Annotated in this window: 55 protein-coding genes, 1 tRNA gene and 1 pseudogene (1 of these 57 cut by a window edge); 28 read left to right on the top strand and 29 right to left on the bottom strand. The window is 60.9% G+C overall.

The features are described from left to right. Positions 1–684 carry the 3' end of a peptidoglycan DD-metalloendopeptidase family protein gene (locus AC0L3O_RS30360; RefSeq protein WP_473533967.1) on the top strand. The gene continues 822 nt to the left of window position 1, outside the view, so only the last 684 of its 1,506 coding nucleotides appear in the window; its start codon lies beyond the left edge, outside the window; it ends in the stop codon at positions 682–684. A 173-nt stretch (positions 685–857) separates the two neighbouring features. Here AC0L3O_RS30360 and AC0L3O_RS30355 read toward each other — a convergent pair whose 3' ends face one another. After that, positions 858–1,733 carry an ATP-binding protein gene (locus tag AC0L3O_RS30355; protein ID WP_473533966.1) on the bottom strand — a complete coding sequence of 292 codons (876 nt, stop codon included), beginning with the start codon at positions 1,731–1,733 and terminating at the stop codon, positions 858–860. Between the two features lie 277 nt (positions 1,734–2,010). Between AC0L3O_RS30355 and yajC the strand changes: the two genes are divergently transcribed. From yajC to AC0L3O_RS30335, 4 genes are all read left to right on the top strand, one after another. Continuing rightward, entirely contained in the window at positions 2,011–2,349 is a 339-nt protein-coding gene (gene yajC, locus AC0L3O_RS30350; RefSeq protein WP_023802565.1) for a preprotein translocase subunit YajC, read from the top strand. A gap of 325 nt (positions 2,350–2,674) precedes the next feature. Further along, positions 2,675–5,227 (top strand): protein translocase subunit SecDF, encoded by a 2,553-nt coding sequence (gene secDF, locus AC0L3O_RS30345; protein WP_473617441.1) that lies wholly within the window; start codon positions 2,675–2,677, stop codon positions 5,225–5,227. 15 nt (positions 5,228–5,242) lie between these two features. Further along, positions 5,243–5,632, top strand: coding sequence for an Mth938-like domain-containing protein (locus AC0L3O_RS30340; protein ID WP_023802563.1), 390 nt, complete (start codon positions 5,243–5,245; stop codon positions 5,630–5,632). A gap of 1 nt (position 5,633) precedes the next feature. Beyond that, positions 5,634–6,485 (top strand): phytoene/squalene synthase family protein, encoded by an 852-nt coding sequence (locus AC0L3O_RS30335; RefSeq protein ID WP_473617439.1) that lies wholly within the window; start codon positions 5,634–5,636, stop codon positions 6,483–6,485. Positions 6,486–6,546: 61 nt separating this feature from the next. On the opposite strand, the gene AC0L3O_RS30330 is transcribed toward AC0L3O_RS30335, so the two are convergent. The 3 genes from AC0L3O_RS30330 to trmFO all read right to left on the bottom strand — a co-directional run bounded on the left by AC0L3O_RS30330 (position 6,547) and on the right by trmFO (position 8,633). Continuing rightward, positions 6,547–6,879, bottom strand: coding sequence for a type II toxin-antitoxin system RelE/ParE family toxin (locus AC0L3O_RS30330; RefSeq protein ID WP_473617438.1), 333 nt, complete (start codon positions 6,877–6,879; stop codon positions 6,547–6,549). Next, on the bottom strand, positions 6,863–7,153 hold the full coding sequence (locus AC0L3O_RS30325; protein ID WP_236388706.1) for a type II toxin-antitoxin system ParD family antitoxin: 291 nt from the start codon (positions 7,151–7,153) through the stop codon (positions 6,863–6,865). The genes AC0L3O_RS30330 and AC0L3O_RS30325 overlap by 17 nt, the downstream gene beginning before the upstream one ends. Before the next feature lie 70 nt (positions 7,154–7,223). Beyond that, complete coding sequence (gene trmFO, locus AC0L3O_RS30320; protein ID WP_473533964.1) at positions 7,224–8,633, bottom strand: methylenetetrahydrofolate--tRNA-(uracil(54)-C(5))-methyltransferase (FADH(2)-oxidizing) TrmFO; 1,410 nt, start codon at positions 8,631–8,633, stop codon at positions 7,224–7,226. Between the two features lie 120 nt (positions 8,634–8,753). Between trmFO and AC0L3O_RS30315 the strand changes: the two genes are divergently transcribed. Then, the gene (locus AC0L3O_RS30315; RefSeq protein WP_287229329.1) at positions 8,754–9,344 is read left to right on the top strand and encodes a hypothetical protein; all 591 of its coding nucleotides are present in this window, start codon (positions 8,754–8,756) and stop codon (positions 9,342–9,344) included. Between the two features lie 368 nt (positions 9,345–9,712). Here the strand turns inward: AC0L3O_RS30315 and AC0L3O_RS30310 are convergent, their stop codons facing one another. Both AC0L3O_RS30310 and AC0L3O_RS30305 read right to left on the bottom strand, forming a co-directional pair. Continuing rightward, positions 9,713–9,853, bottom strand: coding sequence for a DUF1127 domain-containing protein (locus tag AC0L3O_RS30310; protein WP_023802557.1), 141 nt, complete (start codon positions 9,851–9,853; stop codon positions 9,713–9,715). A gap of 54 nt (positions 9,854–9,907) precedes the next feature. Beyond that, on the bottom strand, positions 9,908–10,048 hold the full coding sequence (locus AC0L3O_RS30305) for a DUF1127 domain-containing protein (protein WP_006335194.1): 141 nt from the start codon (positions 10,046–10,048) through the stop codon (positions 9,908–9,910). A 236-nt stretch (positions 10,049–10,284) separates the two neighbouring features. On the opposite strand from AC0L3O_RS30305, the gene AC0L3O_RS30300 reads away from it, so the two are divergent. Genes AC0L3O_RS30300 through AC0L3O_RS30290 form a run of 3 tightly spaced genes read left to right on the top strand, consistent with a single transcriptional unit; the run spans position 10,285 to position 13,479 of the window. Continuing rightward, positions 10,285–11,400, top strand: coding sequence for a DUF2157 domain-containing protein (locus AC0L3O_RS30300; RefSeq protein WP_473533963.1), 1,116 nt, complete (start codon positions 10,285–10,287; stop codon positions 11,398–11,400). Continuing rightward, positions 11,397–11,978, top strand: a complete 582-nt coding sequence (locus AC0L3O_RS30295; RefSeq protein WP_473533962.1) for a GDYXXLXY domain-containing protein — start codon at positions 11,397–11,399, stop codon at positions 11,976–11,978. Before AC0L3O_RS30300 ends, AC0L3O_RS30295 begins: the two co-directional genes overlap by 4 nt. Positions 11,979–12,030: 52 nt before the next feature. Then, entirely contained in the window at positions 12,031–13,479 is a 1,449-nt protein-coding gene (locus AC0L3O_RS30290; RefSeq protein WP_287345728.1) for an aromatic amino acid lyase, read from the top strand. Between the two features lie 31 nt (positions 13,480–13,510). Here the strand turns inward: AC0L3O_RS30290 and AC0L3O_RS30285 are convergent, their stop codons facing one another. After that, on the bottom strand, positions 13,511–13,642 hold the full coding sequence (locus AC0L3O_RS30285; RefSeq protein WP_287176100.1) for a hypothetical protein: 132 nt from the start codon (positions 13,640–13,642) through the stop codon (positions 13,511–13,513). Between the two features lie 165 nt (positions 13,643–13,807). Beyond that, positions 13,808–13,892, bottom strand: a tRNA-Leu gene (locus AC0L3O_RS30280). Between the two features lie 445 nt (positions 13,893–14,337). Here AC0L3O_RS30280 and tig point away from each other — a divergent pair. Beyond that, positions 14,338–15,810, top strand: coding sequence for a trigger factor (tig, locus tag AC0L3O_RS30275; RefSeq protein WP_128169982.1), 1,473 nt, complete (start codon positions 14,338–14,340; stop codon positions 15,808–15,810). An 80-nt stretch (positions 15,811–15,890) separates the two neighbouring features. Here tig and AC0L3O_RS30270 read toward each other — a convergent pair whose 3' ends face one another. Beyond that, complete coding sequence (locus AC0L3O_RS30270; protein WP_473533961.1) at positions 15,891–16,217, bottom strand: antibiotic biosynthesis monooxygenase family protein; 327 nt, start codon at positions 16,215–16,217, stop codon at positions 15,891–15,893. Between the two features lie 22 nt (positions 16,218–16,239). Beyond that, a complete protein-coding gene (locus AC0L3O_RS30265) occupies positions 16,240–17,127 on the bottom strand; it encodes an alpha/beta fold hydrolase (protein WP_128169959.1) in 888 nt (295 codons plus the stop codon). Positions 17,128–17,400: 273 nt separating this feature from the next. On the opposite strand from AC0L3O_RS30265, the gene AC0L3O_RS30260 reads away from it, so the two are divergent. The 3 genes from AC0L3O_RS30260 (at position 17,401) to AC0L3O_RS30250 (ending at position 20,018) form a co-directional block, all read left to right on the top strand. Further along, positions 17,401–17,781 (top strand): c-type cytochrome, encoded by a 381-nt coding sequence (locus AC0L3O_RS30260; RefSeq protein WP_128169958.1) that lies wholly within the window; start codon positions 17,401–17,403, stop codon positions 17,779–17,781. Positions 17,782–17,844: 63 nt separating this feature from the next. Then, positions 17,845–18,792 (top strand): heme o synthase, encoded by a 948-nt coding sequence (locus tag AC0L3O_RS30255; protein ID WP_473533960.1) that lies wholly within the window; start codon positions 17,845–17,847, stop codon positions 18,790–18,792. A gap of 407 nt (positions 18,793–19,199) precedes the next feature. Continuing rightward, complete coding sequence (locus tag AC0L3O_RS30250) at positions 19,200–20,018, top strand: DUF2189 domain-containing protein (RefSeq protein WP_077381723.1); 819 nt, start codon at positions 19,200–19,202, stop codon at positions 20,016–20,018. A 61-nt stretch (positions 20,019–20,079) separates the two neighbouring features. Here the strand turns inward: AC0L3O_RS30250 and AC0L3O_RS30245 are convergent, their stop codons facing one another. The 7 genes from AC0L3O_RS30245 to AC0L3O_RS30215 form a co-directional block, all read right to left on the bottom strand. Next, entirely contained in the window at positions 20,080–20,553 is a 474-nt protein-coding gene (locus tag AC0L3O_RS30245) for an aminoacyl-tRNA deacylase (protein WP_473617436.1), read from the bottom strand. Positions 20,554–20,731: 178 nt separating this feature from the next. After that, a complete protein-coding gene (locus AC0L3O_RS30240; protein WP_128169955.1) occupies positions 20,732–21,139 on the bottom strand; it encodes a cytochrome C oxidase subunit IV family protein in 408 nt (135 codons plus the stop codon). A 31-nt stretch (positions 21,140–21,170) separates the two neighbouring features. Continuing rightward, entirely contained in the window at positions 21,171–21,893 is a 723-nt protein-coding gene (locus AC0L3O_RS30235; RefSeq protein WP_128169954.1) for a heme-copper oxidase subunit III family protein, read from the bottom strand. 13 nt (positions 21,894–21,906) lie between these two features. Then, complete coding sequence (locus tag AC0L3O_RS30230; protein WP_128169953.1) at positions 21,907–22,611, bottom strand: cytochrome c oxidase subunit 3; 705 nt, start codon at positions 22,609–22,611, stop codon at positions 21,907–21,909. Continuing rightward, positions 22,608–24,377 (bottom strand): cytochrome c oxidase subunit I, encoded by a 1,770-nt coding sequence (gene ctaD, locus AC0L3O_RS30225; RefSeq protein WP_128169952.1) that lies wholly within the window; start codon positions 24,375–24,377, stop codon positions 22,608–22,610. Before ctaD ends, AC0L3O_RS30230 begins: the two co-directional genes overlap by 4 nt. A gap of 89 nt (positions 24,378–24,466) precedes the next feature. Beyond that, positions 24,467–25,282: a cytochrome c oxidase subunit II gene (coxB, locus tag AC0L3O_RS30220; RefSeq protein WP_128169951.1), complete on the bottom strand. Its 816-nt coding sequence runs from the start codon at positions 25,280–25,282 to the stop codon at positions 24,467–24,469. Positions 25,283–25,728: 446 nt separating this feature from the next. After that, positions 25,729–26,628, bottom strand: coding sequence for a LysR family transcriptional regulator (locus AC0L3O_RS30215; protein WP_473617442.1), 900 nt, complete (start codon positions 26,626–26,628; stop codon positions 25,729–25,731). On the opposite strand from AC0L3O_RS30215, the pseudogene AC0L3O_RS30210 reads away from it, so the two are divergent. Then, positions 26,557–27,458: pseudogene (locus AC0L3O_RS30210) on the top strand (MFS transporter); the annotation flags it as partial. The gene AC0L3O_RS30215 and the pseudogene AC0L3O_RS30210 sit on opposite strands and share 72 nt — an antisense overlap. A 46-nt stretch (positions 27,459–27,504) precedes the next feature. Here AC0L3O_RS30210 and radC read toward each other — a convergent pair. Further along, positions 27,505–28,269 (bottom strand): RadC family protein, encoded by a 765-nt coding sequence (gene radC / locus AC0L3O_RS30205; RefSeq protein ID WP_473617434.1) that lies wholly within the window; start codon positions 28,267–28,269, stop codon positions 27,505–27,507. Between the two features lie 49 nt (positions 28,270–28,318). Continuing rightward, a complete protein-coding gene (gene map, locus AC0L3O_RS30200; RefSeq protein ID WP_027156242.1) occupies positions 28,319–29,146 on the bottom strand; it encodes a type I methionyl aminopeptidase in 828 nt (275 codons plus the stop codon). A 290-nt stretch (positions 29,147–29,436) separates the two neighbouring features. Between map and AC0L3O_RS30195 the strand changes: the two genes are divergently transcribed. After that, complete coding sequence (locus AC0L3O_RS30195) at positions 29,437–29,733, top strand: DUF982 domain-containing protein (RefSeq protein ID WP_473617433.1); 297 nt, start codon at positions 29,437–29,439, stop codon at positions 29,731–29,733. 109 nt (positions 29,734–29,842) lie between these two features. Next, the gene (locus tag AC0L3O_RS30190) at positions 29,843–30,523 is read left to right on the top strand and encodes a DUF2161 domain-containing phosphodiesterase (RefSeq protein WP_473617432.1); all 681 of its coding nucleotides are present in this window, start codon (positions 29,843–29,845) and stop codon (positions 30,521–30,523) included. A gap of 36 nt (positions 30,524–30,559) precedes the next feature. Here the strand turns inward: AC0L3O_RS30190 and AC0L3O_RS30185 are convergent, their stop codons facing one another. The 5 genes from AC0L3O_RS30185 to AC0L3O_RS30165 form a co-directional block, all read right to left on the bottom strand. After that, positions 30,560–32,248 carry a GNAT family N-acetyltransferase gene (locus AC0L3O_RS30185; protein ID WP_473617430.1) on the bottom strand — a complete coding sequence of 563 codons (1,689 nt, stop codon included), beginning with the start codon at positions 32,246–32,248 and terminating at the stop codon, positions 30,560–30,562. A 21-nt stretch (positions 32,249–32,269) separates the two neighbouring features. Beyond that, on the bottom strand, positions 32,270–33,607 hold the full coding sequence (locus AC0L3O_RS30180) for an HlyD family type I secretion periplasmic adaptor subunit (protein ID WP_287242083.1): 1,338 nt from the start codon (positions 33,605–33,607) through the stop codon (positions 32,270–32,272). Positions 33,608–33,619: 12 nt separating this feature from the next. Further along, entirely contained in the window at positions 33,620–35,767 is a 2,148-nt protein-coding gene (locus AC0L3O_RS30175; protein WP_473534268.1) for a type I secretion system permease/ATPase, read from the bottom strand. A 700-nt stretch (positions 35,768–36,467) separates the two neighbouring features. Continuing rightward, positions 36,468–38,468, bottom strand: a complete 2,001-nt coding sequence (locus AC0L3O_RS30170) for a type I secretion protein (RefSeq protein ID WP_473534267.1) — start codon at positions 38,466–38,468, stop codon at positions 36,468–36,470. Between the two features lie 147 nt (positions 38,469–38,615). Next, complete coding sequence (locus tag AC0L3O_RS30165) at positions 38,616–40,691, bottom strand: hypothetical protein (protein WP_473533955.1); 2,076 nt, start codon at positions 40,689–40,691, stop codon at positions 38,616–38,618. A 661-nt stretch (positions 40,692–41,352) separates the two neighbouring features. Here AC0L3O_RS30165 and AC0L3O_RS30160 point away from each other — a divergent pair. Both AC0L3O_RS30160 and AC0L3O_RS30155 read left to right on the top strand, forming a co-directional pair. Continuing rightward, positions 41,353–42,063, top strand: a complete 711-nt coding sequence (locus AC0L3O_RS30160; RefSeq protein WP_473533954.1) for a helix-turn-helix transcriptional regulator — start codon at positions 41,353–41,355, stop codon at positions 42,061–42,063. Between the two features lie 8 nt (positions 42,064–42,071). Beyond that, positions 42,072–42,554, top strand: coding sequence for a hypothetical protein (locus tag AC0L3O_RS30155; protein WP_287068788.1), 483 nt, complete (start codon positions 42,072–42,074; stop codon positions 42,552–42,554). Between the two features lie 214 nt (positions 42,555–42,768). On the opposite strand, the gene AC0L3O_RS30150 is transcribed toward AC0L3O_RS30155, so the two are convergent. Continuing rightward, on the bottom strand, positions 42,769–43,248 hold the full coding sequence (locus tag AC0L3O_RS30150) for a transglutaminase-like cysteine peptidase (protein WP_084647033.1): 480 nt from the start codon (positions 43,246–43,248) through the stop codon (positions 42,769–42,771). 540 nt (positions 43,249–43,788) lie between these two features. On the opposite strand from AC0L3O_RS30150, the gene AC0L3O_RS30145 reads away from it, so the two are divergent. The 4 genes from AC0L3O_RS30145 to AC0L3O_RS30130 all read left to right on the top strand — a co-directional run bounded on the left by AC0L3O_RS30145 (position 43,789) and on the right by AC0L3O_RS30130 (position 48,402). Beyond that, positions 43,789–44,193, top strand: a complete 405-nt coding sequence (locus AC0L3O_RS30145) for a hypothetical protein (RefSeq protein WP_473617429.1) — start codon at positions 43,789–43,791, stop codon at positions 44,191–44,193. Positions 44,194–44,375: 182 nt separating this feature from the next. Next, complete coding sequence (locus tag AC0L3O_RS30140) at positions 44,376–45,440, top strand: glycoside hydrolase family 88 protein (RefSeq protein ID WP_473617428.1); 1,065 nt, start codon at positions 44,376–44,378, stop codon at positions 45,438–45,440. A 193-nt stretch (positions 45,441–45,633) separates the two neighbouring features. Continuing rightward, on the top strand, positions 45,634–46,638 hold the full coding sequence (locus AC0L3O_RS30135) for a D-alanine--D-alanine ligase family protein (protein ID WP_473535360.1): 1,005 nt from the start codon (positions 45,634–45,636) through the stop codon (positions 46,636–46,638). Positions 46,639–46,689: 51 nt separating this feature from the next. After that, positions 46,690–48,402 carry a GNAT family N-acetyltransferase gene (locus tag AC0L3O_RS30130; protein ID WP_473617426.1) on the top strand — a complete coding sequence of 571 codons (1,713 nt, stop codon included), beginning with the start codon at positions 46,690–46,692 and terminating at the stop codon, positions 48,400–48,402. Positions 48,403–48,460: 58 nt separating this feature from the next. On the opposite strand, the gene AC0L3O_RS30125 is transcribed toward AC0L3O_RS30130, so the two are convergent. Next, on the bottom strand, positions 48,461–49,525 hold the full coding sequence (locus AC0L3O_RS30125) for a DUF2332 domain-containing protein (RefSeq protein ID WP_473535358.1): 1,065 nt from the start codon (positions 49,523–49,525) through the stop codon (positions 48,461–48,463). A gap of 136 nt (positions 49,526–49,661) precedes the next feature. Between AC0L3O_RS30125 and AC0L3O_RS30120 the strand changes: the two genes are divergently transcribed. Continuing rightward, positions 49,662–50,594 (top strand): alpha/beta hydrolase family protein, encoded by a 933-nt coding sequence (locus tag AC0L3O_RS30120; protein ID WP_473617425.1) that lies wholly within the window; start codon positions 49,662–49,664, stop codon positions 50,592–50,594. Positions 50,595–51,011: 417 nt separating this feature from the next. Further along, positions 51,012–51,995: an ATP-binding protein gene (locus tag AC0L3O_RS30115; RefSeq protein ID WP_473535356.1), complete on the top strand. Its 984-nt coding sequence runs from the start codon at positions 51,012–51,014 to the stop codon at positions 51,993–51,995. On the opposite strand, the gene AC0L3O_RS30110 is transcribed toward AC0L3O_RS30115, so the two are convergent. Then, entirely contained in the window at positions 51,992–52,309 is a 318-nt protein-coding gene (locus tag AC0L3O_RS30110; protein WP_473535355.1) for a hypothetical protein, read from the bottom strand. The two genes, AC0L3O_RS30115 and AC0L3O_RS30110, sit on opposite strands and share 4 nt — an antisense overlap. A gap of 372 nt (positions 52,310–52,681) precedes the next feature. On the opposite strand from AC0L3O_RS30110, the gene AC0L3O_RS30105 reads away from it, so the two are divergent. The 4 genes from AC0L3O_RS30105 to AC0L3O_RS30090 all read left to right on the top strand — a co-directional run bounded on the left by AC0L3O_RS30105 (position 52,682) and on the right by AC0L3O_RS30090 (position 54,742). After that, positions 52,682–53,263, top strand: a complete 582-nt coding sequence (locus AC0L3O_RS30105) for a hypothetical protein (protein WP_473535354.1) — start codon at positions 52,682–52,684, stop codon at positions 53,261–53,263. Beyond that, a complete protein-coding gene (locus AC0L3O_RS30100) occupies positions 53,260–53,442 on the top strand; it encodes a hypothetical protein (protein ID WP_473535353.1) in 183 nt (60 codons plus the stop codon). Before AC0L3O_RS30105 ends, AC0L3O_RS30100 begins: the two co-directional genes overlap by 4 nt. 8 nt (positions 53,443–53,450) lie before the next feature. Next, on the top strand, positions 53,451–53,639 hold the full coding sequence (locus AC0L3O_RS30095) for a hypothetical protein (protein ID WP_473535352.1): 189 nt from the start codon (positions 53,451–53,453) through the stop codon (positions 53,637–53,639). Positions 53,640–53,902: 263 nt separating this feature from the next. After that, entirely contained in the window at positions 53,903–54,742 is an 840-nt protein-coding gene (locus tag AC0L3O_RS30090) for an ATP-dependent DNA ligase (RefSeq protein WP_473617423.1), read from the top strand. Between the two features lie 85 nt (positions 54,743–54,827). Here AC0L3O_RS30090 and AC0L3O_RS30085 read toward each other — a convergent pair whose 3' ends face one another. Both AC0L3O_RS30085 and AC0L3O_RS30080 read right to left on the bottom strand, forming a co-directional pair. After that, entirely contained in the window at positions 54,828–55,373 is a 546-nt protein-coding gene (locus tag AC0L3O_RS30085) for a group I truncated hemoglobin (RefSeq protein WP_473535349.1), read from the bottom strand. A gap of 348 nt (positions 55,374–55,721) precedes the next feature. Then, positions 55,722–56,057 (bottom strand): hypothetical protein, encoded by a 336-nt coding sequence (locus tag AC0L3O_RS30080; RefSeq protein WP_473535348.1) that lies wholly within the window; start codon positions 56,055–56,057, stop codon positions 55,722–55,724. Between the last annotated feature and the right edge of the window lie 35 nt (positions 56,058–56,092).

The raw sequence follows: 56,092 nt of genomic DNA, 5'->3' as shown, positions 1-56,092 counted from the left end.
GGTGGCTCCTACACCGTGCAGCAGGGCGATACGCTGTCGGCCATCGCCAGGAAGACCGGCGTCGGCGTGGTTGCGTTGAAGCAGGCGAACGGCATGCAGGACGGTCTGCTCAAGATCGGCCAGACATTGAAGGTGCCGGCCGGCGGAACCGCGACAGTTGCCAACGCCAAGCCGGCAAAGGTCGATCCGGTAACAACTGCCACCACCCCGCCTGCGGCGAAGACGACGCCGTCGGAAACGCTCGCCGCCTACACGCCGCCGAAGAAGGAAAAGGTCATCCAGCAGGCCGAGGACGACGACGCGGTCGCGCCGAACGCCACCGGTATCGGCAAGATGCGCTGGCCGGTGCGCGGCCGCGTGATCTCCAGTTTCGGCGGCGGCAAGGACGGTGTCGACATCGCCGTGCCGGAAGGAACGCCAGTCAAGGCGGCCGAGAACGGCGTCGTCATCTATGCCGGCGATGGCCTCAAGGAATTCGGCAATACGGTGCTGGTGCGCCACGAGAACGGTTTGGTCACAGTCTATGGTCACGCCCGTTCGATAGAGGTCCAGCGCGGCCAGAAGGTCAAGCGCGGCCAGGAAATCGCGCAGTCCGGCATGAGCGGCACCACCGACTCGCCGAAACTGCATTTCGAAGTGCGCAAGAATTCGGCGCCGGTCGATCCTTCGACCTATCTTGAATAAAGAAAGTCGATCCTTCGACCTATCTTGAATAGAACAAGAAAAGCGATTGCGGGCCGCCTGACCTCCAGTCCGGCCCGCCGGCTCAGCCCGCTCCGCAAGGGGCGGGCTTTTTCAGGGGCTTTTCCGGACCATGATCTTGTCAAAAACCGGGCTCCACGGTTCGGGATCATGGTCTAATCCTGGAGCGACTTGCCGAGCCGGCCTGCCAGATCCTGGGTGTACTGCCAGGCGACGCGGCCCGAACGGCTGCCGCGCGTCGTCGCCCATTCCAGCGCCTCGGCGCGCAGCGTCTCGGGATCGATGGCAAGTCGGTGATGGCGGACATATCCGTCGATCATGTCGAGATACTCGTCCTGCGAGCATTTGTGGAAGCCGAGCCAGAGGCCGAAACGGTCGGAGAGCGAGACTTTTTCCTCGACCGCTTCCGACGGGTTGATGGCGGTCGAGCGCTCATTGTCGATCATGTCGCGCGGCAAAAGGTGGCGCCGGTTCGACGTGGCGTAGAAGATCACATTGGCCGGGCGGCCCTCGACTCCGCCTTCGAGCGCCGCCTTCAGCGACTTGTAGGACGTGTCGTCGTGGTCGAATGAGAGGTCGTCGCAAAACAGGATAAAACGGTAAGGCGCTGCCTTCAGCAGCGCCATCAGCTTCGGCAGCGTGTCGATGTCCTCGCGGTGGATCTCGATGAGCTTGAGTGGCAGGTCCAGCTTTGCTGATGCGTTGACCGCCGCGTGCACGGCCTTGACCAGCGAGGATTTTCCCATGCCGCGTGCGCCCCACAACAGCACGTTGTTGGCTGCGTAACCGGACGCGAAACGCTCGGTGTTGTCGACCAGTATGTCGCGGACGCGGTCGACGCCGCGGATCAAACCGATGTCGACGCGGTTGACCTTGCGCACCGGCTCCAGATAGCCGGGATCAGCCTGCCAGACAAAGCAGTCGGCCCCGCCGAGATCGGTTTCCGGCACCGGAGGCGGGGCGAGGCGGGCGACCGCCTCGATCAGGCGGTCGAGCTTCCTGTTCAGGGCTTCGATGGTGCTGTCGGTCATTCTTGTCTTTTGTTTTTGCATTCACGAAGCAACGGAACCTATTGATTCCGGCGGTTTCGGAACCGGCTCCAACCTTTTGTTAGGGCACGATCTTTTTCGAGAACCGCGCTCCGTCTTTCGGGACCATGCTCTAACACGGCTCAACCAGCCGGAAAAGCAGCTGAAATGCTCGGCCGCAGTTGCATTGGCAACTTTACCGACTATATTCCGGCCAAATTTCACGGGGCCGCCAAATTACCCGTTTGGCGGCTGTTTTTCAAAATTCAGGAGTACTTCGATGTTCGTGACACCGGCATATGCCCAAGGCGTCGGCACCTCCCCGGATATGTTCATCAGCATTTTGCCGTTTGTCCTGATTTTCGTGATCATGTATTTTCTGATCATCCGGCCGCAGCGCACGCAGTTGAAGAAGCGCGGCGAGATGCTGGCGGCGGTGCGCCGCGGCGATACGGTCGTCACTGGCGGCGGTTTCGTCGGCAAGGTGACCAAGGTCATCGATGACAACGAGCTCGAGATCGATCTCGGCGGTGGCACCAAGGTAACGGCGCTGCGCTCGACGATCGCCGATGTGCGCGTCAAGGGCGAGCCAGTGGCGAACCAGAACGCCAAGAAATAAACCGATTGTCGGCGAACGATCTGCGGATACACCCAGACCGACAAACGCCATTTGCTGTATTTTCGCGCTTCAGGATGAACCTGATCTGGCTGGCCGCCGGTATCACGGGGCGCCAACGATCTCGTGATGCCATTGCGCGCTGGTCCCATGCCGGCAAGATTGACAATAGTTGAAGAAAGCCCGATGGCAGCATCAAAGTGAACTGCCTTGTGCTGACATCAACCTTTGTGCGGACCACGGCGAGCCAGTGGCGAACCAGAGCGCCTATAAATAACCCAATTCCAGGCGGAACGATCCGCCCGAATGCCGTGACGGACGACGCCATATGCTCTATTTCTCGCGCTTCAAGATGATCCTGATCTGGCTGGCCGTGGCCGCCACAGTGATCCTGGCTGCGCCCAATCTTTTTTCGGCAAGCACGGTCGCCAAGCTTCCCGACTGGGTGCCGAAGCGCCAGATGACGCTCGGCCTCGATCTGCAGGGCGGCTCGCATATCCTGCTCAGGATGGATCCGAACGATCTGATCAAGGATCGGCTGGAGACGACGCGCGACGAAATCAGGACGCGGCTGCGCGATGCCAAGATCGGATATACCGGCCTTGCCGGATCAGGCCGGGCCGTGCAGGTCCGCATCACCGATCCTGGTCAGGTCGAAGCCGCCAAGACGGCGCTGAAGACATTGACCGATCCGGTGGCCGCCGGCCTGTTCAGCGGCGGCTCCGTCCAGGAAATGTCGCTGGATGATACCGAGTCCGGTCTGCTCAAATTCGCCTTCACCGATGCCGGCATCAAATATCGCACGTCGACGGCGCTGGCGCAGTCGCTCGAAGTCGTCGAGCGCCGCGTCAACGAACTCGGCACCACCGAGCCGATCGTGCAACGCCAAGGCGACGACCGCATTCTGGTGCAGGTGCCGGGCCTGCAGGATCCGCAACGGCTGAAGGACATTCTAGGCCAGACCGCCAAGCTGACCTTCCAGATGGTCGACCAGTCGATGCCGGTGCAGGACGCGCTCAACGGTCGTCCACCGGCCGGATCCTCGGTGTTGTATTCGCAGGATGATCCGCCGGTTCCCTATCTGATCGAGAACCGCGTCATCGTTTCTGGCGAGAATCTCGTCGATGCGCAGGCGACGTACAATTCCCAGACCAATGAGCCGGTGGTTTCGTTCACGTTCGATTCCAAAGGGGCGGCGCGTTTCGGCCAGGCCACCTCGCAGAATGTCGGCAAGCTGTTTGCCATCATCCTCGACAATCAGGTGATTTCGGCACCGCAGATCCGCGAACCGATCCTTGGCGGCAGCGGCCAGATCTCAGGCAATTTCACCGCCGAGAGCGCCAACGATCTCGCCGTGCTGTTGCGTGCCGGCGCGCTGCCGGCGACGCTGACGGTGATCGAAGAGCGCACGGTAGGCCCTGGGCTCGGCGAAGATTCCATTCACGCCGGCAAGGTTGCCGGCGTGATCGGCTCCATCCTCGTCGTCGTGTTCATGTTCGTGGCCTATGGCTTTCTCGGCTTCATTGCCAACATCGCGCTGGCGGTGCATGTCGCGATGATCATCGGGTTGTTGTCATTGCTTGGCGCGACACTGACATTGCCCGGCATCGCCGGCATCGTGCTGACCATCGGCATGGCGGTCGATTCAAACGTTCTCATCTACGAGCGCATCCGCGAGGAGCGACGAAACGGCCGCTCGGTAATCCAGGCGATCGACACGGGCTTTTCCAAAGCGCTGGCGACCATCGTCGATTCGAACGTCACCTCGCTGATCGCGACCGTGGTGCTGTTCTGGCTCGGGACCGGGCCGGTGAAGGGCTTTGCCGTAACCTTCGCCATCGGCATTCTGACCACCGTTTTCACCGCCTTCACCTTCACCCGCCTGCTGGTGTCGATCTGGCTTCGCCGCGCCCGCCCGAAGGAATTGCCGCGCGCGCCGGTGACCTTCGTCCCGCCGGGCACGCGAATTCCGTTCATGGGCATCCGCCGCTGGACATTCGCGCTGTCCAGCGTGCTGTCGATCCTGGCGGTCGTGCTGTTCATGACCGTCGACATCAATTACGGCATCGACTTCAAGGGCGGTTCGCTGATCGAGGTCCAGGCCAAGGATGGCACCGCCGATATTGCCGACATCCGCGGCAGGCTTTCGGAACTCAATATCGGCGAAGTGCAGGTGCAGCAGTTCGGCGACCCGAACGACGTCTTGATCCGCGTCGGCACGCAGGAGGGCGGCGAGAACGCCGAACAGACCGTCATCGACAAGGTGCGTGGCGAGTTGCAGGACCATTACGATTTCCGCCGCGTCGAGGTGGTGGGACCGACGGTTTCCGGCGAGCTTGCCAAGCAAGGCACCATCGCCATGCTGATCGCGCTGCTCGGAATCCTGGTCTATGTCTGGTTCCGCTTCGAATGGCAGTTCGCGGTCGGCGCCATCATCGCCACGGTCCACGATGTGGTCATGACCATCGGCTTCTTTGTCATCACCGGTCTCGAATTCAACCAATCGTCGCTTGCGGCGATACTCACCATCATCGGCTATTCGCTCAATGACACGATCGTCGTCTATGACCGTGTTCGCGAAGACTTGCGAAAATACAAGAGGATGCCGTTGCCACAATTGTTGAACAACGCCATCAACGAGACGCTGTCGCGAACGACGCTGACCGCGGTGACGACGATGCTCGCGCTGCTGGCGCTGGTGCTATTCGGCGGCGAGGTGATCCGCTCGTTCACGCTGGCGATGCTGTTCGGCGTCGTCTTCGGAACCTATTCGTCGATTTTCATCGCCGCGCCATTGCTCATCCTGTTCAAGCTGCGGCCGGAAACCGCGACGGCCGATGTGGAGAAGCCGGTGAGCGGCGGCAAAGCCATAGCAACCTGACGGGCGGCCAGCGGGATGACCAAAGGCATTGTCATCCGTGAAGCGCATTTCCCCGGCCGTGCGCCGATCGAGGCCTATGGCAATGGCGGGTTTCGGTTCGCCGACATGTCGCATCGCGGCTCGCTCCTGTGCCTGCCGTCGGGCATCTATGGCTGGGAGCCGGCTGATCCCCTGGCACTGACGGCGGCGGATTTCGCCAAGCTGCTCAACGAGGCTGACCAGGTCGAGATCCTGCTGGTCGGCGCCGGCAAGGATCTCAGGCCGTTGCCGGCGGCGCTGCGTGCTGTGTTGAAGGCGGCGGGCATTGCGGCCGATCCGATGTCGACTGGTGCTGCCGTGCGGACCTACAATGTTCTCCTGGCGGAAAACCGTGCGGTGGCCGCCGCGCTGATTGCCGTCGAGTGACGTGAGCGAAAACGCCAAAATCGTCATGGAAACGGTGCGCGCCGCCGACCATGATCGCTATGTTTGCGCGCTCTATGCGCCCGAGGACAAGCGTGACGCGCTATTTTCGCTCTATGCCTTCAATGCCGAGATATCAGGCATTCGCGACCGTATCCGCGAGGCACTGCCCGGCGAGGTGCGACTGCAATGGTGGCGCGATGTCATCGCCGCCGAGGACGCCGGGGTAGGCACAGGCCATCCCGTCGCCGACGCGTTGAAGGCGACGATTTCCGCCCATCACCTGCCGAAGCCCGCCTTCGAGAACATGCTCGAAGCCCGTATTTTCGATCTCTATGACGACCCCATGCCGTCGCGCACCGATCTGGAAGGCTATTGCGGCGAGACAGCAGCGGCGCTCATCCAGCTTGCAGCGATGGTGCTCGATCCCGTCGAAGCGCCGCGTTTCGCCGAACTTGCGGGCAGGGCAGGTTGCGCACAAGCGATGACCGGCCTTTTGCTGCTGCTGCCATTGCATCGCAAGCGTGGGCAATGCTTTGTCCCGGCCGACATTCTGGCCGCGGCAGGATCGTCTTCCGGGGAGTTCGTTGCGGGCGATGACGGGCCTGGAGCAAAACGCGCTGTCGCCGCGATGATCGCGCTGGCGCAAGAACATCTTGCAGCATTCGAGCAGGGCGCAGCGTCGTTGCCGGATTCGCTCAGACCAGCATTTTTGCCGCTGGCCTTGTCGCGCGCCTATCTCGGCAAGATGGAAAGTTCTCGTCAGTCACCTCTGAACGAGGTGGCGCGGCTCTCGGCCTGGCGCCGGCATTTTCTGTTGTTGCGCCGCGCGACGCGAGGCTGGCCGGACGCCTGAAGGCTGCCAAGCATGAAGGAATCCGGAAAGCTGGAACTATCACGGCAGCCGTAGACGTCTGTCACGATGGGTCGCTCGATCCGCCATCGCGCATCAGCGCCTCGTAGTCGCGACCGCCATGGAAGATGTTGACGATGCGGACGACATCGTCATCGACAACGTAAGCGATGATGGCAGAGTGCTCGAACGGCACTGTTTGCAATCCCGGCGCAATGTCATCGCGCGACCGGCCACCCCGAGGCGCATTGCCGATGCTCTGGCAGCGGTCTTCGATACGCAAGACGAATTTCAGCGCAACTTCCGGACTTTCGCCAGCCTCTACGATGTTCCTGAAAATGTCGGCCAGATCATTCCTGGCGGTTTCTCGATACTCGACTTCAAGCCGCTGAATCATCAGAACGGCTCGAAAGTCGGGCGACGAATCCCCGAAGGTGAGCGCGAACCTCTTCTCCTGAATAGCCCGGCCTTGTATCCTCGATCGATGCCTTCACGCGCGCCCTGATCGAGGCCATGCGCTCGGCATGCTCTTCCTCCTCGCGCTGGAAGGCGCGAAGGGCTGCACGGATGACCTCGCTCGCCGATCCAAAGGTGCCATCCTCGACTTTTTCGCGGATCATGCGCGCCATGGCGGGCGTGACAGTGACGGACAGTTTCTCTGCGGGTTCCATGGAATTGCTCCCTATAGTAGGATATTATCCTACTCTCCTGTCGACCGATCGACAAGGACAGACAGGCGGGCTACTCCGCCGCTTCCGCCTGGGAAGGCAGCCCCAGCCATTCGCGGCAGGCGGCCAGCGCGCGCGATGTCACCGCACGCCGCTTGGCGACGGTCTTGTCCTTGCCGCGCAGGCGTTTTCCCTCCGCTTTCGGCGCTTCCACCGGAGGGAACAAGCCGAAATTGATGTTCATCGGCTGGAATGAGCGCTTTCCCGGCTCGTCGTCGGAAACGATATGACCGCCGGTAATATGGTTGAGCAGCGCGCCAAAGGCTGTGGTCATCGGCGGCAGCGCCGGCGCGTGGCCCAACCGCTCGGCGGCGGCAAAGCGCCCGGCAAGCAGGCCGATGGCGGCACTTTCGACATAGCCCTCGCAGCCGGTGATCTGGCCGGCGAAGCGCAGGCCGGGCCGTGATTTCAACTGCAGCGATTGGTCAAGCAACGTCGGCGAATTGATATAGGTGTTGCGGTGCAGGCCGCCGAGGCGGGCAAACTCGGCGTTTTCGAGGCCCGGGATGGTGCGGAACACGCGAACCTGCTCGGCGTGCTTCAGCTTGGTCTGGAAACCGACCATGTTGTAGAGCGTGCCCAGCGCATTGTCCTGGCGAAGCTGCACGACGGCATAGGCCTTTACCGACGGATTGTGCGCATTGGTCAGCCCCATCGGCTTCATCGGCCCATGGCGCAGCGTCTCGACGCCGCGCTCGGCCATGATCTCGATCGGCAGGCAGCCGTCGAAATAGGGCGTGCCTTCCCATTGCTTGAATTCGGTCTTTTGGCCGTCGACAAGCGCCTGCACGAAGGCAAGATATTGCTCCTTGTCCATCGGACAGTTGATGTAATCCTTGCCGGTGCCGCCAGGTCCGACCTTGTCGTAGCGCGACTGGAACCAGCAGATGTCCATGTCGATCGTGTCGAAATGGATGATCGGCGCGATGGCGTCGAAGAAGGCGAGCGCATCGGCGCCGGTCACTTCCGCGATCGATTGGGCGAGCCCAGGTGCGGTCAGCGGGCCGGTGGCGATGATCGCCTGGTCCCAATCCGCCGGCGGCAGGCCGAGCACTTCCTCGCGCTGGATGGTGATGAGCGGGTGCGCTTCGAGCTTTCTTGTCACCGCTCCGGAAAACCCGTCGCGGTCGACAGCCAGCGCTCCGCCGGCCGGCACCTGGTGCGCGTCGCCGGCGCTCATGATCAGCGAACCGGCCAGCCGCATTTCGGCGTGCAGCAGGCCGACGGCGTTGGTCTGCGCATCGTCGGAGCGGAAGGAATTGGAACAGACGAGTTCGGCCAATCCATCCGTCTTGTGCGCATCGGTGCCGCGGATGGGACGCATTTCATGCAGCACGACGGGAACGCCGGCTTCGGCCGCCTGCCAGGCGGCTTCAGAACCGGCCAGGCCACCGCCGATGACGTGAATGGGATTCTTGTTCATGAGCGCCGAAATAATCCTTTGTAGCTGCGATTGCAATTACAGGAGCCGGCCGTGTCGGCCGCGTTGTTGCCGCCAAGCGCTGCAATCGTCTACTGTCGGAGAATGGACGGGGTGCTTGGGATGTTTGCCAGAGCGACATTTCTGACAGTCGTGATCGCCGTGGGTGGATCAGCGGCCGCCGGCGAACTGGCCGCGACGGCTTCCAAGCGGATCCCCATCTGCCACGGCTACAGTTGCAACTATCGCACGATGCTGGCGCTTGGCCCCGGTGACGGCGCGCGTTTCCGCTCTATCCTGCGTGCCGGCGCCGGTTCGCCCCAAGCCGAGCGTGCGGCTATTTCGAAGGCTGTTCGCTATTTCGAGCAGCGCATTTTCCGGGCCACCGGCATTCGCGATCTGCCGCAGTCGGAATTCGGCGCATCGCGCATCAGGGGCCAGATGGATTGTGTCGACGAATCGACCAATACCCATGCGCTGCTGGTCTATCTTGCCGAGCGAAAATTGCTCAGGTTCCACAAGGTCGAGGACAAGGCCTCGCGAGGCTTGTTTGTCGACGGGCGCTATCCCCATTGGACGGCGGTGATCAGCGACCGCAGAGGCACCGAGTGGGTGGTGGATTCCTGGTATGCGCCGATGGGCGGCGCACCGGACATTTTTCCGCTCAGCCAGTGGAAGAAGAGGGGCGTGCTGGAAAGCGGTGCGCTCGACTGACGACAGGGACTTCCCCGCCAGGACGAATTCCCAGAACGATTCTCAGAGTGTGCGTCGACCCTGAAAAAGCAACAACACCCGCCGGGGGAGGATCCGGCGGGTGTCGTTTTGCTGGTCGATCCTCGGGAGGAGGTGAAGATCGACCGTATTCGCCATCGCCGGGGAGGAGGTCGGCTTTGACGAAATTCCTTTCGCCTGATGAAAGGGGGCGAACCCTTTTGGACGAAATCGCTTCGCCCTGGGGAAACAGCGCCCGCCGCGGGAGGAGGTGCGGCGAGCGCCGTTTTTGTGGTCAACCCTCGGGAGGAGGTGAAGGCTGACCGTATCCGTCAGGGTCGGGGAGGAGGTCGACCCTGGCGAAATTCTGACTAGATCGCCTTGCGGGCGATGCTCTTGATCTCTTCGCGGACGATGCCGAGATCATGCAGCTGGCGGTTCGAAAGGCGACCCAGCTCGGTAACCGTCGAGCGATAAACGCGCCAGTTACGATAGTTGCGGATCAGGTTCATTGTCGTTCTCTTTTCAAGTCAAACTGGTTCGGACCATTTGCGGTCCGAAGAGGATTAGACCGCCTTGCGGGCGACGTAGTGGATGTCGCTGCGGCTGATGCCGAGGTCGGTCAGTTCGCGGTTGCTCAGGCGGCTCAGCTCGGAAACGGTGTCCCGGTAGCGGCGCCAGTTGCGGTAGTTGCGGATCAGGTTCATGGTATTCTCGTTTCGTCTTTCTTCCGGATCATTCCGTCTTTGTGTACGACCGGAAGATAGGTCGGGTCATATCGATTTAAAAGCGCTATTGGTGCATAGCAGCAATGCAAATTGTGCAATGCACAATCACCGGCAATTCTCGTCTTCGACATAGATAGGCCCCAATCGGAAAATGCCGTAGCGTCAACGGTTTGTCCGGGTCGGCTGAAGAAACGACCAAGCTGGAGGAGAAAGGCATGGCGAGCTATTCGTCGCGGGTCAGGGCTGATATCGCACGATGGCTGCAGGCTGACCTGATCGACGCCTCGACGGCCGACGCGCTGAGGCGCGACGTCGAGGCCAATGAGCGCAAATCACTGAGCTTCGGCTCGATCCTGGCGATGATGGCGGCGCTGCTTTTTGGTGCGGCCGTCCTGATCTTCGTCGCCGCCAACTGGGAAGCCATCCCGCGGCTGGCGCGGGTGGCAGCGCTCTTCGCTATCATCTTCGCCGGCTATGTCGGCGGCGCCGTGTTGAAGACACGCGACCATGCTGCAATCGGCGAGGCACTCTGGATCGTCGCCGCAGCGGCATTTGGCGGATCGATCGCGCTGATCGGCCAGATGTACCATTTGTCCGGCGACGAAGCGTCGGCCCTGATCACCTGGGGCGCGGGCACCGCCCTGGCGGCAGTCGCGCTGCGCTCGAACCTGCTGACCGTCGCTTCTGTCGGCATTGCCGACGCGTGGCTGTTCCTGAGAGGGTTCGATTATTTCAGGCGCACGGAATTTCCGCACCTCTTCGTCGCCATGGCGATCGTGTTGTTCGCCATTTCGTTCTGGACCCGCAGCCAGGCGGCGCGGCATCTGATCATCCTGTCGGTCATCTTCTATCTCGTGCTGTTGTTTACGGAATACGAAACGCTGCAGGTCGCCGTCCCGCTCATTGTCGTGTCGGCGCTGCTTTTCGCGGCTGCGATCTTCGCTGCCGAGCCCGTCGACCGGATATCGCAGCTTGGCGGCCGTCTGCCCTTGCACGCGCTGATCGGGTTTCTCACCGGCCTGGCGATGATCCAGTTCGAACTGGCCAGTGAAAGCAATAACAGCGGCTTTGGCATTGCCTCGGCCATTGCGCTTGCCGGCATTGTCGCGGCAATCGTGCTGGGCGGCCGCGAGAGCAGGGGCTTGCGCTGGGTTGCCTATGCCGGCTTCGCCTTCGAACTCGCCATCATCTATGTGGTGATGCTGCAGTCGATGCTCGACACGGCAGGCTTCTTCCTTGCAGCCGCTGTGCTTCTTGGCCTGCTTGCCCTTGTCATCCTCCGCGTGGAGAAGCGCATGAGGCTCCCGAGCGTAGAAGGAGCAGCGGCATGATGACCGGCAAAAAACTGATCATTTCAGCGCTGGTGCTGGCGTTCGTCCAGATCGGCTTCCTGATGTGGATCATCGCCGGCCGGGCGGCGATCCTGCGCGACGGCAAGCAGGTGCTGCTGAGGGTCGAACCGATCGATCCGCGCGATCTGCTGCGCGGCGACTACATTATACTCAGCTATGATATTTCGCGCCTGCCGGTGAAGCTGATCGCCAACGTTCCGACCGGCAAGCTGACGAGCGACGATACGCCGATCGTTGTCAGGCTGAGACAGGGCGCCGGCGGCTATTGGGGCGCAACCACGGCCTGGTTCGGGCAAGCGCCTGGGCCGGCAGCATCCGATGCAGTCGATATCGTCGGGAATGTGTCAGAAGGGTGGGATCTCAGCGCAGCCACGACGATCGCGCCGAATTACGGCATCGAGCGCTTCTATCTGCCGGAAGGCGAGGGGATGGCGATCCAGAACGACATGCGGGTGCGGCCGTTCGGCGTCCGCGTCGCAATCGCAGCCGATGGCGCCGCGCAGATCAAGGCGCTGATGGACGGCGACAAGACGCTGTTCGAGGAACCACTTTATTAGAATTGGCCCGGATTAGAATTGGGAAAGCGTGGCCGCTCGGACAGCATCAAACATGACAACTATCCTGACGACACGAGAAGACATAAATCTCAGCTCCGTTTTCCGCGTCGCCTGGAAAAAAGACACGGTACAAATCAGCGGCAAGGCCTTGCAGCGCATCGCAGAGTGTCGCGCGTCGTTCCTGCGTCTCATTGAAACCGACCCTGTTCCGGTCATCTATGGCGTAACCACCGCTATGGGAGAACTGGCAAGCAGGCGGCTCGAACTTAGCGAGCGGGGTCGCCATGCGCGCATCAAGGCGTTCGCAGCCGCAACATCATTCGGCGAGCCTTTGCCAGACCGCGTGGTACGGGCGATCGTGCTCGCCCGGCTGGCGAATTTCCTCGAGGGAAATGCCGCGACGACACCGCGCATGGCGCTCGCCGTCGCCGCGATGTTGGACGGCGGACCCATGCCCATGGTGCCATCCTCCGGTCAGGGCGGTGCCGGTGAAATCCTCGCGCTCTATCCGCTGTTTGCGGAGCTTTCGACGCGCTTCGACCTGGAAGTCAAGGAACGAGGCTCGCTGATCAACGGTTCGCCTTGCGCTGCCGCACTCGTGGCCGACGCGGCCTTGGCGGCTCGCCGCCGCATTCGCCTTGCCGAAAAAGTCTTTGCGCTTTCGATCGAGGCGTTTCGCGCGCCGCTCGAACATTACGACCCGGCGCTCGATGCGCTTTGGGGCGATGAACACGAAGCGGCGGCCCTGAGGGGATTGAGGGAGTTCCTTGCCGGCGCCGGCACCGGGCGCCGCAATTACCAGGCACCGGTCAGCTACCGCATCGTCCCTCGCATCCTCGGGCACGCGCATCGCGCGCTGGCATCGGCGGAGCGGGCGGCCACCGTGTCGCTCGCTTCGGTATCGGACAATCCGGTCTACATCCCGCCTGACGACGGGTATCCGCTCGGGCGCTGCATCAGCACGGGCGGCTATCACAATGCCATGGCAACACCCGCCCTGGACGATCTGGCGGCGATATGGGCCGACATCTGCCTCTTGTGCGACCGCCACGCCTCGAAGCTTTTGAACGGCAAGGTCTCGCTCCTGCCCGATCTGCTTTTGACAGGGCGGGACTGGAGCGACAGCGACGGCCACGGCAATGTCGGCTATGTGCCGATGGCGATCACGGGTTATCTGGAGCAGGCGAAACTTTCGGCGCAGCGCACCTTCATCCCGGGAACGGAATCGGCCGGTGCCGGACAGGACGATGTCGCCACGACGGTGTTCCTCGCCTGGACGAAGGAAGCACGCTCCGGCCGCTGTCTCGATGCCGCGATGGCGATGCTGGCGGTGATCGCCTCGCAGGCATTGCATGTCACCGAGCGCGTGGCTCCTCCGGCGCTTCAGTCGTTCGTCGCGGATATAAGAAGCATCGTGCCGCCGGTCGGCGACGATCGCGTGCTGGGACCTGAACTTGCGACTTTGACCGAATGGTTCACCTGCCAGGTCTTCGAGGAGTAGGCGGCCTGGAGTTTCGCAATGCCAATGGTGGCTACGACCAGAACGGCCCGAGGATGAACACGGCCATTAGGGCGACAAAAAGCATAGCGATGATCGCGGCGCCCCACATGAGGACCTTTCCGGTGCCGCGTTGCTCTTCCTCGCGGGGTAGGTCTTTCGCCATTGCACGATCCTTTTGTGAAGGTCCATGACCTAGCAACGTGGCTCGCCGAGGCTGGTTCCCGGCAGCCATCTTGAGCAGGTCAGCTTTCAGAAGGGCCAATTGATGCTCTGCCGAACAACGCGCCATCTAGAGACGCCAGCGTTCCAGGCTTTCAGGTGAAAAACTTGGTGCGGATGAAGGGACTCGAACCCCCACGCCTTTCGGCACTGGAACCTAAATCCAGGGCGTCTACCAATTCCGCCACATCCGCGTCGCCCGGCAATCCCATGTAGTCATCATTCTGTCAATGTCGCGGTCAAAATAAGGGCCGTTCGCCGGCGCATGATCCCGAAATCGGAAAAGCGATTTTCGGAAAGGATCACGCGCCAAAATGAAGGTCCTACAGCGTCCTTTGTGCGTCCAAGAGGACGCGCGGCGCTGTAGATGCGAAGATGGTTGAAAATTAGCCGGGCCTGTGACAAAAGGCGTGTCGAATGTGACGGGATGCGACGATCCGCTTCTGCAGAATGTGATAAGAAGTAGGAAAAACAAGGGCTTATTCACATTTTGGAGCGTATTTCTGAAGGATTTGAGCCGCATTGGGCGGACAGATCGCCAAGTCCCGCACCAAAAGCCATTCCCGGCAAGATAATACCGGCAGGCTGTAAACGGCAGGAGCCGTTTGGCTGCTCATTGGTGGAAACAAAGGTTCTATGATGCAGGTCACCGAAACGCTCAACTCCGGTCTCAAGCGCGAGATCAAGATCACCGTGCCGGCCGGTGATATGGAAGCCAAGCTGATGGCGCGGCTTTCCGATGCCAGGAACAAGGTCCGCATCAACGGCTTCCGCCCCGGCAAGGTGCCGGTGCAGCACCTGCGCAAGGTCTACGGCAAGTCGTTCATGGCCGAAGTGGTCAACGAGATCCTCAACGATTCGACCCGTTCGATCATTACCGGGCGCGGCGAAAAGGCTGCCATGCAGCCCGAAGTGATCATGACCGAGGACGAGAAGGAAGCCGAGAAGATCCTTGCCGGCGGTGCCGACTTCGAGTTCCGCCTGAACTACGAGATCATTCCGCCGATCGAGATCAAGGATTTCTCCGAGATCAAGGTGACGCGTCAGGTGTTCGACGTGCCGGATTCCGAAATCGACGAGCAGGTCCAGCGTGTCGCCGAATCGGCGCGCACCTACGAGCCGAAGGCCGGCGAGGCCGCCGAAGGCGACCGCGTGACGATCGACTACGTCGGCAAGATCGATGGCGAAGCCTTCAGCGGCGGCGCCGGCACGGATCAGCCGCTGGTGCTCGGCTCCAAGGAATTCATTCCCGGCTTCGAGGACCAGCTCGTCGGCAGCAAGGCCGGTGACGAGACGCAGGTCACGGTCACGTTCCCGGAAAACTACCAGGCGGCGCATCTGGCCGGCAAGGAAGCCACCTTCGATGTCACCGTCAAGGAAGTATCCAAGCCCGGTGCGTTGGAAATCAACGACGAGATGGCCAAAAATCTCGGCCTGGAGTCGCTGGAGCGCCTGCGTGAAGTGGTGCGCGGCCAGATCGAGAACCAGTTCGGTTCGATGACGCGCCAGAAGATCAAGCGCCAGCTGCTCGACCAGCTCGATGCCGCCTACTCGTTCGAGGCGCCGTCGAAGCTCGTCGAGGCCGAGTTCAACAACATCTGGAACCAGGTCAACCGTGATCTGGAAGCCGCCGGCCGCACCTTCGCCGACGAGGAGACGACGGAAGAAGAGGCACGCGCCGAGTATATGCGGCTTGCCGAGCGTCGTGTGCGTCTCGGCCTGGTTCTCGCCGAGATCGGCGAGAGGGCCGGCGTCACCGTCTCGGACGAGGAACTGCAGCGCGGTCTGCTCGAGCAGGTGCGCCGCTATCCGGCCAACCAGCAGCAGGAAGCCTTCGAATTCTACCGCAGCAATCCCGAAGCATTAAACACGCTGCGCGCGCCGATGTTCGAGGAGAAGGTGGTCGACCATCTGCTCAGCCAGATCTCCGTCACCGACGTCAAGGTCAGCAAGGAAGAGTTGATGGCCGACGACGAGGACACCGAGACGGCCAAGGCAAAGCCGGCGAAGAAAGCCGCTGCGAAAACGGCCGACGCCAAGAAGGCCGACGATGCGGACGAGCCCAAGAAGAAGGCCGCGCCGAAGAAGAAAGCTGCCAAGGACGCCGAATAACACGGCATTCTGCTGGATGTGAAAGGCCGCCCACGGGGCGGCCTTTTCGTTGCTGCCGACGTCGCAAGGCCGCCGCTGCCCTAGTCGCGAGGCAATTGATTGACGAGGATCCGCATCACCGTCACTCGCTTGGGTAGTTCAATGAGAAACTCTTCGTCACGCGGCAGGTGGTGGATCTTGTGCGGGTCGCCGCCGGTGAAGCTCGCCATGGCTTCGACGTCAGGCCAGTACGAGATCGTCACGAACTCTGTTTCTTCTTCGCGATCTTCGCGAAACGACTGCACGCCAAGTGCCTTCTCCTGAAGCGGCGGAATGCCTTCGCGGCGCAGATATGGCTCGTAGGCGTCTGCCAGATCGCGGCGTGTCCTTCCCCGCCAGATCCGGGCAATTGTGACGTTGTCGGTCATGAAATGCTCCTCTGCGCGGGGATTAATGCAGGACCTTGCCAAGAAACCGTCGCACCAACGGCAGGGCGACCTCGAAATGGGTCTCCAGCAGCCAGTGCCCTGCGTCGTTCAGCAAATGCAGCTCGGCCTCGGGGAGATCGCGCAAATAGGCGCGCGCCGCCGGCTCGGGCATGTATTCGTCCCTCGGCCCCCAAAGGATCATTGCCGGCGGCCGCTGCTCGCGCAGGTATTCCTGGTAACGAGCGAACCAGTCGAGATTAGCCTTGAGCTTCTCCATCAGTCCGACTGAGAGCGCACGGCGCACAGCCGTATTCATTAGCGGCCAATGCAACTTCCACATATCGGGCGGGACACGTCGAGCGACGTCGTCATCGACTTCGCCTACAAACTCGGAGCGAAAGCCGTCTTCGCTCACCGCCTGTTCGAGCGGTGCACGGTTTGCTGGTGAAGGATCCCGCCAGAAACGCCGGATCGTTTCGTATTTCGGGCCAAGAGCATCCGCGTAGATATCGCCATTCTGGATGATCAGGGCCCTGATCCGCGATGGGTGCGCTATAGCGTGGCGCAGGCCGATCTGCGAGCCGTAATCGTGCAGCCATAGGGCGTAGCTGCCGAGCTCCAGCGCGTCGGTAAACCGCTCCAGGAAAGTTGCATAGGCGTCGAAATCAAAACCGAACCGTGCCGGATCGGGGGTTCCACTGTAGCCAAAGCCGGGGAAATCCGGCGCGACCGTCCGCCACCGATCGGCGAGCGCCGGCATCAGCCGGCGATACTGGAAGGATGAGCAGGGATAGCCATGCGGAAGCAGCAACACCGGCGCGGTTTCAGGACCTGCTTCTCTGTAAAACACCGTCTCGCCATCGATCGTGCGGGTGCCGTGGCGCACCTCCAGGACGCTCCTGTCGTTCATGGACACTTCTCTGATCTTTGATCTCGTGGACGCTGAACCGTAGCTGGTCTAACGCCTTTACACGGTATGCGTTCCGATCGCGCTCGACGCCGATCGAGCTTCCTAATCGCTTCGGGGCAATCTATCTGCCGGCCGGATTCTGTGGTAAGTAGATGCCGCAATTCCATGCGGGAGACGCGGATATTCCGCTCTGTCGTGCAAGGGGCGCATGCTGGCGAAGTGTCGGCAGGCGCAGATCGTCCAAGGCAGATTTGGCGATCGGGGAGGAATGCCATGCGTGCAATCGCGTTTTTCGCCGTCGCTTCCGTTGCGACGTTCATCACAAACCAATCTCAGGCACAGGATGCCGCCGCGGGTGAGAAGGTCTTCGCCAAATGCAAGGCCTGCCACGTCGTCGACGAGGACAAAAACAAGATCGGTCCGTCGTTGAGCGGCGTGATCGGCCGGACGGCCGGCACGCATCCGGGGTTCAAGTATTCCAAAGCCATGACCGAGGCGGGCGCATCCGGCGTCAAATGGGACGACGCCACACTGACGAATTATCTTCGCGATCCCAAGGCCATGATCAAAGGTGGGAAGATGGCGTTTCCCGGTCTCAAGAAGGACGAGGATCTCGCCAACGTCATCGCCTACCTGAAGCAATTCTCCAAATGACCCGGTTCTTCCGCCGGCCGATGGGCCGGCCAAATTGCCTGCCCCCATCGGTGGTTGCCTGAAATGTCGGCCAGGGAAAGCGGCTTCAAGGATACCGGTATCCAGATCTCTGAAGCGACGGTCAGTGATTTCTTCGCGCTTCTGAAACCACGCGTCATGGCGCTTGCTGTTTTTACCGCTTTCGTCGGCCTGATGGTGGCGCCCGGGGCGATGAATCCGGTCATCGCCGTGATTGCAATCGGTGCAATTGCGGTTGGAGCGGGAGCGGCCGGGGCACTCAACATGTGGTACGATGCCGATATTGACGCGTTGATGTCGCGCACGTCAAAGCGGCCGGTCCCGTCAGGTCGGGTCACGCCAGGCGAAGCGCTCGGCTTCGGCCTGGTGCTTTCCGTACTTGCGATCATGACGCTCGGCGTGCTGGTGGGGTGGCTCGCCGCATCGCTGCTGGCCTTCACCATCTTCTTCTACGTCGTCATCTACACGATGTGGCTGAAACGCTCGACGCCGCAGAACATCGTCATAGGCGGCGCCGCGGGTGCGCTTCCTCCGGTCATCGGGTGGGCGGCCGCCACCGGCGCCGTCGGGGTTGAAAGTCTCGTCCTGTTTCTGATCATTTTCCTCTGGACGCCGCCGCATTTCTGGGCGCTCGCGCTGTTCAAGATCGGCGACTATGCCGCGGCCGGCATTCCCATGATGCCGAATGTGGCCGGCCAGGCTTCGACCAGAAAGCAAATCTTCGTCTATTCGCTGATCCTGGCACCAATCGGCGTGCTCCCTTGGGCTTTCGGATTCGCGAGCGGATTGTACGGGAGTGTTTCGACCGCATTGGGCGCGGGTTTCATCTGGCATGCCTGGAAGCTTCTGGTCGACAAAAGGTGGGCTGAAGGGTGGGAGATGAAACGCGCAAAGGCGCTATTTGCCTATTCGATATTCTATCTTTTCGCGATCTTTGCCGTGCTGCTTGCCGATACCGTTGCAATGCGTGTCGTCATCTCAGCCGGAAATTGACGGCATGACCTGCCTCGTGGCTGCATTGAATCCTGATGTTCTCGGATTGTTTGCCGGGTTGAAAATCGGCGATTGCTGAACGAGGTGCGCCCGAACCTGCCCAAACCTCACGTTGGCACTGCGCAGAATCCCAGCACCAGCAGAATAACTATGCCAAGGCCGAGTATAAGAACGGTCTTTCCATCCATGACCTTCACCCTTCAACCCAGCTTTGAGACTAGCGAAGAAAGGCCGTTAGAGCTAGCGGGATCACCGGAGCCGTCCCCGCAGACAAAGGGCGGCGACAAATGCCATGCAAGAGCGTATGTTGATCATGGTGCAGGTCGCGGTTTTGCGTGGCCAGTCACGCTGAACGACAGCACCGTGAAATCGCGACCTTTACCGGACCTGGTCTGGAGGAAATGGTCATGGCAAGTTTTCACGTGATTGCAGGCGCCAGCGAGACGCTGGAGCACACCAGAATTCGAAAGATAGGCGTTTCCGACCTTTTCGACGCGCTCAAGCGTGGCGTCGATGATTTCATGGTCAAACCGTCGCACATCGTTTTCCTCTGCCTGATTTATCCGCTTGTCGGCGTCGTGCTCGCTGTCTGGACGTCGGGCAACAACGCGTTGCCGCTGTTGTTTCCGCTAGTATCTGGTTTTGCGCTGATCGGTCCATTCGCGGCGCTCGGCCTATATGAAATCAGCCGGCGGAGAGAGGCCGGGCTCGACGCCTCATGGAGCCACGCTTTCGAGGTCAGGAACTCTCCAGCGCTGCCGGCCATCGCGGCGGTCGGGATCATGCTGCTTGCGATCTTCATCGCCTGGCTGTTGACCGCGCAGATATTTTATCAGCAGGTGTTCGGTTCGGCTCCGCCGGAATCACTGTCCAGCTTCATCAGTGAAATATTCGCCACCGGACGCGGCTGGACGCTGATTATCGTTGGCCACGCGATCGGCTTCGTCTTCGCCGCGGTCGTGTTGTGCACCACGGTCGTCGCGTTCCCGTTGTTGCTCGACCGCGACGTCGGCGCCTACGAAGCTATCCATACCTCGGTGCGGGTGGTCCTGGCGAACCCGATCGTGATGGCTGTCTGGGGCCTGATCGTCGCCGTCGCCCTGATCATAGGCTCGCTGCCGGTGTTCGCCGGGCTGGCGGTGGTGCTGCCGATCCTCGGTCACGCCACCTGGCACGTCTATCGGAAAGTCGTGGAATCGCCGGCCTCCACCAGACCGGCGGACTGAAAGAAAGAATTCTGCCCTGCCGCACCAGCGAGAGGCCGCTGCGGCAGGTTGGCAAGAGCGTTTAGTAAGCCGGGTAGCTAAAGCGGGCTTGCTGTGCGTCGCTGGTCAGGTTGCGGAAATCCTTGCCGCTGACATGCACGAGCGTCCTGTGGTCGCCACCCTCGAAATATATATCGCCGGCATTGCCGAGGCTTTCATCGACAATCACCGGCACATCGTAGGCCGCGCCGATCGGCGGGATGGCGCCGGTGTCGCAATCCTCGAAGAGCGAAACCACCTCGTCCTCGGAGGCGAGCCCGATACGCTGGTGCATGACGTCCTGCAATGTGCCGAGCTCGATCCTGTGCGTACTGGGCACCACGGCCAGCGCATAGCCACCGTCGTGGTGAACCACCACCGATTTGGCCATTATGCTGCCGGGCACATGCGCCGCTAAGGCGGACTGCCTGCTTGTCGACGTGCGGTGGTGCTCGACGGTATCGTAGGAAATTCCTTTCTCGTCGATAAAGTCCTTCAATCTGCTTGCGATCGTCATCTTGAGCCTCCCTTCCTGGAGTTCGCGACGGAGAAACGACGAAAATCATTCTCCTTCTGTCGTTTTCCGGTGGTGACAAAAATGGGCCAGCTGTCGACCGTTTCAAGGCAAGGCGGAGCGGGCCGTGAACAGCCCCTCCGGTCCTCGACGGGAAATGCTGCCCGACCCGGATTGCGCGTCAGGGCTCGGTCCCAAAAAACAGCGTCCGGGTGATAAGCGTGTACTCCGATTCGAAGACCATCATTGCCACGAACACCAGCACCAGGATCGGCGGCAATATGATCGCATAGGTCAGCGCCAGCCGCTCCCAAGCCATGTGCATGAAGACCGCGACGATCAGCCCGGCCTTGAGCATCATGAAGATCAGGATCAGCGACCATCTGAGATAGCCCTGGAGGCCGACATAATCGACCAGATAGGAGCAGGCGCTGAGGATGAACAGCCATACCCAGACCACCAGATAGAGCTTGATCGGGTGCTCCTGATGAACCTCCGCAGGGGCGATGCCTGCTGCTGCTGCCGCATCATGCGCTTGGGTTCCGTGCAGCGTATGTTGCCCCAGACCGTTTGCGGTTGCTTCAGCCATATCTGCCTCTCACCAAAGCCATGTCTGCCTCTCACCAAAGATAGAAGAATGCGAAAATGAACACCCAGACCAGGTCGACGAAATGCCAGTAGAGCCCCATGATCTCGACGTGCTCGTAGCTGCCCCTGCGACTGGTGAAGAACCCGGGCCGCCCGGTTTCGTAATCTCCGCGCCAGACCTTTCGCGCCACGATGATCAGGAAGATCACCCCGAACGTCACATGGGTGCCGTGAAAGCCGGTGATCATGAAGAAGGATGACCCGAACTGCGCCGCACCCCACGGATTGCCCCAGGGCCGTACCCCCTCGGAGATCAGCTTGGTCCATTCGAAGGCCTGCATGCCGACGAAGGTCGCGCCGAGTGCTGCGGTCAGAAGCATCAGGATCGCCGTCTTGCGGCGGTCGTGGCGGTAGCCGAAATTCACCGCCATGGCCATCGTTCCGCTGCTCGAGATCAGCACGAAGGTCATGATCGCGATAAGGATCAGTGGAATATTCGAGCCGCCGATATGAAGGGCAAAGACCTCGCTCGGATTGGGCCACGGCACTCGGGTGGACATGCGCGCGGTCATGTAGGAGAGCAGGAAGCAGCCGAAGACGAAGGTGTCGCTGAGCAGGAAGATCCACATCATGGCCTTGCCCCAGGACACGTTCTTGAACGCGCGCTGATCCGAGGACCAATCGGCGGCGACGCCTTGCAAACCAGCTGGCCGCGCCTGTGCTTGGCCGGTATGCGTCACTGTCGTGTCTGCCATCCGTCCGGCCCTCCTAGGTCAGCAGCTGTCGGCAAATCTCGATAAAAGTCGCGGCCCAGCCGGCCAGAAGTGCAAAAATGGCGAGCCAGACGAAAAGCAGGAAATGCCAGTACATGGCGCACAGTTCGACACTGAGGCGAAGCCGCTCCGGCCGTGCTCCGTTCCAGGCGCCGGCAGTTGTTCTGCCCAGGCCCACCAGCCCGCCCAGTATGTGCAGCCCATGCATCCCGGTTATCAGGTAGAAAAAACTGTTGGCCGGATTGGCGGTTAGCAAGTAGCCGTCGGCGGTCAGTTCCCGCCAAGCCACAAGCTGTCCAACCAGGAAGGCAAGCGCGGTGAGCCCAGCCGTGACGAGGCCGAGTCTGACCGCGTCGATCTCGCCCCGGCGCGCAGCGACCGAGGCGCATTGAAGCGCGATGCTGCTCAGGACCAGCACGCCGGTGTTGAACCAGAGCACGCGCGGCAGCGGCAGCGCCTGCCAGTCCGACAGCGCCATGCGCATGAAGTAGGCGCTGGTGAAAAGCGCAAACAGGCAGCCGACGACGGCGAGGAAGACGCCGAGGCCGATCTTGGCGGTCGGCAGCGCTGATCCTTCCGGGCCGATAATATCCCCGATCACACCTTGCTCGAGCCATGGCTTGGCCATCAGCCGCTGATGGGAAAGCCACCATCCGGCAAAGCCGACGATGACGAGGAGGAAGACCAGAATGACGCTCATGCCGGCTCCCTGGAGGATCCGAAGGAGCCCGGCACGTTTTGCGGGATAAAATCCTCCTTGGCGCCCGGAACGCTGTAGTCATAGGCCCAGCGATAGACGATCGGCAGTTCCTTGCCGAAATTGCCATGGGGGGGCGGTGTTTCCGACGTCTGCCATTCGAGCGTCGTGGCGCGCCACGGATTGCCGCCGGCCTCGCGGCCGTGGCGGATGCTCCAGATCAGATTGAACAGGAACACGATTTGGGCAAAGCCGACGAGGAACGCCATGATGCTGATGAACGCGTTCAGATCGTGGGCCGACTCGGTCATCACCGCCGTGTTGGTCAGTTCGTGGTAGCGGCGCGGCACGCCCATCAGGCCGATGTAGTGCATGGGAAAGAAAATCAGATAGGCACCGAGGAAGGTGACCCAGAAATGGAACTGGCCCATGGCCTCGTTCAGCATCCGGCCAGTGACCTTCGGGTACCAGTGATAGATCGCCCCGAAGATCACCAGGATCGGGGCGACGCCCATGACCATATGGAAATGGGCAACGACGAACATCGTGTCCGACAGCGGAACGTCGACGACGACGTTGCCGAGAAACAGTCCGGTCAGCCCGCCATTGACGAAGGTGACGATGAAGGCCAGCGCAAAAAGCATCGGCACGGTGAGGTGGATGTCGCCGCGCCACAGTGTCAGCACCCAATTGTAGACCTTGATCGCGGTCGGGACGGCAATGATCAGTGTCGTGGTGGCGAAGAAGAAGCCGAAATAGGGATGCATGCCGCTGACATACATGTGGTGCGCCCAGACCACGAAGCTCAGCGCGCCGATGCCGACGATGGCCCAGACCATCATCCGGTAGCCGAAGATGTTCTTGCGCGCATGGGTGCTGATCAGGTCGGACACGATGCCGAAGGCCGGCAGCGCCACGATGTAGACCTCGGGGTGGCCGAAGAACCAGAACAGATGCTGGAACAGGATCGGGCTGCCGCCGCCGTGCTGCAGTTGTTCGCCCATCTCGACGATGGCCGGCATGAAGAAGCTGGTGCCGAGCGCACGGTCGAACAGCATCATCACGCAGGCGACAAACAGCGCCGGGAAGGCGAGCAGCGCCATGACTGTCGCGGTGAAGATACCCCAGACGGTCAGCGGCAGGCGCATCAGCGTCATGCCGCGCGTGCGGGCCTGCAGCACCGTCACGACGTAGTTCAAGCCGCCCATGGTGAAGCCGATGATGAACAGGATCAGCGAGACGAGCATCAGGATGATGCCCCAGTCCTGGCCGCCTGGTGTGCCGGTCATGATCGCCTGCGGCGGGTAGAGCGTCCAGCCGGCGCCGGTCGGTCCGCCGGGCGCAAAGAAGCTCGAGACCAAAACCAGCACGGCGAGCAGGTAGATCCAGTAGCTCAGCATGTTGACATAGGGAAAGACCATGTCGCGCGCGCCGACCATCAGCGGGATCAGGTAGTTGCCGAAGCCGCCCAGGAAGAGCGCCGTGAGCAGGTAGATCACCATGATCATGCCGTGCATGGTGATGAACTGATAGTAGGCTTCCGGGGTGATGAAGTCGAACGTGCCGGGGAAGCCGAGCTGCAGCCGCATCATCCAAGACAGCACCAGCGCCACCATGCCGATTGCCGTCGCCGTCGCCGAATACTGGATGGCGATGACCTTGGCGTCCTGCGAAAAGACGTATTTCGTCCACCAACTGTGCGGATGATAGAGTTCCATCTCCGCGACTTCGGCTGGCGGTACCGCATCTGCAGGTGTGACATCGACCATATAGGAACACCTCCGTGTCCTTTTCGGCCAGGTTCGACAGTTTCGAGCCCTGCCGCAATTTCAATCCAAATCGCCGTCTTTGCCGGCGTCTAATCTGCCGAGCCCACCTGCTGGGGGGCCGACAATTGCGCAAAAGTCTGCTGTTCGCCGAGCCACGCCAGATAGTCTTCCGGCGTGTCGACCATGACCACGCCATTCATCAACGGGTGCCCCTGGCCACAAAGTTCGGCACACAGGACCTGGAAAGTTCCGGTCTTGGTCGGGGTGAACCAGAAATAGGTGACCGAGCCGGGGATCATGTCCATCTTGGCGCGGAATTCCGGCACGTAGAAATCGTGCAGCACGTCGATCGAGCGGAGCAGCATCTTGACCGGCTTGCCGACCGGCAGATGCAGATCGGCGGCTTCGACGACGACATCGTCCTGGCCGTTGGCGTCACTGGCGTTCACGCCGAGGGGATTTTCAGGGCTGACGTTGCGGGTGTCGGACGTGCCGAGCTTGCCGTCCTTGCCGGGCAAGCGAAAACTCCATTGCCATTGCTGGCCGACGACTTCGACCACTGTTGCGTCGCTTGGGACGCTGACGAACTGGTTCCAGACGAACAGGCCGGGAACCAGCATGGCGGTGACGCCGATTGCGGTGACGATCGTCAGCCACCATTCGAGCCGCTTGTTCTCGGGTTCGTATGCCGCCTGATTGCCTTCCCGATGACGGAAGCGGAAGACGCAATAAGCCATGAATAGGACGACGGCGGCGAAGACGACGCCGGTGATCCAGAAGGTGATGATGATGGTGTTGTCGATATAGTCCCAGTTAGAGGCAATCGGCGTCCACCACCATGGGCTCAGGAAGTGGAACAACACTGAGCCCACAACTACCAAAACGAGTACAAGCGCTATGGCCATATCCCGTTCCTCCCGGCATTCCAAGGGCGCGAAGCCGTCCCAGGAAATGCCAAATGCATCATAGCTCGATTTCCGGTCGAAATTCTAGTGCGGTCTTCCCGTCAGCCGAAAACGCAATGGCGATGATGTGGAAGAACCCAAGAAGAAGACGGCTGCGGCGAAGAAAAAACCTGCTGGCCCACCGAACAACACGGCGTTCTGCCGGATCGTGAAAGGCCGCCCCCTCGCGTGGGCTGAGGCTGGTTCGGGATGGTGCCGACGGGATCAGGCGATTGGTTTTTGAGCAGACCGGCTCCTGCTGTCCTGACGGTTCGGGCTGCTGTCGGGGCGAGGCAAGGCCGATTTCGACCTAACCGGGTTCAGCGAGGCGGTCGGCCGGAATCGCCGCAGCTGCAACGCCGAGTTGCCGCGATCGGATCAGCAACGCTCGCCTTGACCGCTGCGCTTTAAGAGATCCAGCGGGTTATTCCGGCGCAAACGTCTCGAACGCAGCCGCGCAGCCAGCGGTGCGCCTGATCGGCATCCAGCCGCGGGTGCCACAAAAGTGAGACCGAGATTTCCGGCAGGGGAACCGGCAGAGGGAAACAGAACATTCCATCGCGCAGGTTTCCCGTATAGCGTTCGGGAACGCTGGCGATCAGGTCTGAGGCACGCGCCAGAGCCAGAGCTTCCGAAAAGCTGCCGACGACCGTCACGACCTCCCGTTTCAACCCTAACGGCGCAAGGGCATCGTCGATCGGTCCCCTGTCGAGCCCGCGACGGGAGATGAGGATGTGCCGTCCGGCTGCGTAGCGGGCAGGGGTCATCATCACCTCGCACAATGGATGTCCCATTCGCACGACGCCAACGAAACGATCACGGAACAGCGCTTGCGCGCGAATCTCCGGTCCCGTGGCCTTTCCGACAACGCCGGTCTCCAGGTCTACGCTGCCGTCGCGCAGAGGCGTGCTGTCCTTGTCCGGCTTCAGCACAAAACGCAGCCGCACGCCCGGTGCCTGTTCGCCGACGCGCGCAATGAGATCCGGCCCGAAATTCTCGACAAAGCCGTCCTGGTTTCTGAGCGTGAAGGTCCGCACAAGCCGTTTCAGGTCGAGCATCTCAACAGGGCGCAAAACGGCTTCGGCGTCCTGCACAAGCCAACCGACGCGCTCGCGGAGCTCGAGGGCCCGAGGCGTCGGAACGAGGCCGCGTCCGGCCCTGACCAGCAGCGGATCGCCCGTCGTCTCTCGTAATCGCGCCAGCGCCCGGCTCATCGCCGACGGGCTCAGCCGCAGCCTTCTGGCGGCGCGCGCCACGCTCTCGCCTACCGCTATCTGCCGGCTGATCGCCGGGAGCCGAAGACAGATCGGGCCGGCTTCGACGTTGTCCGCACGCTGCTGCTTGCCCTGACGCTTGGCGCCTATGCGGCTCGCGATGACGATCGGGCGTGGCAGTTTTGGTCAGCTCAACCTGGCTCTATTCGTGGCTGCAGTTCTTCGCGGCCGGTTTGTTTGTGCTTGTCGAGGCGAGAGTGGCGTCGCCTTTGATCCGATTGGCCGCTTTCGGCAATACGACGTTGAGCGCGAGCCTCGCCACGAGCGCGCTCGTGGCGACGGTGATGATGGCGACACTGGTGGTCGGGCCGTTCTATCTGTCTCGTGCGCTCGGGCTCGACGCCGCTGTTGTTGGCATCGTCATGTCGGTCGGTCCGCTTGTCGCCGCGCTGACAGGTGTGCCGGCTGGTCGCATAGCCGACCGTTTTGGCGCTGGGCGCATGACCGTCATTGGGCTTATCGCGATAGCCGCCGGTTGCTTCATTCTATCCGTGATGCCGGCAATATCGGGCATCCCTGGCTACATCGCCCCGATCGCCGTCATCACATCTGGCTATGCGCTGTTTCAAACGGCAAACAACACCGCTGTCATGTCGGATATCCGCCCGGACCAGCGGGGCGTCATTTCCGGCTTGCTCAATTTGTCGCGCAATCTCGGGCTCATCACCGGCGCATCCGTCATGGGCGCCGTGTTCGCATTCGCGTCAGAGGCTATCGACATCGCAACGGCGCGGCCCGACGCCGTCGCCACCGGTATGCGGATCACGTTTGCGGTCGCGGCAATACTGATTGTCGTCGCGCTCGCCGTCGCGGTCGGAGGTCGCGCTGTCGCGGCACGCCCGTCGCTGCCTGGCGTGTCATGACACGAGACAGGGCGCTTTTGGGGCCGATGCTTGTCCAAACAGGGCGTCAGATCAGCAGCAGGCCCTTCATGCTGGCATGACCCTTCTTGCCGATGATGATGTGATCGTGGACGGCGATGCCGAGCGGTTTGGCCGTCTCGATGACCAGCTTGGTCATCTCGATGTCGGCGCGCGACGGCGTCGGGTCGCCTGACGGATGGTTGTGCGCCAGAATGATCGCGGTGGCGGAGAGTTCGAGCGCGCGCTTGACCACTTCGCGCGGATAGACCGGCGTGTGGTCGACGGTGCCGACCTGCTGCACCTCGTCGGCGATCAGCGCGTTCTTCTTGTCGAGAAACAGAATGCGGAACTGCTCGCGCTCCTCGAAAGCCATGACCGACCGGCAGTATCCGAGAACCTGCGTCCAGGACGACAGGACCTCGCGGCCTTTTATCTCGCTGCGTGCCGCGCGTTGGGCGGCCGCGGCAACGATCTTCAGATCGAGTGCCACTGCCGGACCGATACCGCTGACCTCCTCAAGCCGCGCGACCGGCGCGCCAAGCACCTGGGCCAGCGTGCCGAAGCGTGCCAGCAATGCCTTGGCGACGGGCTTGGTGTCGGCGCGGGGGATCAGGCGAAACAGCAAGAGCTCCAGCAATTCGTAGTCGGGGAGGGCGTCGGAACCGGCCGCAAACCGTTGGCGCAAGCGGTCGCGATGGCCAAGATAGTGCGGCTTTTCGGGCGACTTATCGACCGAATTGGCTTTCGCGAGCGGTTTTATCGGTGTTTCGGGAAAGAAGATCCGTTCGTCATCGTCGCTGGTCTTTCCCATAGGCCGCCCGCATTTTCTTGACCGGAAAGATCCGGCCCTCGCGCAAACACTATGCTGGCAGGCCGGGGCGGTCGAGGTTTTTTGGCGACAGCGTGAAAATCTCGCATCCGGTCTCGGTGACGCCGATCGTGTGCTCGTACTGCGCCGACAGCGAGCGGTCGCGTGTCACCGCCGTCCAGCCATCCGACAGCACTTTTACGTGCGGCCGCCCGAGATTGATCATCGGTTCGACGGTGAAGATCATGCCCGGCCGCATCTCGACGCCCTCGCTGGCGCTGCCATAGTGCAGGATGTTCGGCGCATCGTGAAAGAGCTGGCCGACGCCGTGGCCGCAGAAATCGCGCACCACCGAGCAGCGCTCGGCTTCGGCATAGGTCTGGATGGCGGCGCCGATGGCGCCGGTGCGGGCGCCGGGCCTGATCGCGGCGATGCCGCGCATCAGGCATTCATGCGTGACCTCGAGCAGGCGCTCGGCGGCGCGCTTGATCGTGCCCACCGGATACATGCGCGAGGAATCGCCATGCCAGCCATCGAGGATGTAAGTGACATCGATGTTGACGATGTCGCCGTCCTTCAACGGCTTGCTGTCGGGGATGCCATGGCAGACGACGTGGTTGATCGAGGTGCAGGACGACTTGGTGTAGCCGCGATAGTTGAGCGTCGCCGGCAATGCGCCGTGATCCATGCCAAACTCGAAGACGAAGCGGTCGATGGTTTCGGTGGTGACGCCCGGCGCGACGATCGACACCAGTTCGTCGAGGCAGCGCGCGGTGAGATCGCAGGCCTTGCGCATGCCGGCAAAGCCTTCTTCGCCATAGAGGCGGATCTGGCCGGTGTTTCTGAGCGGTGCCGTGGCGGCTTCGAGATAGGTGACCATTGTGTCCGTCTTGCCGGGTGAAAGGGCCTCTGTTGAGCCCGCGAGAAAAGTCCCTCAGATTTGGCACCGGACGGCGCCAGGTTCAAGGACGAACTGCCGGCGATTGGGCTCAAGCCGGCGATATTCACGCTTTGCGGCTTCATCTTGTGCGTGTCCGGCCCCATGCCGGGCCGTTCGTCCGCACTGACGACATATTTCTGAACAAGATGTGGGCCTGAGCGGAAAGCCGGTCAAAGCAACTTTTTGCGACGAGCGGCGTTGCCGCGGGACCGCGTTCTGGCGAGACAGGAATGGACAGATTGCAATTCGAGGTGCCGGTGCGCATCACGACCGCGGGTGGCCTGCCAGTCGAGGAAATATACAGCGTCGAACAGGCGCTGGATTTCCTGCAAGGCTGGCCGGTTCGCCGCCAGGGCCCAGTCTATCAGGCTGCGTTCAACGCCTGCTTCGGCGCCACCGTCGACCTGATCGAGACCGAGGAGGCTTGCCGGGCGTTCATGGCATTCTGCCGGGTGAGCCGCCTGCTGGCCAGGGATATGATGGTTCCGCGCAAGCGCGGAGGCGAGGCGAGGGGGCTGAGGGCTTAACGCCGAGCGGGCAAGTCCCAGCAAATTGCTTGATGCATAGCTTGCCCTCGGTGGCAACGCCTGTCGGTGATGCTGTGCCAACCAGCCACGAATCGGCTATGCGTCGCGCATGCAGGAAACGTCTCTTTACATGCCGGTGAAGCGGTTTCTTGAGAGTCTGGACTTCACTGTCAAAGGCGAGGTTGGCGGCTGCGACGTCGTTGGACTGCGTGACGGCGAGCCGCCCGTGCTCGTCATCTGCGAATTGAAGCTGCAGTTCAACCTCGAACTCATTCTTCAAGGTGTTGACCGTGCTGCGTCATGCGATGAGGTCTGGCTCGCGGCGAGGATGTCAAGTCGAGGCAAGGGCCGCGAGCACGATCGCCGGTTCCGTGCGCTGTGCCGGCGGCTCGGCTTCGGCCTTCTCGGGGTTGGCTCCGCCGGCAACGTCGAATTGCTGCTCAGTCCGGCCGCCTTGCCGCCCCGGCGAGACCCGAGGCGAAGATCGCGCCTGGTGGACGAGCATCGGCGCCGGCGCGGCGACCCTGTAGTCGGCGGCGGCTCGCGTACGCCGGTCATGACCGCTTACCGGCAGGACGCGCTGGCCTGCGCCGCTGCCATGGTCGACGGCCCAAAACGCCCGCGCGATCTGAAAACCATTTCGCCACGCGCCGCCAATATCCTGCTTCACAATGTCTATGGCTGGTTCGCCAGGGCCGAGCGCGGCGTTTATGCGCTTACCGACGTTGGCCGTGCTGCGCTACAGCGCTGGCCTCAATCGGCTTCTGAGGAGGCGGCACGAGTCATTTGAGCGACTTGCAGCGGCAGGCAGACAACGAAGCCCCCGTCAAGTGACAGAAGAGGTGGAGCGGCTTACGGTTGCCGGCCGCGCAACCGTGAGCAGAGTGGTCAGCCCCAGCGGCAGCGACGGCTGGATGACGGGCTTCTCGCGCTCAGGTTTCTTTAGAATGTAGAGCGGCTTGGCTGTCCTCAACTGCTGCAATTGTCGCCGGGCCTTGGCGCGCAGGGCGGTTTCCGCGGCGGCGGGCGATCCATTCTCGAGGACCAGAGTGAAAGCCTGGGCCGCCTCATCCGTCCGCTGCAGGGCGAGAAGGCTGCGGCCCAGGGCATAACGCGCCAGAATGAGGCCTGGATTGAGGTCCGTTGCTCGCCCAAACGACTCGATGGCTGCGGAGTGGTCGTTTAGCGACTGCTGGGCAATGCCCAGGCAAAGCCAGGCGTTTACAGATTGCGGCGACATGGCTGCAAGCGCGCCGAAGCATTCCGCAGCCTGACGGTGATCGCCCTTGGTGCCCAGAACGTGACCGAGTCCGTACAGAGCCTGATCATGCGTCGGCTCGGTGTTCAGGATCTGGCGATAGATGTTTTCGGCCTGGATGACCCAACCCTTCTTGTGGAGGCCGGCCGCCTGCTGCAACGCGCCGACCAAGGATCGCCTGTCCAGCTGATCGCCAAGGTTCCGGCCGGTTTTGGTTCGCACAAGAGTGCAGTTGAGGACGGTTTCGTGGGTGCCGAAGGAATATTTGTAAGGTTCGTTGCCGCGCAGGAAATCATATGTCCGGAAACCGTTCTCGATCGCGCGGCGGATGCAATAACCGTGCAGGACCAGTCCCGACGGCAGCATGTCGGCCGTCTCGTCGCGCCCGACCATGTGGAACAGCATGCTCTTCTTGACCGGATCGAGGAAGATCGCGAGAGCGCTCAAGGGCCGGTCGCCGTGCCAAAGCACAGGCACAAACAGCGTGCCCCGTTCGAAAGCTTGCCTGAAAAGCAGTCGGTTGCTCTTGACCAGGCCGGGAACGAGATTCCCCTTTCGCGGCGTCCACTTGATGCGCCAGAACTCGAGCAGGATGTCGACATCGCGCTCGATGGTAGAGGCGTCGGCATGCGTTATGCGAAACTCGTCAGAGTTCTCCAGCTTCCGGAGAAATCTCCGCATCTTTTGGCGGGTGTTAGCGCTGAGATTGTGCAGAAGATAATCTTCCCATGAGGACGGGAGGTCGATCGCCGGGCATATGCAGTTGTCAACATTGTCAACCTGGTTGACGCGCCTCATTCGACGCATCGTCAGCCGATTGTCGGAAAGCTGCTCCATCAGCCAGCCTATCCTGCGTTCCGACATCCGCAGGTTTTCCAGATGCAGGCTGGCCCAATGCATCGTCTTCAGATGCTTCGCGAAAACCGCGATTGCCCGGTAGGCGTATTCCGGCGCGCAGAGGATGCCGGTATAATCGGCTGCAAGGTTTCCCCCCATATACACTTCATGGTAGATTTCGCCGGTTTTTTTCCTCATGCTGGTGCGCAGCCGGAGCGGCAGAAGCGCGACATAGGGAGAGCCCGGCGGCCCCTTGCGTGCCGCCAAAATGAACCATTCACCGTCGAAGCGTCGAAGATAGTGGGAAAGAAAGTCCCACGAGACGAAGAAATGCGCGTCGGGATCCCTGGCGTAGAGGTCGTCCCAGTTGTCGCGAAGCCCGTTCAGTTCTTCTGGGCGTGTCAAGACGTCGATCTGCATACTTACCCCCCGCCTCTACGGTCAGCGCTCATTAAATGCCCTAGCCATGCTGTCCTTGATCGGCTTGGACAGGTAGCTGAAAAAGGTCCGCTCCGCCGTCTGGATGAGAATTTCAGCGGGCATGCCTGGCGTCGGAACAAATCCAGGCACGCGAGCCAGTTCGCTGACTGGGAGGTTGACGCGCGCCAGATAAACCTCCTTTGCGGTCGGGCCGGAGGCGTCGGGGAGCGAGTCGGCCGAGACGTAGTAAACTTCGCCGTTCAGAACCGGCGTCGTGCGCGCGTTGAGCGCGACCAGCCGTACCGTCGCCTTTTGTCCGACCTTGACATTGTCGATCTCGGTGCGAGGCACCTGCGCTTCTATGATAAGCGGCACATTCGCCGGCAAGATCTCCATGATGCTCTTGCCGCTCTCGATCACGCCGCCGGACGTGTGGTAGAATAACCGCACGACAGTGCCCGAAACCGGCGCATTGATCGTCGCTCGGCGCAGCACGTTTTGCGCCTCGCGGGACTGTTCACGGATGCTGTCCAGTTCGGTTTCAACGCCCTCGAGCTCGTCGAGCGCCGCCTGGCGGTAGGCGTTTTCTGTCTGCCGCATCTCCTGTTCGTGCTTGATGACCTGGGCGCCGGTCTCGGATATCTCGGCTGAGAGCCGCCCCATCTGCCCTTCGGCATCTGCTATGGCGCGCTGAATCGCCTTGATCTCGGTCGCGCGGATCAATCCTTGGTCGAGCAGGGTCTTCTTGCCGGTATACTCCTCGCGTAGCAGACCGAGCTGTATCGTGACCGCTTTCAGCAACTGCTCATAACCGCCCGCCCGGAACTTCAGGGCGCCGATGTTCTGGTCGAGCAATCGGATCTCGCTGCTCATTTTGGTGCGCGAGCCCTCGAAGTTGAGACGCTGGCTATGCACGATCGAAGCAATTTCCGGGTTGTCGCGATTTTCGGTTATTGTGGCCGGGAACTGTATAGTCTCCGCCCCGTGCACCTCGGCGGTCAAGCGCGCCACGATCGCTTCAAGGCGCGCCTGGCGGAAGAACAACTGCCGTTCCTTTGCCCGCGCGGCCGTTTCGTCGAGCAGCACCAAAGGCTGATTGGTTACGACATGGTCGCCTTCGCTAACCAGAAGCTGCTTGATGATACCCCCTTCGAGGTGCTGGATGATCTTGTTCTGCCCAGTGGCCACGAAGCTTCCTTGCGCGACGATCGCGGCTGCGAGCGGTGCCGTGAATGCCCAGGTGCCAAATCCGCCGAAGGTGACGGCCATCAGCAGCAATCCGGCGGTCGTCTGCTTCCAAATGGAACGCGGAACGGCGCCATACCATTGAGCGTCTTCGATCTTGGCTATTTCCTTCACGGCCGCTCTCTCTCATTTGACCTGAATATTGGCAAAATGGCCGCCATCGAGGCTCATGCCGCGCGCCGCCAAAGCCTGGAGCACGTCCCGACGCATCCCGAAAAGAGCCACGGTGCCGTTGACGAGCACCAGGATCTTATCCACGGTCTGCAGCAAAGCAGGCCGCTGCGTGATCGTGACCATCGTGATCTTTTGCTCTTTGGCTTGCTGTAGAGCGCGCGACAAAGCCAACTCGCCAGCGGTGTCGAGGTTCGAATTCGGCTCGTCGAGGACCACCAATTTCGGGCTGCCGAAAAAGGCGCGCGCCAACGCGATCCGCTGCTTCTGCCCGCCAGAAAGCGGCGAGCCATCGGCGGCGACGAAGGTCTCGTAGCCATGCGGAAGCGAGGCGATCAGTTCGTGAACGTCGGCCAGCTTGGCGGCTTCGTAGATTGCGCCATCGTCGACGTCCTCGCGCATTCTGGCGATGTTCGCCTTGATCGACCCCGGGAAAAGCTGCACGTCCTGGGGAAGGTAGCCGATGCTTTCACCAAATTGCCGCTGATCCCAGTTCCGCAGGTCCATCAGGTCGAGCCGCACGCTTCCCGAAGTTGGAAGGATCGAGCCGACGAGCATTTTGCCCAGGGTCGTTTTACCGGCGCCCGAATTGCCGATGATCGCAAGCGAGTCTCCGGCCTCCAGGCCAAAGCCGATGCCATTGAGCACGACTCGTTTGGTTCCTTGCGGCACGAACAGCAGCCGCTCGACATCGAGGCGCCCTTCCGGACGCGGCAGCTTCAGACGTTCGAAGTTCAGCGGGGATTCCTTCAGCAGCGCACTGATGCGGCCAAAGGCGGCGCGTGACTGCACAACCTGGTTCCACCCTTCAATCGCGCCCTCGATCGGGCCAAGCGCGCGACCGGCAATGATTGACGCGGCGATGACCATGCCGCCTGTGACCGAGCCTTCGATGGCCAGATAGGCGCCCCAGCCGAGCATCACGACCTGGGTCAGCAGCCGGACGCCCTTGGAAAGGGAAGCAAAGGCTATGTTTCGGTCCTGAGCTATGACCTGCCATTTGAGCGAGTTGCCGGTATCCTTGCCCCAGATCCACACGGCTTCCGGGATCATCGCAAGCGCGTTGATGATCTGCGAGTTGCGCGACATCGAGTCGACGTGGAGGTTGGCTTTCGTTTGGCTTGTGTTGGCCTCGCCGAACGGCTTGGCGGTTGCGCGCTGGTTGGCGAGCGTGATGGCCAGCAGCATCAGCGCCGTAGCCACGACGATAAAGCCGAGGTCGGGGTGGATCAGGAATATCGCCAGCATGAACAACGGGGCCATCGGCGCGTCGAGAAGAGACAGCAACGTGCCGGACACCAGAAACGTACGCAGCTGCTGAAGATCCCCCAGCGTCTGATATTCGCGCCCGTTGCTGTGCAGTGAAGCCCTGGCGGCTGCGCTGAGGATTGGTCCGCCCAATTGCGCGGCGACCTCGACCGCTGTGCGCATTAGGATGAAGCGCCGGATGGCGTCAAATACCGACTGCAGGATGACTGCGCCGACGATCACGATCGTCAGCATCACCAGGGTGTCGACCGAGCGGCTCGTCAGGACGCGATCCGAAATCTGGAAGAGGTAGACTGGTATCGCAAGCACCAGCACGTTGGTCGCGATCGTGAAGATCATCACCGCGATGAGGTTCTTCTTGACCGCGCGAAGGCCGGCTGTGAGGCTTGCCGAGAGATCGACTGGGCCGAGACGCTTGTGGAACGCGCCGCCGCCGCCGCCATTGCCGCCGCCGCTCCCCTTGCCGGTTCCGGTCGGACCACCGCCGCCAGGCACTTCCCGGGCAAGCAAGGGACCGCGGTCGCCCTCGATTGTCACGCCGGGCAGAACCGGCTTGTTCTTCATCTCCTGCGTGGGCGGCTCTACTCGCGCGCTCGGCTGGTCCTGCTTGCCGGGCGCGTCCTTCGGCGCGTTCGGCGTCTTCCGTTCCAATATTTCCGGCTCGGGCTTGCGCGCGGGTTCTTCCTTTGGTGGTACGGCGCGCTGGGCCGGCTCGGGGATCCGAGGGCTCGGTGGCCGGATCTCCTGCGTGGGCGGCTCGCCTCCTCGCGCGCTCGGCTGGTCCTGCTTGCCGGGCGCGTCCTTCGGCGCGTTCGGCGTCTTCCGTTCCAGTATTTCCGGCTCGGGCTTGCGCGCGGGCTCTTCCTTTGGTGGTACGGCGCGCTGGGCCGGCTCGGAGATCCGAGGGCTTGGTGGCCGGATCTCCTGAGTGGGCGGCTCGCCTCCTCGCGCGCTCGGCTGGTCCTGCTTGGCGGGTGGGTCCTTCGGTGCGTTCGGCGTCTTCCGTTCCAGTATTTCCGGCCCGGGCCTGCGCGCCGGTTCTTCCATTGGCGCTACGGCGCGCTGTGCCAACTCGGAGATCCGAGGGCTCGGTGGCCGGATGGGGTCGGGCCTTCTCATGCTGTCTGCGGCTGGAGCAGTGGGCGTGGCTGGCGACGGAGCCGAAGGCGCTTTTGCTTGCGGGGAGGGAGGTTGCACCTCGCGTTGCTGAGCGCTTCTATCACCAGGTAAAGGCGCGGTTGAAGGGCGCGCTTGTTCGGTGACCTTGGCTGGCGTCGCGTCGCGAAGCGATGTCGGCGTTTCGGCTGGCCGGGCGTCCACTATGCGCCACAATTCGGCAACGACATCGTCCAGTTTTTCCACCGAACGATCGACCGCCCTGCTGTGACGAAACAAAGACTGTGCGATCGGTTCGGCGGCGCTTCGCCCGACTGCTTCGTCGCCGTCATCCGGCCGATCCCATTCTGGTTCCTGGGCGAAAGCGCGCCCGGTTTGATCGCGATCTTCGGTCATTGCTGCCACCCCGGTTCGAAAATCACGCGAGAACGCTTTGCATCGGATCGGAATAGGTCTCAGGCACGAGCGAGGGATACGCCACGTTTTGAGAGGCTTCCGGCGCCAGCATGTCGTCATCGAGGAAAGCGACCGCTTCATTCACCAGCACGTCGGGATTCTGGCCGCCGAGATCGGGGCCGGTGGAAATCAGCTCCGCCTGGATGAGGATCTCGTCCGAATAGATGCCGCCGCCGACATAGGTCTTGCCGGTGGAATCCACGTCGGCAATGTAGGCATAATTGACCAGCGAGTTGGTTCCCGTCGAAATTGTCCAGTCCGCCTCCGGATGCCCCAGCGCATTCATGGCCAGCGCCACCTGATCGCTGTCACCAAGAATGGTGGTCTGTTTGACGTATTGCAGATTGAGGATGTCGCCGGAGATGTAGAGCACCCGGATCGCGCCGATGCCCGCGAATGCGCCATCGTTCAGTATGTCGGAAACGTCACCCTTGCCGTTCTGCAGGCTTTCACACGCCTTGCGATAAGCTTCAGACATCGCCTCGAAGCGATCGCCGGCGCCGTAATTGACGATGTTGGCCTGATTCCAAAGCAGATTGTCGCTGGTGGAGGCCGCGCCTTCGCCGGTTGTCTGGAAACCATCGACCGCGCCGATCAGGTCGTTGTCCAGGAGCACGTTCAACTGATGGATGATGTTGGCGTCATAAATGCTTCCGCCGACGACGATCAGGTCGTAATTGAAGCCCAGTTCGTCCAGCGAAATGTCGTTAGCCGCCGTGTTGCCGCCGGCTGTCACCAGCGTCTTGACTCCCGATGACGACAGGACGGAAACGTCATTGTCCATCATGAAGGCGTATTGCTGGATCCAGTTCATGATGAGCAGGTCGCCTTCGACCTCGGTGACAACCCAGTGCTTGGGAAAGTCACCCTGCTTGGCCTGCGACGCCGCAGCTTCCGCCGACGGATCGATGCGCTTGAACATCGCGATATTGAAGCCTTGGGTCGGATCGGTGGCGTTCAGGCCCCAACCGTTGATGGAGGAACTGACGAGGTCGCTGTCGCACGCGACATTGATCTGAATGATCGCGTTGAGTTCGACATGGTCGCCCATCACCGCGCAAACCGGCGACTGCAGCCAATTGTTGGCCATCGCCACGCTGTTGACGAGGAGATTGCCGCCGGCTTCCAGCTCGACCGAAACATCGATGTCGATGCTGCCGGACCCAGGCGTGTAGGAGGGTTGCTCGGCCTCTTCTTCCTCGTCCTCTTCCTCATCGGCTCGACGGTGCTTCTCCGGGAGGTGATCGTCGAGCTTGGGCGCTTCGTCGACGGACTGCCCATTGACGTAAGTGCCTTCGATGACGTCGGCCTTGACGACGAAAACATCGGCTTCGCCATCCGTTTCCTCCGCATAGCCGTTGAGCCGTTCGCCGGCTGTCTTGATGACAGCCACTATCTCCTCGGACGAACCCGGCATTTCCAGATCGTCGATCGGCGACAGATCCGCCGCCGCGCCCAGCAAGGTCGCCATTTCGGCAGCATGGTCCGCTGCTGCGGGAGAGAATTTCAGGCCATGTCCGCCAGCGCCTACATAGTCGTTATCGGAGAGCCGAAGCTCCTGATTGACAAAGACCGCCACCGAGCCAGGGGGCTCGATCTGGGGCAGGATCAGGCGTGAAGGCGCACTCCCCATCGGCGGCGCGTCCGGGTGGAACAGGAAACCTGGATAGGCGACGTCCGGCTGCGGGATCGCGGGGATGTCTGGAGGAACGAATTGGAAATCCGACCAGGGTGTCGTCAGGACAAGTTTGGGTGGAACTGGCGAATACTCGATGGAGGGAACGAAATCCTCCAGATCGTATCCTGCGTCGACGTTGACCGTTTGACTGACAAGCTCCGGCGTTTCTTCCTCGACCGCCTGGGCCGCCTTGAATTCGTCATAGGCTTTCCTGAGACGGGCTTGCTCCAGTGTGATTTCAAAGAGTCCCACAAAGTGGCTGATCGCCTCGGTGATCTTGTCCATATACACGGAAGTTTCCTCCGGTTTTCGAGATCATCCGCGCCCTTGCCGGGTCGCGCTTCTCTTCTCTGGTTGGGAAGACTGCGCGGGGTTTTCCCCCGCGCAGCCCCTTTTTTTGCAGGTCTCGCTCGGCGAGACCGGCCACGCCAGTTATGTCGCGTCGTCTTCGCCAACCACCGAGCTGGTGAGGTTGCCGCCCACTACAGTCATGTCGACCGAGTGGCCTTGCAGGTTGGCGCCCATCACGATCTGCTGGTTGAAGCCGTTCATGTCGATGGTGCCATTGGCGTTGGCCTGGCTTATGGCTTCAATGTGCTGGTCGTGGCCGATATTCGACCCCCAGCTGCCGCCGCCGCCGCCATCGCCAGCCGCGCCGCCGGTCGCAGTCGCTGCGCCGCCGTTGCCACCAGCACCGCCGGTGGCGTCGCCGCTCCAGGCATAGCCACCGTCCGCTCCGTCAGCCCAAGCGCCGCTGAGAGCAACTGCGCCCGTTCCACCGGTCGCCGTCGAAGCGCCGCCGGTCGCATCGCCGCCAGTCGCGTCGCCGGCCGTGGCCGCACCGCTGGTGGCTGCGCCACCGGTGTTGATGTTGCTCGCCACGCCGCTGCCGGCTCCGCCGCTGCCGGCACCGCCGGTTGCGTCGCCGCTCGTGCCAGCCCCACCCGCACCGCTAGTCGCGCCGCCGCCGGCGCCACCGACGCCAGAGCCAGAGCCAGTGCCGGAGCCGGAACCCGAGCCAGCGCCGCCGGTCGAGCCTGCGCCGCCGCCAATCGAGCTTGCAGCACCGCCATCGACATCGGCGAAGTTGCCGGCATTCGCGCCGCCGCCACCGCCGCCGCCGCCGCCGCCGCCGCCACCACCGGTGTTACCGGCATCGGTGTCGCCATTCGCGGCGATCGGGATAGCTACGGCGACGTTGTCATTGCTTTTGTTCCCACCCCAGGGATCGTTGTCGCTGCCAGCCTCGGCATCGTCCATCAGCGCCAGGGCGACAGGTACCGCGGTCGAGTTGCCGCCGTTGCCGCCATTGCCGCCGGACCCGCCGTCGCCGCCCTTGGCGTCGGCAAAGCCAAGCGCGCCAGCATCGCCGCCCTTGGCGTCGGAATCGCCGCCGTCGGCCTTGGAGTCGCCGCCGACGCCGACGCCCAGGCCGAGGCCCAGACCGAGCCCGACGCCGTCGCCGCCGTCGCCGCCCTTGGCGTCGCCGCTGTAGCCGCCATAGGCTTCGCCGCTGTCGCCGTCGCCGCCCTTGCCGTCACCGCCGAGGCCTGCGCCGACAGCCACGCCGGTCGCGTCGCCGCCCTTGGCGTCGCCGCTAACCGCGATCGGCACGGCGTCGCCGCCATAAGCGCTGCCACCGTCTGATTTGGCGTCAGCGGAGCCGACGACAATCGGCACGCTCACCGCCACACCGCCGCCCTTGGCATCGCCGCCCTTGGCGCTGCCGGTATCGGCATCGCCGCCCTTGGCGCCGAAGCCACCGAAAGCGACCGAATCGCCAGCATGGCCGCCGTCGCCGCCGGCATCAATGCCTTCCTCGGACTTGGCGTAACCACCCTTGGCGTCGCCCTTGTTGCCGAAGTAGCCGTTATTCTGGACCGTCGCGCTGCCGAGATAGTCGTTGTCCTTCATGTCGCCGGTCTGGTTGATGATGGTGGCGCTGTGGCCATTGCCAGCCCCGGCAAACGCGCCGTTCAGGACGTCCGAGAAGCTAACGTCATCGCCCGGATCGAAGCTGATGTCGCCGTCGCGGCTGAACATCATGACGCCGCCGAGGCCGACATTCACGTCGTCGAGGTCAGCGAAATCGTCGTCCTGCTTTCCGTCCGACGTCGCGCTGGCGCTAACACTGGCGTTAACATTGGTGTTAACGTTGTTGGTGTTGGTGTTGTTGTTGTTATTGTTGTTGCTGCTCGAATTGCTATTGTTATTGCCGTTATTGTTGGTGTTGTTGCTGGTCGAATTGGCCGTAGCGTCGCCAATGCCGATACCTGCTCCGACACCCACACCTACGCCGACGCCGGTGGCGTCAGCGTCGCTCTTGGAATCCGCGGTGGATTTTGCATCGGCATCGGATTTGGCGTCGGCGCTGGCGTCGGATTTGGCGTCGGCGCTGGCGTCGCTCTTGGCATCGCCACCTCCGATATCGATTGTGGTGTCGTCATCGGAGACATCGCCGATGAACTGCCAACCGGTGTTGGAGTTATTGCTGTTGCGAGTAGTCATTGTCGTTCCCTCGGTTAGAGGCCGCGACAACCGAACCACATTCAATCTGACGTGGTCTTGGGCTGCTCGCGGCCGTTAAGTTTTCATGTGGTTGGTTTTGGATCGCCTGCGCCTAGGGGACTAAGGCCGGAGATCCGGTCATCGTCTGTTTGTATGGCGTCACCTCCCTTTGACGGGGGAGCGAGGCAGCCAGGTTGCGCACGAGTTTCCGCCTGCGCCGCCCAACGGTGCGGTCGCTCGCTGCTCTCGTGACTCTCTGGATGTTCCCCAAGCTCCCAATTCGGAACATTGGAAGTCTGTGACCGTCAGCCGTAAATTGTAAGCTGATAGTTGGAGCTAGCCCGTTTGGGACGAACTGCTCGCCATGAAGGGTTAAATCCTGGACGGTGACTAGGTCGGCAGCAATCGTGAATGGCGGACAGTTGCGCGCCGCGCCGCTGCCAGCACGGGTTGCGCTAGCAATTGCCTAGCTCGTCAGGACTATATTTTTTCGCCTATTTTTGAGTTAGGAAGTCGTTAACGTGTGTCGTCCGGGTTAGGGGTTCCCGGCCTTTAGCGAGTGTTAGTAACGGGGTGGGCCATGAATGGGGTGGATGGGGTGGAGGCGAGCGGACGAGGTCGAGCTGATACAGCCGATAGAGAATCCTGGGCCCGACGAACCTTGCTGTTCATCGCCCCTGACGACACGATCTCCGATAGCCTGGTGCATGCCGTCGAAAGGGAATTCCCGTGGATCGGGGCTGAGCGCGTTCGCGACCTGTCCGCCACCTGGGCTGCGTTCGATCCTTCGGTTTCCCTCATTCTGATCGATGCGGTGTTTCTGAGCGAGATCGATTCCTGTTCCGCCCAGCTGGCCCGCTTCCACCCGGCAGCCATGACCGCTGTGATGCAGGACGACGGCAGGAGGCCGCTTTCCCCCGATGAGGTCTTTGCGTCGCGAGTGGTGCGAGGCGTGCTTCCCATGAACCTGAAGCTGGATGTGTGGCTTTCCGTGATCAGGCTCATGCTGCGCGGAGGCGAGTATTTTCCCTTGGCCATGTTTCAGCCGTACCTGAACAACGGCATGCCGCATAGCGACGCGAAGGAAGCGAAGCCCGCCATCAAACGGCAAGCCGCACTCGAGGAGTCTGGCCAACTGACATGTCGAGAGATTCAGATCCTGGAGATGGCGTCGCAGGGACTTCAGAACAAAACCATAGCCGCCGCACTTCGCCTTTCCGAACACACCGTCAAAATTCACATGCACAACATCATCAACAAGCTGGGCGCCCACAACAGGACTGAAGCCGCAGCCCTTTTTCATGCCAGACGGGTTGCGGCCGCTGGAATGGTTCCCGGTGCGGATCGCCCGGTGATCTCAACTCTCACGTGAGCAGGTCGATGCCACGCTTCCAGGAGATTTTACTGCTTGTTGGTCAATTGAACTACACATGGACCAACACAGAAAGCTTGCTGATTTACCTGATTGCCGGTCTGGCGAAAGTAGACAAGGAGACTGCGATCGTCATTTTCCTGACGCTGAACACCACGCGTGCACGGATCGAGTTGGTCGAGCGGTTGGCGAAGATGGCGGGAACACCGGTTGAATGCCGACGCCAGGTCCTGGAGATCGCCAGCCAGCTTACCCGGCAGGGAAAGCTGCGCAACAAATACAGCCACTGCATCTATTCGTTCGACGAAACGGGAACGCATGCGAGCACGCAACTCATGCGCATCTTCGACAGCAAGGATGCAATCAAATATGGGAAGATCGAGGAGCTCGACGATTCCGAGATGAAGCGGATCAGCGCCTCCATCCAGGCGATCAGCGCAATCAACAAGGATATTTGGCGGGTCGTCGAAAGCCATTCCTTTCCGCATTGAACGCTGTCGCTGTCCTGTGACGCGCGCATCGAGGTTGACTAGGCCACGATCGGGCCGCCGTGACGTCTGCGTGGACGCATTATCGCGCAGAACTGGAACTGGTGACGGTCGCGGCCAACCGCCGGGCTGAGGACGCCAGATCGAAGATAGACCTGGTTTGCGCCCCGGGAAAATCGGCGAGTGAAATCGACGCGGGGCGATCAAGGCACGGGTGTCAGGTTCTTATCCGCGTCCACTTGCCGTTTTCGGACTGGGACTGCCGAGCAAAATAACGGTACGACGTCCGTGACCAATTCCTGATCGCGCCCGTCCTGTTGTCCAGCACCAGATCGCCCTGGTTCGTCCGCACCGTCAGGACCGTATGACCTGCGCCGCCAAGCGTTGCAACGGTCAGCAACATGGCGGATGCGGGCCACCCGCGTTTCAACAACTCGGCTTTCTTGAGGATGGCGAAATCCTCGCAATCGCCTTCGCCGGTCGGCAAGCCCCAGACGTCGGCTCGGCCTGCGGAGTCTCTGTCGCCTCTCTCCTTGATGCGGCGATTGACCGACTTGTTCACGCTCGCAAGTTCCGCTTCCAGCCTCGGCGTGAGTTCGACCGCTTTGACCTTGCCGCGGGTGCTGCACAGCGCCGGATCGCTGGCGCAGAATTTGTAGAAGGCGGCCGGTGCAAAGGCGTAGCCTTGCGTGGCCATCTTCGTTGCTGTTCCAGTTGTTTGATTGCTGCAGCCGGCCAACAAAATGGCCGCCGCGAGAAGCGCCGCTGAACGAATCACTGAGTGTCCCCTTTTGGTGGGTCGTCATAATCCTTATGGGGGTTGGTAAATCAATCCTGAGAATCGCGATTGCGCAGGAACAAATTGTTTGCCATACTTAACAAAGTGTTACCGATGGTCGGTAATATTGACTCTTCGCGCAACCAAAGGGGACGGGAGCGCCTTTTTTTCCCTCAAGGAGGAAGAAAATGCACCTGTACCCTGACGTCTCAAGCACGATTCTAAGAATACTGCTCCTTTCATCCGCTGCCTTCACGGTGGCAATGATCACACCGGCAACCGCACAGCAGAGTCAACGTCCTCGGCTTGCGGCTGCACAGTGCCAACCTCTCACTGAAGCCAATTTCGCGCTTTGCTGTATTGCAGCCAACCGCACCAGCATTCTTTCCGCCGCGCAAATCGACATGTGCCCGCCGGTTACCACGGCCCTTATCACCGCCGCCTTGAACGATGGCGGCGATGGTGACGGCGGCAGCGGCGGCGGCAATGGCGGCAATGGCGGCGACGGTGACGGCGACGGCGATGGTGACGGCGATGGTGACGGCGACGGCGACGGCGATGGTGACGGCGATGGTGACGGCGATGGTGACGGCGATGGTGACGGCGGCGGCGGTGGCGGCGGCGGCGGCGGTGGTGGCAGCGGCGGCAATGGTGGCAGCGGCGGCAATGGTGGCAGCGGCGGCGACGGCGGCAGCGGCGGCGACGGCGGCAGCGGCGGCGACGGTGGCAGCGGTGGTAGCGGCGGCAGCGGTGGTAGCGGCGGCAGTGGCGGCAGCGGCGGTGGCGGCGGCAGCGGTGGCGGCGGCAGCGGCGGCTAACGACCCACCAGATATTCGCTCGATAATCGCGAAGGTGAGCGTCTAAAGACGCTCACTTTCTGTTTGGGATACAGCCAAAACTCGATCGATCTCGGCGAAACCATGTCCGCCCACCGGATTCAAACCTCCAAACGCCTCATGCCAAAGAGGAGCTCTCATCGGGCCGAACGGCCTCCCGAACGACGGACGGTCGTGTCGCTGCCGGAGGAGATGGCAAGGATCCGAGACTTGGCGGAAGCCTGGATAATCCGCAATATTGGAAAAAAGGGCCTGTTTACCTACAGTATCAATCCGTATACGGGCGAGAAATCTGAAAAAAACAATGAACTAAGACAGCTTATGTCATCGCGCACGTTGGCGGAAATGAGCGTAGGAAATCTCTCGCTTCGCCCTGTTCATCGCCGGAATTTGTCATTCATCATGAATACATGGTATCGGGAGGAGGGTGGTATTGGTTATATTGAATATGATGGCAAGTCAAAGCTCGGGGCAAATGCGATGCTGCTTCGCACATTCGCGGCAAGCCCTCATTTTGAACAGTTCCAGTCAAAGGCCAGTGCGGCCGCGGAGGGCATCCTTGCGCTCCAGAATGCAGACGGGTCCTTTCGCCCTTGGCTAAAGGAGCCGAATTATTCCTTCGACGCAAAATACCTCTTAACATTTTACTCAGGGGAAGCACTGGTTGCTTTGCTCGAATATTATATCCGGACTGGATTGACCCGTTATTTCGACGAAGCGGCGCGCAGTGCAGAATTCTATTTAGAGGAATATGTCCGCAATATCGCAGATAATTATTACCCGGCATACGTGCCTTGGCACACCATCGCTTATCGGCATCTATATGAGTTGACGAAAGCCGATAAATTCGCCGAGGCGGTGTTTACTCTGAACGACAAATTGCTTGAACTTCAGGACCGGTCGTACAGGATTGGACGATTCTTCAATCCAGCAACCCCTCAGTACGGCCTTCCGCACGCGTCCTCGGACGGAGTTTATACCGAGGGGCTGGTTTATGCATTCGAGATGGCGCTGCGGACAGGGGATGAGGTGAGGGCAGGGCGATACCTTGACGCTATTATGCTCTCGTTGAAAAACATCGCATCCTTGCAGTATAGAGAAAAACTGGATGAATCTTCTCTTCCTTTTTATGCGTACCGAGGAGCCATCAGGACCAATGCAGAGAAAAATAGGTGGGCTCGCATAGACAATGCCCAGCATACGATAGACGCTATCCAGGCCTTGTGGAATTTTCTCGGAAGCAAGCAGGCTTCTACATTCGAGCTGGGGCTTTGACTCCCGTCAAAGGACAGCCGGGAGCCCCGAACTGCTCCTGCGTTTCTTCACCGGGCAGTGCGGCCAGCATCCCAGTCTGGATCTGTACCATTTCGACCTTCAACGCCACCCAAAATATTGCCCGTGGTTCTGCTTGACCGGCTCAAGCCATGATGCAAGCATGGAAAGCGTTTTGAACACATCAGGCTCATAAATGCCGACGTTGGAATACCTGTTGACCCCATCGCCGGAAGAGCTGGCGCAAACCCATGTGCTGTTTTTGGCGCGTCATGCCCTCGACTCCAGCCCGGAGCGCAGGGCCAAGTACGGCTACCACGTCGTCTACCATGCCATCATGCTCGAAACGCTACGCGGGCTGGGTTTCAGGGTCACGCCGGCGAGCGAGCACGAGGTGCTGTTCGGGCCTCTCGACTTCGATTTCCTCTATGCCATTCACTCGCATGCGATATTCGATGGTCACGAGCTCCTGGCGCCGGCAATCGCGGCCTATCGTGGCGTCCCGTGTCTCGGCGCATCGGCGTCAAGCCGGGCGGTCTCGGAAGACAAGGTATTGGCCAAGCAACTGGCTGCTTCGCTGGGGCTCGATGTCGCCAAGCACAGGATCATGCAGCCCGGTGAGGTCAGCAATGACAAGTTCAGCCTGCCCGGTTCGTGGATTGTCAAGCCGCGAGGGGGTATCGCTTCCGACGCAATTGTAAAGGTCGAGAATGAAGCGGATTGGCGGGATGCGCTGACAACCATCTCGGATCCGCGTCACGGCGGCCGTGAATTCATTGCAGAAGAGTTTGTGCCGGGCCTCAATCTGACGGTTCCAATTGTCGAGGGCTTCCCCCCGGGTTCATTGGCGGTCTTCGAGGAGAGCGGCCGCCCTGGCGACAATGTTCTGACCAATGAAGCAAAGCGAGGGCTCAACAGTTCCTACAAGTCCGCTCCTTACGACGGACCGGGAGCCGAAGAGGTTTCGGAGGCAACCGCACGAATGGTGGCCGAGATGTCGCCATTCGACTATGCCCGCTTCGACTTCCGTTATGATCCCGACACGCGGCGGACCGTTTTCATCGAAGTGAACATCGCCTGCAATATGGCGCCGGCCTCGGCGGTCTATCGTTCGGCCGCCCTGCATGGGATCAAGTATGAAGAACTGGTGGGACATGTTTTGACGCACAGTCTCAGGCGTCAGAGAAGGCGGCAAAGATAACCGCAACGCTCGATAAGGCACTTCAGTGATGGTCAGCGCATGCAAATCGATATGGTCGACAAATTCGAAGCGTTGGAGCCGCTGAGAGAGAATTGGGACCGGATATATGACTCCGATCCGGAGGCGAACTTCTTCCTGTCGTGGCCATGGATGTCGAATTGGCTGCGACGCCCAGGTTGGGTGATTTTGGCCGCGCGGTCTCCCGGGTCGAACGAGTATGTCGCCTTCTTCCCTTTGCAACTCGTCACCGGGCTTGATGAGCAGACGGGGTTTTATAGCAGCATAAGGATGGCCGGCTCGTATTTCGCCACCTATACGGGCTTCATCTGCGTTCCCGAATTCGAAGAGCAAGTCGTTTCATTGTTCGCCGATCGCCTGCAGGCGCTGAATTGGACAACGTTACACTGCGACGACATTTCGATATCGGCCAGGCGCCGTCAAATGCTGCTTGGAAGCTTTTCTGACAACGATTTTGTGAAAGAAAAGATTGAACGACGTCGCCATACCACCCGAACAGGCGAAAACATAAATCATGACATCTATATGTATGTCGATTTGCCAGCCGATTGGGACGAATTCCTGGATCGCAACCTTGGCTCGAAAACCCGTCGTGATGTCCGCCATTTTCTTCGTCAGGTCGAAAATAGCGGAGAATACCGGGTAAGTTTGGCAGACTTCGAGACAATCCAAAGCGACCTGGAGGTTTTCTATCAACTTTGGCTTGCGCAGTGGGAGGCCAAAAGCCGCGTCTATGCTCAGGGTGTTATTGCCAACTGCCGCCATATGTTACTTGAGTGCCACAAGGCGGGTGTGCTGTTCGCGCCCGTATTGTGGAAAGGCGATACTCCATTAGGAGTGCACATTACGTTTATCGACAGGTCGAAGCGTTCACTCGTCTGTTTCCTCGTCAGCCGCAATCTCGCAATTCGGAAGCCTCCACCGGGCTTGGTGCTTCACGCCTACAGCATCCGTTGGGCAATTCAAAACGGCCTCAGGACCTACGACCTTGGCACTGGAGATTTTTCGTACAAGTACAGTTTCGGATCGAAGGAGCGGCTTGTAGAGGGTGTCCGGATCGACTCCACCAACAGCCGCGGGAACAGGCTGGATCGAAGAAGCCTTCCTTCGGTGATTTCGTCGGTGCGAAAGCTGCGTCAGGAGGGGAAGTTCCATCTGGCCGAGCGCGGCTGCAGGCAGGTGCTCGAAACTGAACTGAGCAATCTGGAGGCGCGCCGGCTTCTGGACGAGCTTGTGGCGGCTAGGCGTATTGAGGAGCAATTTGCGCGTGCGCTGCAATGCCATCGGAGCAAGCAATTTTTGGATGCCCAGAGGATTTATCTGCAGGTACTGGCAGCAAGTCCCCGGCATTACGACGCTAATTATCTGTTGGGCGTTCTATGTCTTCAGGCCGGTCGGTATCAGGCAGCGGACACCTACCTGGCTCGCGCCACTGAGATCAATCCGAAAGCCGCAGCTGCGTACAACAACAGGGGGCATGCCTTGCGCGGCCTGAAACGGTATGACGAGGCTCTCGCGTGCTACGAGAAAGCCATCGGGGTGAAACCCGATTTCGTGCAGGCAATGAACAATCGGGGGGTGACGTTGCGGGCGTTGGGGCGCATTGATGAAGCACTCGCCAGCTTTGACGAGGCGCTGACGCTCAAACCGGACTTTGCCAAGGCCTTATCCAATCGCAACCAGTTGCGTGTGCCCCTGCCGCGCGATCGTTTGTCCATCGCCGATGATGTGGACACCTTAGAGTAATGCGCATCGCGTTTGCATCTGGTCAAGGACAGGAATGGCCGGATAAACCGTCGACCTGCTAACCTTTCCACTCCATCGATAGCCCATGCGGATCGCAGACCGCGAGCGTTTTTACCCTGCGCTCGCCATTGAAGTATCTGCTGACCTTGAGAGGATTGAACGTCTCAGTGGGGTTGGGGTGTGCGACCTCGCCTTCCACGGTGACGCGCCAGACCGGCGCCGTCTTGCTCGCCTCCAACAGGATATCGTTTATGCGTCGGTGTTGATCGCCGGAAAGCTGATAGCCCATTATCGTGTGATACACGCACCGGGCTTGATAAGGCGGAATCTCCGCCAGTGCAGAGCTCAGGTTCAACACGGCGTCGCCGCCTTTGATCCGGGGCGGATGCGCGGCGGCGACCTTCAAGGCGCCATCCAGTTTTGTAAGCCGGTCAATGCGCTCGGGCCAGACAAGCGCCTTGAGCCACCGGCGTTCATTTTCATCCCGAACATCGGTCGGATAAAGTTCGAGGCCGATCCTCGATGAAACGGGGGGCGGGAACGTCCCCAAAACAGGCAAGCCAGGCCCTTCAAGGATGCAGGAAAGGACAAAATCCGCATCGGTCCACCGCTCCAGCTTCGGAGCGCCTTTCCCGTCCGTATACCGATATCCATAGCTGTCGAAGTTCAGGTTCAGGCCGGCGCTGGATCCGATCTCGACGAGGCCAAGCGGAGCGGCGGCTTCGCGCGCAACCAGATCGAATGCGGGCAGCAGCAGCGCGCTGCGGCCAGCCTCGTTGGTGTTGGTGGCGCGCTTGGCGATGATGTCGACAAGCTCGGCTTCGTGAGCACCGCAAAAAGCGGCGAAAAGTTCGAATGCGCGATCGTCGGCCGGCCGCGTTCCGCCCAGACTCGGATAATAATCCTTGAGAGGATGATCGACGCCGCCAAGCAGGAGATACTGTACCGCGCCGAAGACAAGGTTCGCCGCCGGCTGGCCCTTCCTGCGCCCTGCCGCCAGGCGCTGCAGCGCGACATTGTCCGCAATCCCGAGCGACAGCTTTTCATAGAGGGGGGAGCCGCCACGACGAGACTCGTTGGCAAAGAAGCGGTAATAGTGAGCGCTTGTTTCAAACACCACCATAGCAGGAACCTAGCGGGCAATAGATGTCTTGGATGTGGATTCCACCTGTAATTGCCTTAATGCTTTCGGCCCAGCGGGTCAAGGAACCGGGCGAACAATAGAGGCTTTCGAGCATACATTCCTGAGAGGCTGGCGGATGAACGAAAGCGTGGACGATTCACCTTCGGGATATACTGTCATTGATGGCGCTTTCCGCGACGAATCGCGCAGCCGTTCCGTGCCGTACCGGCTTTATGCCCCAGCTCCCCTCTCTGGCGCTTCCCCGGTGATCCTTGTGTCGCATGGCATTGGCGGATCGCGCGAGGCGATGCCTTACCTCGGGCGGCGCCTGGCGCAAAGCGGCTACGTGGCGGTGCACCTGCAGCATACCGGGACGGACAGTTCGATATGGCAACAGGCAAACTCTCTTGCGGAAGTCTACCGCATTCTTCGTGAAGCCATGTGGGACGCCAATGCGGCGCGCGCGCGATTTCAGGACGTGCCCTTTGCCCTGCGCGAGCTTGCGCGCATGAACGGCGAGGGGCGGCTCGCCGGCCGCCTGGATTTGACACGCATCGGCATGGCCGGACACTCTTATGGAGGCGTCTCGACGATGGTTGCCGCAGGGCAGAGAATGGGTCCGGGCGGGCAGTGGTCGTTCAAGGAGCCAGGAATTCGCGCTGGCCTGGTCATGAGCCCGAACATACCCATCCAGGGCGGCGACTTGGCCGCCCTTTACCGCGATATCAGCATCCCGCTCTTTCACATCACCGGCACGAAAGATGGCAATGCGGTGCCCGGCAACAAGGAATTCGATCCGATACAGCGGACCCTCCCTTACGCAGCGCTGACCATCCCTCATCAATATCTGCTCGTTCTCGACGGTGCTGGCCACAATGCGTTTTCCGGCCTGAAGCACGGACCACACGCCCACGGCCCCGAGGAGGAGACCCGCTACACGCGCGTTGTACAAGACGCAGCAGTGCTGCTCTTCGATGCCTACCTGAATGGGAAAACAGCGGCTCTGGCGGCGCTTCGCCAAAAGTTTCAATCCAGCCTTGAGCCGACCGACAGGTTTGAATGGAAATAGCGGGAAAGTCCGCCAGCGGTCACCGACAGTTATTCGACCTGGATCCGACGTGGCAGGATGGGGAGTGTGCGGTTTTCTGCGCAAGTTGCGACAGGGGAGGGCCGGTAGGTTGTGGATTCACAATCTGGCACGAATTTAGTGGCGATACCATCCGAAGCCGCGGGTTACACGACCCTATTTGGACCTCGCGCATTCTTTTAATATTCTTGAATAATGGGTGCGCTGGCCCTGGCGAACCTGTATTTTCGGTCACCTAACTTCGCCGGATGTGTGGGCGGTTTGCGTAAAGTGCACAATCCAGGACATGCTCGCGAAGTTTTCCTTCGCCGTTCCGGGTGAGGTCCACCGTATGTGTCGCACTATTGATAATATGCTATGACCTGTATGCAGTTGCACTTGACCTCGGGAGGAGTGTTGGTGGCGGGAGTTGATGGGATCAACGCGGCAGAAACGGTGCTGATTGCTCAACGCAAATACGCGGACCTGAAGCACCGACAAAGCCAAATCGGTCTCACAATTCCAGAGGCCTTTGTCCACGGCATCCGACATATCGGCTATCGCAGCAATGTCGACGCCATCGCTGAACTAATCGACAATTCCATTCAGGCCTACTCCCAGCGCGTCGACCTCGTTTTCGGCTATGACGGAAGCGTCTCGCTCAAGAAGCCATCCCAACCAGCGGTCGTCGATGATGGGCACGGGATGGCGCCCGAAATGCTCAGGCTTGCGATGATGTGGGGCGGGACCCATCGTGAGAATGATCGCGCTGGTCTGGGCCGCTACGGCTATGGCTTGCCCAGTTCAGCGGTCAGCATCGGACGACGTTTCACGATCGTTTCCAAGGTGGCAGGGGGCCAACACTTCGCCGTCACATTGGATCTCGATGCCTTAGACGCTGGGAAGTATCGCAATTCCGCCGGGGATGTCGCGCTTCCCTCGGCTCGACGAGCAAGACTCCCGGCCTTCATCAACGAGTATCTCAGACGGACTTTCCCTGAGGGATGGCATTCTGGAACAATCGTGGTCATCGAGAAGCTCGACCGTCTTGATTGGGCCACCACGTTGGGTATGCGAATCAACCTCGTCCGACATTTCGGAGTGACCTATCATAAGTTGGCCAAGGAGACTGCGATCCATGTTGATGGTCATCGCGTTCTTCCCATTGATCCTCTGTTCTTGACCCCCGAATGCGAGTTCTTCTTGCTCGACGAAGACCGTGCCCAGTCGCTCGACCGGATAGATATCAAGGTCCGCAATCCTGCTGCACCTGGCCAGGAGGGCCAGATATCCCTCCGTTACGCGTGGCTTCCGCCGAGCTTTGGCGCGATAGACAAGACACGCGACGCCGTGGGCCTCAATGCGAACGCCGCTTTCCGATCCTCAAGGACTATCATGGGTTAATCTTCAGCCGGAATGGGCGGATCATCGACGTTCAGTCGCGCGTGCCCTGGACAGTATTCATCAACAACGACCGTTACATCCGTGTCGAGGTGGAGTTCTCCGCTTCGCTCGACGAGATGTTCGGCGTCACCACGACCAAGCAGCAGGTTTCCGTATCTACTGCTGTTTGGCACGCGCTCCGCGAAGCCGGCTTGCCTAAGGCGATCGAGCAACTCCGCGGGAAAGTCCGATCGGCAAAACTGGAACGACGCAGTGTCGGCGGTCAGCGCCAGGACCCGACGGGCCTGGAACAGATATCCAAGCGATTGGTTCAAGTGCCGAGCCATCGACCCGTGCGGACGGTTCCGCTGTTGACCCGAGACGGCGTCAGCCTTGATCTCCGTCCGAGCGACAGACATCCGCTTTTCAACGGAACGGCTTCAAAAATCGAGACCTCTCGAGCGCTTCGGGCGCTCGTGGGCCAAAACATCAATCGCGCCAGTTCGTCAGGAGGCCGTCGCCGGTCCGACTATGAATGCTTGCTTGAGGATTGGTCAGATGTGCTCACACGCACTGGCATCACTGACGCGCCTCAAATACTTGGCAGCACAGATGAATAAGCGCTCGGCCCACTAGCGCACGATGGGCATTTTTGGCATGAGCAGGGTTGGCGCGAAGTGAGACAGGGCAAGGGGGATTCGAACGGAATGTCGGAGCGAAAGGGTCATTTTGCTCAGGATCGATCCCGCTCCTTCGCTCCCTTCCTAGCGCCGCATGAGCGCAAGGAACTCCATTCGCTCCTCAAAATCGGTGAGGGCCCTCCGCCAAGTTTTGCCGATGCACTTCGAACCCTTGCTCGCAGCTATGTCGACGATAGATCAGAAATCCTCCGGGACGGATGGGGGGCTTTCACTTCCGGTGCTTGGCGCGCGCGCGACCTGAATACTGAGGTGCGCGACGCGTCCGCGATTGTCTCCATTGCGGCAAACCAGTTCACGCCGACTGTGGCCGGCTGGGTCGAGTGGTCAGCCCCAGCAAGCAACGTGGGCATTCACCAAACACGCTTCTACAACGTCACTGACAGCACGGTGGCTGGGGCCGGGACGGTTGAACGTTGCTCCGGCGCCGGTGACACGTCGACCCGATCGTTTGGCGGGGCCGCTGTTGTTGCCGGGAAAGCCTACCGCGTCGAACACCAATGCCTGACCACCCAAGCCTCCGGGTTCGGATTGGCTGGCAGCTATGGGACTGAGGTCTACACCCGCGTCAATTTCTGGAGGACGACATGAAATACGCCCGCATCATTGAAGGCGTGGTGGATTCGATCGCGTACGATCTGCCCTATTTCGAAGGCAGCCCAGAGCCGGGATGGAAAAGGTTCCCGACGATGTTTTCGCCGGCTTTTCATTCGATGGTAAGAATTTCACCGGCCCAGAGCCAACGCCGCCACGTCGTCAGACAGTTCTGAAATGGGTCGTGCAGGCGAGGATAATCGACGCTGGCAAGATGCCCGAGGCCTACGCCGCCTTGACGCAAAACCCGGTCTATTTCGCCCGCTGGTTTGCTCCCGATCGACCCGAGGTCTACTGCGACGACCCGGACGCCATCCTGCTCGTCACGGCTCTTGGCCTCGGCCCTGACGCGATTCTCGCGCCTATCGTTTGAAGCTTGGCCGTCCATGCTTCCTCGCTGAGATGGGGCGGCCCAGCAGCCAGTTGGGAGTTTGGGTGGGTGGCCGCTGGGCCTAACCGACGGGGTTTGGGGGTGTCCGCCGGCTTGGACGAATAATAAGCCGTTTCATGCAGAATTGCTAATTTAGTAAATGATCATGTTCCGTTCCCCTGGCCACCAGATGGGACGGGCCTAGACTCGATTCCGTGCGTAAACCAGTGCGTGCCGGACCCGGCCGGCTTGAGTTCATTCCTCCGATGATGCCTACCTTGGTCGCCAAGCCGCCCCAAGGCGATGACTGGATGCATGAAGCCAAGTTTGACGGCTACCGCTCCCAGATCATCATCGACGCCGGCGGCGCTCGGATTTTCACCCGCCGCGGACTCGACTGGACCTCCAGATACCGCGACCTAGCTGCGGCGGCGCGAACGCTGGACGTCGAGAATGCCATCATCGACGGCGAGGTCGTCGTCTTAAATGAGGCTGGCCTTTCGGATTTTGCCGCGCTGCGCAAGGCAATCACCAGGCGCCAGCACGACCTCTATTTCGTCGCCTTCGATCTCCTGCACCTCAACGGCCACGACTTGCGCGACATGGCGCTGGAGGACCGGCGGGAAATCCTGGCTGGCCTCATAGGGTCCGACAGCCGCATCCAGTTCAGCGAGACGATGCCGGGCGAAGCCAACGCGATCTATCATCTGATCGACGCGGCCGGACTGGAGGGGATGGTATCGAAGCGTCGGGATAGCAAATATCGCAGCGGCCCGACCACCAATTGGCTGAATACAAAATCCTTCACAGAAAGCGAGTTCGAGCTTCTCGGAGTTGAACGCGAGAGGGGCAAGCCGGCGTTTGCTCTGATGGCTGACCCAGGCACCCGGAAATATGTCGGCAGTGCGTTCGTGAGCGTCAACCGCGAGATGCGGGAACGGCTTTGGAAAAGGGTCCAGGAGCATGCCGGGCCACCGCCCAAGGACATGCCACAGCGGCCAGCAACACAGTGGGTCAAGCCGGGGATCAAAGCCCGCGTAAAGCATCTAAGGGGCGAGGAAGATCTTCGGCACGCCTCGCTGCAGGATTTCTGGGATGACGAGTGAGCTTCCGCTTCGATCTGAATCTCGTTTTGTTGACCCTTAAGCAGCCGCACTTGCGGTAGGTTGATTGAGTCGACCCTAAGGCGCTTCAGCCCTGCTTGACGAAGCCGGCGGTGACCTCATCTTTGTGGGCGGCGAAAGCTGCCAGGACCTCGGTTTTCTCGGGCTTCGGAACCTTGAAGTGGTCCAGGGTCCGCCCGAGTTCCGCTGCGACCTCATCAAATTCCGCGGGTGAGATCCGGAGATCCCGGTGGGCTTCCTCAAGGCCAAGGTGCGTCGTGCCGGGCTTGGTGGCCACAAACTTGAAGGGCCCGCCAGAAACGTCGCAGACCCACAGCGTGCGCATGAACTTGAGGCCGGGCAGCCTTCCAAGGTTCTTGGTGTGCCATTCGCGCAGCTGCGGGTTCTCGGACGTCTGGCCGACGATGGGGTTCTTCACGATGGCGTCGCTGAAGTGATCCACCACCGCTGCGATGGCGAAGACGCCTCCCAGCCGCTCGTACAGACTGTTCTCAGGCGTGGTTTGGTTGGCCTGCGCGGAGGTATTATCCTCCGCCGCCAAAGCCATCGGGGCGACGGCCAGCCCGGCGACGACGCTTCGTCTTGTGAAAGAGGTCGAAACAACCGTTTTCATCTCTGGTCTCCTTCGAGTTGAGCCAGAGCGGCAGCAGCCTGTCTGGCAGCTTCGTTGAAGTGACATCGGATACTTTGCCGTATCCGGCATGCTCTATGGGACTAACGAGCCACCCGGCGGAATTATTCCGATCGACCGCATTCCATTGGACGAGAGCCATGACCATTAGGTGAGGGGCGATTGGCGCGGCCGCACTTATGACCAGAGCGTTGCGCCGTGCGTTGTTTCGTATCCCATGGCGGTTTTCGAGATACCGAAACAGGTCTCCCTGTTCCCTCCCTAGGCGGCCTAAAATGCCTGCCGCTCAACCTCAAGAGAACCTAGCGCGACTGTCGCGGGCTGTTTCGCTCAGAGCTGCGACCATCCGCTTGCCCTTATCATCAAAATCAGGATTATATTCCTCCCCGTTGCGGCGAACCCTTCAACGGAGATCGCCGATATCTCCACATGAGCGGCGGTGGTGTCGACTTTTCCCTTGCCCGGCTCAACGGTCCAAGTGCCGGTTTTCCCTGCTTCGGCGTTGGCGATAAACCGGCGCTCTTCTTCAAGCTGCTGGCTTAGTTCTTCTCGGAAGGCCTTCCACTGGTGTTGCGGGCATCGGTTTCCATCCTGTCTTGCCCCAGTCGGGAATTCCGATTTGGAGCCGCCATTGCACAGCTGCCCTGCGACATGCGAGTTTGTCAACCAAATGGCTCATCATGGGAGTCTCGTCATGTCCA

This window comes from Mesorhizobium sp. WSM4810, assembly GCF_055811235.1.
This window is presented reverse-complemented; position numbering and strand designations above follow the sequence as displayed.

Bases quoted from the DNA above. Each gene is read 5' to 3' on its own strand.
- coxB (WP_128169951.1), bottom strand. From the start codon at position 25,282: ATGGCCATAGCGCTTGTACTCGTTTTGGTAGTTGTGGGCTCAGTGTTG.
- AC0L3O_RS30330 (WP_473617438.1), bottom strand. From the start codon at position 6,879: ATGATTCAGCGGCTTGAAGTCGAGTATCGAGAAACCGCCAGGAATGAT.
- AC0L3O_RS30145 (WP_473617429.1), top strand. From the start codon at position 43,789: ATGGTGACGGCGGCAGCGGCGGCGGCAATGGCGGCAATGGCGGCGACG.
- AC0L3O_RS30340 (WP_023802563.1), top strand. From the start codon at position 5,243: ATGACCAAAGGCATTGTCATCCGTGAAGCGCATTTCCCCGGCCGTGCG.
- trmFO (WP_473533964.1), bottom strand. From the start codon at position 8,633: ATGAACAAGAATCCCATTCACGTCATCGGCGGTGGCCTGGCCGGTTCT.
- AC0L3O_RS30325 (WP_236388706.1), bottom strand. From the start codon at position 7,153: ATGGAACCCGCAGAGAAACTGTCCGTCACTGTCACGCCCGCCATGGCG.
- AC0L3O_RS30300 (WP_473533963.1), top strand. From the start codon at position 10,285: ATGGCGAGCTATTCGTCGCGGGTCAGGGCTGATATCGCACGATGGCTG.
- AC0L3O_RS30105 (WP_473535354.1), top strand. From the start codon at position 52,682: ATGTCGGAGCGAAAGGGTCATTTTGCTCAGGATCGATCCCGCTCCTTC.
- secDF (WP_473617441.1), top strand. From the start codon at position 2,675: ATGCTCTATTTCTCGCGCTTCAAGATGATCCTGATCTGGCTGGCCGTG.
- AC0L3O_RS30355 (WP_473533966.1), bottom strand. From the start codon at position 1,733: ATGACCGACAGCACCATCGAAGCCCTGAACAGGAAGCTCGACCGCCTG.
- AC0L3O_RS30150 (WP_084647033.1), bottom strand. From the start codon at position 43,248: ATGGCCACGCAAGGCTACGCCTTTGCACCGGCCGCCTTCTACAAATTC.
- ctaD (WP_128169952.1), bottom strand. From the start codon at position 24,377: ATGGTCGATGTCACACCTGCAGATGCGGTACCGCCAGCCGAAGTCGCG.
- yajC (WP_023802565.1), top strand. From the start codon at position 2,011: ATGTTCGTGACACCGGCATATGCCCAAGGCGTCGGCACCTCCCCGGAT.
- AC0L3O_RS30165 (WP_473533955.1), bottom strand. From the start codon at position 40,691: ATGACTACTCGCAACAGCAATAACTCCAACACCGGTTGGCAGTTCATC.
- AC0L3O_RS30135 (WP_473535360.1), top strand. From the start codon at position 45,634: ATGCCGACGTTGGAATACCTGTTGACCCCATCGCCGGAAGAGCTGGCG.
- AC0L3O_RS30130 (WP_473617426.1), top strand. From the start codon at position 46,690: ATGGTCGACAAATTCGAAGCGTTGGAGCCGCTGAGAGAGAATTGGGAC.
- AC0L3O_RS30255 (WP_473533960.1), top strand. From the start codon at position 17,845: ATGTCGGCCAGGGAAAGCGGCTTCAAGGATACCGGTATCCAGATCTCT.
- AC0L3O_RS30295 (WP_473533962.1), top strand. From the start codon at position 11,397: ATGATGACCGGCAAAAAACTGATCATTTCAGCGCTGGTGCTGGCGTTC.
- AC0L3O_RS30250 (WP_077381723.1), top strand. From the start codon at position 19,200: ATGGCAAGTTTTCACGTGATTGCAGGCGCCAGCGAGACGCTGGAGCAC.
- AC0L3O_RS30235 (WP_128169954.1), bottom strand. From the start codon at position 21,893: ATGGCAGACACGACAGTGACGCATACCGGCCAAGCACAGGCGCGGCCA.
- AC0L3O_RS30100 (WP_473535353.1), top strand. From the start codon at position 53,260: ATGAAATACGCCCGCATCATTGAAGGCGTGGTGGATTCGATCGCGTAC.
- map (WP_027156242.1), bottom strand. From the start codon at position 29,146: ATGGTCACCTATCTCGAAGCCGCCACGGCACCGCTCAGAAACACCGGC.
- AC0L3O_RS30265 (WP_128169959.1), bottom strand. From the start codon at position 17,127: ATGAACGACAGGAGCGTCCTGGAGGTGCGCCACGGCACCCGCACGATC.
- AC0L3O_RS30195 (WP_473617433.1), top strand. From the start codon at position 29,437: ATGGACAGATTGCAATTCGAGGTGCCGGTGCGCATCACGACCGCGGGT.
- AC0L3O_RS30085 (WP_473535349.1), bottom strand. From the start codon at position 55,373: ATGAAAACGGTTGTTTCGACCTCTTTCACAAGACGAAGCGTCGTCGCC.
- AC0L3O_RS30120 (WP_473617425.1), top strand. From the start codon at position 49,662: ATGAACGAAAGCGTGGACGATTCACCTTCGGGATATACTGTCATTGAT.
- AC0L3O_RS30270 (WP_473533961.1), bottom strand. From the start codon at position 16,217: ATGACCGACAACGTCACAATTGCCCGGATCTGGCGGGGAAGGACACGC.
- AC0L3O_RS30315 (WP_287229329.1), top strand. From the start codon at position 8,754: ATGTTTGCCAGAGCGACATTTCTGACAGTCGTGATCGCCGTGGGTGGA.
- AC0L3O_RS30125 (WP_473535358.1), bottom strand. From the start codon at position 49,525: ATGGTGGTGTTTGAAACAAGCGCTCACTATTACCGCTTCTTTGCCAAC.
- AC0L3O_RS30310 (WP_023802557.1), bottom strand. From the start codon at position 9,853: ATGAACCTGATCCGCAACTATCGTAACTGGCGCGTTTATCGCTCGACG.
- tig (WP_128169982.1), top strand. From the start codon at position 14,338: ATGCAGGTCACCGAAACGCTCAACTCCGGTCTCAAGCGCGAGATCAAG.
- AC0L3O_RS30155 (WP_287068788.1), top strand. From the start codon at position 42,072: ATGCCACGCTTCCAGGAGATTTTACTGCTTGTTGGTCAATTGAACTAC.
- AC0L3O_RS30230 (WP_128169953.1), bottom strand. From the start codon at position 22,611: ATGAGCGTCATTCTGGTCTTCCTCCTCGTCATCGTCGGCTTTGCCGGA.
- AC0L3O_RS30245 (WP_473617436.1), bottom strand. From the start codon at position 20,553: ATGACGATCGCAAGCAGATTGAAGGACTTTATCGACGAGAAAGGAATT.
- AC0L3O_RS30170 (WP_473534267.1), bottom strand. From the start codon at position 38,468: ATGGACAAGATCACCGAGGCGATCAGCCACTTTGTGGGACTCTTTGAA.
- AC0L3O_RS30260 (WP_128169958.1), top strand. From the start codon at position 17,401: ATGCGTGCAATCGCGTTTTTCGCCGTCGCTTCCGTTGCGACGTTCATC.
- AC0L3O_RS30305 (WP_006335194.1), bottom strand. From the start codon at position 10,048: ATGAACCTGATCCGCAACTACCGCAACTGGCGCCGCTACCGGGACACC.
- radC (WP_473617434.1), bottom strand. From the start codon at position 28,269: ATGGGAAAGACCAGCGACGATGACGAACGGATCTTCTTTCCCGAAACA.
- AC0L3O_RS30185 (WP_473617430.1), bottom strand. From the start codon at position 32,248: ATGCAGATCGACGTCTTGACACGCCCAGAAGAACTGAACGGGCTTCGC.
- AC0L3O_RS30285 (WP_287176100.1), bottom strand. From the start codon at position 13,642: ATGGCGAAAGACCTACCCCGCGAGGAAGAGCAACGCGGCACCGGAAAG.
- AC0L3O_RS30290 (WP_287345728.1), top strand. From the start codon at position 12,031: ATGACAACTATCCTGACGACACGAGAAGACATAAATCTCAGCTCCGTT.
- AC0L3O_RS30190 (WP_473617432.1), top strand. From the start codon at position 29,843: ATGCAGGAAACGTCTCTTTACATGCCGGTGAAGCGGTTTCTTGAGAGT.
- AC0L3O_RS30240 (WP_128169955.1), bottom strand. From the start codon at position 21,139: ATGGCTGAAGCAACCGCAAACGGTCTGGGGCAACATACGCTGCACGGA.
- AC0L3O_RS30090 (WP_473617423.1), top strand. From the start codon at position 53,903: ATGATGCCTACCTTGGTCGCCAAGCCGCCCCAAGGCGATGACTGGATG.